Consider the following 57,671-nt stretch of genomic DNA (forward strand, 5'->3'; position numbering starts at 1 on the left):
AACATCGCCAACATCTTCGTCAAGCTCAACCTGCACACCGACACCTCCGAGCACCACCGCCGGGTCCTCGCGGTGCTCACCTACCTGCGCTCGCAGCGGGACGGGAGCTGAGCGCAGGCCCTTGGTCCAGGGCGCCGGACGCTCTAGCGTCCGCGTGGGACCGGGCATGCGCCCGGGTGGGGCCGGTGGTGGCTGATGAACCGGGTGATCGCGACGGCGCTGCGCGCGGCGGGCGTCGGCGTCGTGGTGCTGGCGGTGTTCGTCGTGGTCGTCGGCGTGCCCGGATGGATCCTGGGCGTGGGTCTCGGCCAGGTCGGGGTGCTGCTGCCGTTCGTCGCCGCGACCGTCTGCGCGATGGTGGTCAAGCCCGTCCTGCGCCGGGTGGACCGGCTCGTCGAGCGGCTGACCCAGCACCGGGGAACGACGCCGTACTCCGCGCTCGCCGAGGCCGCCGCCCGGATCCGCAGCGGCAGCCCGGACTCCGCCCTCCCCGGCCTGGCCGAGGTGCTCGCGGAGGGGACCGGGGCGCAGCGGGCCGTCCTGTGGCTCGCCGTGTCGGACCGGCTGGTGGCCGCGGCCGTCCATCCGCCACCGCCCGCGGGGGAGGAGACGGACACCGCCGACAACCTCGCCGTCCTGCTGGACCGCCCGGACACCGACCACGTCGTGCCCATCGTCGACGGCACGGTGCTGCGCGCGGCCCTCGCGATCGGCAAGCCCGGCGCGGCCATCACCCCCGCGGACCAGCAGCTCATGCGGGACGTCGCCGGGGGTGCGGGACTGCTGCTGCGCGGGGTCGCCATGAACACCGAGCTTCGGGAGCGGGTACGCCGGGCCGACGAGCTGGCCGACGAGCTGGTGCGCTCCCAGGAGCGCCTGAGGTCCGCGCGGGACGTCGAGCGCCGCCGGCTGGTCGGTGAGCTCTCCCACGCGACGACCGACCGGCTCTCGACCCTGCGGATCGCGCTCGACGGGGCCCGCGAGGACCTGGTGTCCGAGAGCCCGGACCCCCGGCGGGCACGAGCCGCGCTCGTGCGCGCGCGGACCGGGCTGGAGGAGCTGCTGGACCGGTTCCGGGTGATCGCGCGCGGCGTCTACCCGGCGATGCTGCGGGACCAGGGCCCGGCGAGCGCGCTGGACGAGGTCGCGGCGGACCTGGACCGCGAGGTCGATCTGCGCGGCGGGTCCGAGACGCGGCTGGCGTGGGAGGTCGAGTCCGGCATCTACTACGTGGCGGCGTCGGCGATGCAACGGCTCGCGGAGCATTCCGGGCCCGCACTCACGGTGGAGCTGGCGCACGCGGACGGCCGGTTCGCGGTGCGGGTCGTGGACCCGGCCCCGTCGGTCACCGCCGGCGAGCTGCGGGCCGCCCTGAGCGGGGACCTCGAACGGCTCGCGGCCCTGGGTGGGGAGGTGGAGCTCGTCACCGAGCTGTCCGGCGCTCTCGTGCTGGTCGCGAGCCTGCCGGAACGGCTCGAACCCCTCGTCGACGTCATCCGGGAGGGACGGGCGTGAGCGGCTCGGGACGGGCGGCGCGCGGCGCGTTCCTCGCGGTCCTGGCCGTCTGCGTCGTCGTGGCGGTCGGGTGGCTCGCCGTCGGCGCGTACGTCGCGATCGTCCGGTACTGGCCGGGCGCCCTCGAAGCCGCCGAGGCCGCGGGGGCCGCGGGCAGCCGGTGGTCCGCGGCCGTCGCGGCCGCGGCACCGGCCAGCGAGCCGCTGGACCAGGCCGTCCTCGACTACGCGCTGAGCCTCGCGAACCTCGTCATCGCGGTGATCCTGCTGCTCCTGGGCGGCCGCGCGTGGTCACTGCGGCTGCTCGCCCTGGCGATGGTCGGCTCGGCGGGCGCGTTCAACCTGCAGGCCCACGCCGCGGCGGCGGCGGTGCAGGCGGCCACCGGGTTCGGCGTCGGCGGCCTCCACCAGATCGTGCTGCACGGCATCGCCTCGGCCGCCTACATCCTGGCGCTGCTGGTCTTCCCGGCTCCCGCCGACTCGGCCTGGTGGGACGCCCGGCCGGGCGCCCGGTCGAGCCGGTTCGGGCTGGCCGTCGTCGGGGTCGGGGTGCTGGTCGTCGTCGGGTTCGGGACGGCCCTGCTGCGGCACACCGCGAGCTGCGTGCTGTTCTTCGGGTTCCTCGTCCCGGTCACCGGCGTGGTCGTGCTGCCCCGGCGGATCAAGGCCGGGCGCACGGCGGAGCTGCGCACCCAGGCGCGGCTGGTGTTCAGCCTGCTGGTCGCGGCGTCCGCCGGCGTCGTGGTGCTGGGCATCAGCACGCTGCTGCTCTGGGAGCTCGGCGTCCCGGGCCTGACCCTGTACGACCCGACGGCCCACGGCGGCGGCAGCGAGCCCCTGGCCCTGCTCTTCTGGTCCTCCCGGCTGGCGGCCGCGGCGATCGCCGTCGCGATGCTCGTGGCCCTGCGCGCGGACCGGCTCTGGACCGCGGAGCGGGTCTTCAGTCGCGGGCTCGCCGCGGCCCTCGCGATCGCGCTGGTCGGCGGCGGCGTCGTCTGCGTCCAGGCCGTGGCAACGCAGGCCGGGTTCGGCACCCTCGGCTCGCTGCTGCCCGCCGCGGTGCTGGCGGCGCTGGCGTTCCTCCCGGTCTACACGACCGTCGAGGGGCTCACGGACCGGCTGCTCTTCGGCCATCGGCCGACCCCGTACCGGGCCCTCGCGGACGTCGCGGCGCTGTCCCGCACGACCTCCCACGCGCCGGATCTCGCCCGGGTGGCCGAGGCGGTGGGGGAGGCGCTGGGGGCGACGACGTGCCGGCTCACCGTCGTGCGCCCGGGGCTCCGCGACCGGACCTACGCGTGGTCCGCGGCCGGGGTGCCGGCGGGCGAGCAGGGCGATCTCGTCGCGGTGCCCGTGCGCAGCGGCGAGAGCCGGATCGGGACGCTCGCGGTGGACCGCGCCGCCGTGGCCGGGCTGCACGCCGAGCGCCGGCACCTGCTCGAGGACATCGCGGACAGCCTCGGGGCGGTCGTCGACGCGAGCCGGCTCGGCATCGAGCTCGAACGCCAGCTGCGGGCCGCGCTCGCGCACGCCGCGGGCATCGCCGGATCCCGCCGCCAGGCGGTCTCGGAGATGGACCAGGAACGCCGGCGCATCGAGCGGGACCTGCACGACGGCGCCCAGCACCAGCTGGTCTCGCTGCGGCTGGTGCTCGGCATGGTCGAGCACGAGGTCGAGAACGGGCGGCTGTCGCAGGCGGCCGAGCGGCTGGGGGTGCTGGCCGGGCAGCTCGACACCGCGGAAGCGGTCCTCGCCGAGACCGCGAGCGGGGTGCGCTCGATGGCGCTGGCCGAGCACGGGCTGGTGGCCGCGCTGGAGGCGGAGCTGACCGGCCCGCACGCGACCGTGCGGATCGAGTCCGGGCTCGATCCCGACCGGCGGTTCCCGATCGAGCTGGAGTCCGCCGTCTACTTCTGCTGCCTGGAGTCGGTGAACAACGCCCACAAGCACGCCCCGGGCGCCGGGATCGTCGTGCGGTTCGACGAGACCGGCGGCCGGCTGCAGTTCACCGTCCGGGACGAGGGCCCGGGCTTCGAACTGCCCGCGCCCAACCAGGTGGGCCCGCGGGCCGCGTCCGCCGGGCGGGGGCTGCGCAACCTGGCCGCACGCATCGTCGCGGTGGGCGGGCTGGTGGACATCCGCTCGGCGCCGGGGCAGGGCACCGTCGTGGAGGGCTCGGTCCCGGTCCCCGCGGCGGAGCTGGGGGCCGCGATCGCCGCCGAGGCCTTCACCCCGGACGGGGCCGCCCGGCCGCTCGAGGTCCCCGCCGGGCCCGATCACCGCGCGCCCGACCGCCCCCGGCCGGACCTGCACGAGGCGACCGAGGCGATGCGGGCCGTCGTCGCGGAACCCTCCCCCGGACCCCCGCCGGCGGTCGACGAGCCGGACGTCCGGACTCTGCACGGGCGGGTGCGCGCGGTCGTCGCCGAGGCGCGCGGGGGTGTGACCGCCGCGGTCCCGGCGGCCCGGCTCGCAGCCGTCGCCGAGCGGCTCGACGGGCCGGTACGGATCGGCGTCGACGGGCCGCCCGGTGTCGGGGTGTCGACCCTGGTCAGCGCGTTGACCCGGGCGGTGGAACCGATCGCGGGCGCGGTCGTGGTCGAGGGGACCGTGGACGCGGACGCCGTCGTCCTGCTGCTCGACGGAACCCCCGTGGACACCGGGGCCGCACCCGCCGTGGGTGTGCTCCCGCGCGCGGACGAGGCGGGCACGGACCCGTGGCGGGAGGTCGAGCGCCTGCTCGCCGACCCGGGCGTCCGCCGGGCCTGCCACACCGTCGTTCCCGTGTCGGGTCTGCTCGCCCTCGCCGGCGCGGGCCTGGACGACGCCGACCTGGCCGAGCTGCGGGACGGGACGGCCACGGGGCGGTCGCTCGCCGACCGGCTCGGCGCCACCGGCCTGCAGCTCGCGGTCGAGCACGCCCGCGCCGGGGCCTCGACCGAGGCCCTCCGCGCGGAGCTCGTGCGCCGCAGCGGGGTGCCCCGGCTCCGCGAGCTGCTCGCCGTCGAGGTAGGAGGACGGGCCGACGTGCTGCGGGTGCGGGCCGCGCTGCGCGAGCTGGAGGCGATCGCGGGGGAGCTGCCGGCCGCGGCGCCCAGCGCCGAGAACCTGCGCTACCAGCTCGACCGGATCCGGTCCGGGGCCCGCGAGCTCGCCGAGGCGGACCTCGTCGATGCGCTGCGGGCGGGGCGCCCGGCGCTGTCGGACGAGGACCGGGCCGCGGCGGAGAAGCTGCTGGGCATGGCCGGTGACCTGCCGGCCGCGCGGCTCGGCCTGCCGGACGGCGCGGGTGCGGACGACGTGCGGCTGGCGGCGGCCGCGCAGCTCTCGCGGTGGCGGCTGCGGGCGTCGCAGCCGCTGGCGACGAAGGACTTCCGGGACGCGGCCGCGGTGCTGGTCCGGACGTGCGAGCACCTGGTCTCCGCGGCACCGGCGACCGAGCCGGCCCCGCCCGGGGACCCCGTCCGCCGCGCCGGCGCCCAGGCCTGACGTCCTGCGCCGTTCGGCCCATCCCCGATCGTCCGGGTGGAACCGTCGGGCCCCGGTGATTGACTGTCCGCGGCGTCGGGGGACGGCACGGTGGCAAGGGGTGACGGTGATCCCTGATGTTTCGGGCGGCTCGGGCGTGACCGGTGTTCTCGGGCTGGCGCTGCAGGTGGGGCGCACGCCCGCCGCAGACCTCGATCTCGGCGCGATGCTCTCGGGCGTCTGCGCGAGCCTGCCGGCGGCGCTGGGCGTCTCGGGTGCGGTGATCGTGCTGGCGGAGCCGCCGGACCCGGTGAGCGGCGCCGTCTTCGGGTCGGACGAGGCGTCCGCCCGGCTGGGGTTGCTGCAGCACCGCGCCGGTTCCGGGCCGGTCCTCGGCGCCCTACGGTCCGGCCGCGCGATGGTCACGCCGGATCTCACCCGGATCGGCCCGCCCGAGCTCGCGGCCGCCGCCGCGGACGCCGGCCTCGTCGTCTCGGTGGCCGTGCCGCTGGCGCTCGACGGTCACGTGATCGGCGGTCTGCAGCTGCTCGGTCACCCCGGCGTGCGGATGGACTCGCACCTGGCGGACGAGCTGTCCCCGCTGGTCGAGGCGCTGTCTGCGCGTCTCGCGGACGTCCGGGAGCTGAGCCGGTGCAGGGCCGCGGCCGCCCGGTCGACGGCCGGGCGGGAGCGCTCCGCGCCCGTCGAGCAGGCCATGGGGATGCTGGCCGAGCGGTATCGGACGGACATCGAGGAGGCCGGCCGGTATCTGCGCAGCCAGGCCGGGAACACCGGTCGTGAGCTCGCCGAGATGGCGGCTGCGGTGATCGAGCGCCGGGACGGCGACGGCGCCGTCGCACCGACCGTGCCGGGGCCGCGGGAGGGCGGGCCGGGGGAGCGGGTGGAGCCCGCCCCACCCGCGGGGACGGGCGGACACCGGCGGGCGGTCCGTCCCGCGGACGAGGCACCGCCGGAGGACCTGCGGGCCCGCGAGGACCGGTTCCGGGAGGCGCGTTCCCGGGGCGCGGAGCCGCGCCGCCCGCGAGACACCCGGGCTGAGGGTCGACCCGGCCCGCATTCGACTCTGCCCGCGCAGCCCGGCCCCGCGCAGCCCGGCACCGTTCGGCCCCTCCCGGCCGAGGCGCGGGCGGCCGGAGCGCCGCCGCAGCCGCGGTCCGGCGAGGCGTCCGCCACCGCGCAGACGCAGGCGATCACCGTACGGCGGCCCGGCGGCGGTCCGGAGGTACCGCCCGGGCCGCGACTCCCGCAGGGGAGCCTGGTCCCGCCCGCATCGGACTTCCCGGAACTGCTCCCACGGGCGCTCGGGGAGCCGCACCCCGCGGAACCGTGGCCGGACCTCGCGCGCGGCCGCCCGGCGCCCCGGCCCCACGAGGGCCTCGCGGAGCCGGGACCGGGGACGGCCGCGCCGGGCGCGCGCCCCCGCGCCCGGCACCGCCGTGACGACGACTGACAGCCGAGCCCGTCCGTGATCGTCCGCACGCCTCCCGCCCGGCGCTGGCGGGGGCCGGGTACGGCACGTAGGGTTCGGATCCGTCACCGCGGGAGCACTCACGATCCGAGGCTGAGAGGACGGCAGGACCGGCCGTCGACCGTTCGTACCTGACCCGGTTAGCACCGGCGTAGGGAGGAACGCGTTGCGCGTCTCTGCACGTCGTCGTCTGAGGGCGATCGCCCTCGTCCTCGGCACGGTCCTGGTCCTCGCCGGTTGCGGCAGCGGCACCACGGCCTCCGGGGGCAGCGCCGCCACCCCGGCCCCGAACACGGTCCGCATCGCGCTGGACTGGACCCCCAACACCAACCACACCGGGCTCTACGTCGCCCAGCAGCGGGGCTGGTTCCGCGACGCAGGCCTGGACGTGCAGTTCCTGCCGTACAACAGCACCTCCCCGGACACCCTCGTCGGTTCCGGGGCGGCCGAGTTCGGGATCAGCTTCCAGGACTCCTTCACCTTCTCCAAGGGCTCCGGCGCGGACATCACCTCAGTGATGGCGATCCTGCAGCACTGGGCCACCGAGGTCGCGGTGAAGGCGGGCCGGGCGGACATCGCCTCGCCCAAGGACCTCGACGGCAAGGTCTACGGCGGGTTCGGCGGTCCGGGCGAGGTACCCAAGATGCGCAAGGTGATCCAGGACGCCGGCGGGCAGGGGAACTTCTCCACCGTCACGCTCGGGACGTCGGCGTACGAGGCGCTCTACGCGGGCCAGGTCGACTTCACCGAGCCGTTCGTCGCCTGGGAGGGCATCGAGGCGGAGCTGCGCGGCGAGCCGCTCAAGACCTTCTCCTACACCGACTACGGCTTCCCGGACGCCTACAACGTCCTGCTCATCGGCAACTCGCCCTGGCTGCAGGCGCACCCCGACCAGGCGAAGGCCTTCGTCCAGGCGGCCCAGCGCGGCTACCAGCTCGCCGCGGACGACCCGGCCGCCGCCGCGAAGGACCTCGAGGACGCCAACCCGGGCGCCTTCAACGAGCCCGAGCTCGTCCGCCGCAGCCAGGAGATGCTGGCGAAGGACTACCTGAAGGACGAGCAGGGGAAGGTCGGCACCCAGACGCTGGACCGCTGGTCCGGGTTCTCCGGCTTCCTGATCGACACCGGCGCGGTCGTCGACGCCGACGGCAAGCCCCTCGCCACCCGACCGGACTTCTCGACATGGTTCACCAACTCCTACCTCGCTTCCTGAGCCCGCGCCGGCTCCTCCCGCCGCTGGTGATCGTCGCGGCCCTGCTGGTCGTCTGGCAGGTCGCGGTGACGGTCCTCGACGTCCGGCCCCAGGTGCTGCCGTCGCCGCTGCGGGTCGTCGAACAGGGCTGGGCGTTCCGCGACGCCCTGTGGGCCAACACGGTGCCGACGTTGCAGGTCACGGCGGTCGGCTTCGCGGTGTCGCTGGCCGTGGGCTGGGTGCTGGCGATCGTCGTCGACTTCTCGCCGTGGCTGCGCCGGGCGCTGGTGCCGCTGCTCGTCGCGTCCCAGACCCTGCCGATCGTCGCGATCGCCCCGCTGCTGATCATCTGGTTCGGCTTCGGGCTGCTGCCCAAGGTCGTGGTGATCGCGCTCGTGACGTTCTTCCCGATCGCCGTCGGGCTGATCGAGGGGTTCGCCGCGACGGACCGCGAGGCGTCGAACCTGCTGCGCAGCATGGGCGGCGGCCGCTGGCAGGAGTTCCGCTACGTGCGGCTGCCGGGGGCCATGCCGTCGTTCTTCACGGCCCTGCGGATCGGGATCACCTACGCGGTGACGGGCGCGATCTTCGCCGAGTACGTCGGCGCCCGGGCCGGCCTGGGAATCTTCATGAACCAGCAGAAGAACTCGTTCCGGACGGATCTGGTGCTGGCTGCGGTGGTCGTGACGGCGGTGCTCAGCGTGGCGCTCTTCGGCCTCACGTTCCTGGTGCAGCGGCTGCTCGTCCCCTGGTACCGGAGGGACACCCGTGCCTGAGCAGAAGATCGTCGTCGACGGGCTGTCCGTCTCCTTCGGCGAGCTCCGGGTCCTGGACGACCTCTCCTTCGACGTCGCCCCCGGCGAGTTCGTGTCGGTCATCGGCCCCAGTGGCTGCGGTAAGAGCACCCTGTTCAACGTCCTGGCCGGCCTGCTGGAACCCGACCGCGGCGAGGTGCTCGTCGACGGCGCCCCCGCCGGCCGGGAGACCTTCGGCTACATGCCGCAGAAGGACCTGCTCTTCCCGTGGCGCACCGTCCTGGACAACACCACGCTCGGCCTCGAGGTCGCCGGTATGCGCCGCCGGGACGCCCGGGAGAAGGCCCGTGCGCTGTTCGCGCCCTTCGGCCTGGCGGGGTTCGAGAGGTCCCGCCCGGAGGAGCTGTCCGGGGGGATGCGGCAGCGGGCCGCGCTGTTGCGGACGGTGGTCCAGGACCGCGAGGTGCTGCTGCTCGACGAGCCGTTCGGCGCCCTGGACTCGCTGACCCGCACCGCCATGCAGGAGTGGCTGGAGGGCGTGCGCGACCGCTACGGCTGGACCGTCCTGCTGATCACCCACGACATCCGGGAGGCGGTGTTCCTCTCCGACCGGGTCCTCGTGCTGTCCCCGCGCCCGGCGCACGTCCGGGGGGAGGTCGCCGTCGACCTGGCCCGGCCCCGGGCCGTCGAGGTCGTGACGGACCCGACGTTCGCCGCGGCCGAGGCGGGGCTGCTCGCGGCCCTGCGCGCGTCGTGACCCCGCCCTCGTAACCTGGGACACGTGGCTCCAGAGATCACGTCCGGCGCGCTCAAGCACGGGATCACCGCCGATGCCATCCGCGCCGTGCTCGCGGAGCCGATCCGGCTCGTCCCGCAGGGTGACCGGCTGCTCTACATCGGGATCGGCCCGGACCGGAACCTCCTCGAGGTGGTCCTGGAGAAGGCGCCGGCGGGGGAGCGGGTGGTCCACGCGATGCGCTTGCGCCCGAAGAACTACTCCTACCTCAGCCGGATGTGACCGCGGTGCCGGGCGCCGGGAGGTTCCGCGCCGCGTCGTCCGCCACGAACACCCAGTCCCCGTCGTCCGGCGGGCTCACCGTGCGCTCACCGGCCGGGCCGTCCGCGGCCTCCCGGACGGCCTCACCGGTGCGCGGGTCGAACCACCAGGTGCGGGCCGTGGGGCCGGCCAGCCCGGACATGTCGATCGTGAACTCGCGGGCCTGCGGCACGTAGGCCACGAGGTAGCTGCCGTCCGAGGCCTGGCTGGCCTGGATGCGGCCCGCGCCGTCGCCCGGGTCGGCCACGAGGTCCGCGGGCGCGCCGAGGGTGTACGGCCGGGACTCCATCAGCGCCCGGAGGTGCCCCATCTGGACGCCGGCCTCGGCCTTCAGCCCTTCCTCCCAGTTCCCGCGGGCGCCGAGCTCGGCGCGGCGCCCCCCGGTGCCGAGGAACTGCCAGACGGAGTGGTGGCCGTAGGTGTGGCCGAACGCGCCGCCGAGCACGGACCAGTAGGCGTCGCTGCGCACGTCGACCGCCTTCGAGTAGCCGTCCTGCGGCTTCCAGCACCACGGGTGGTCCTCGTAGAGCGGCTCGCCGTCGAGGAACGGCTTGTCCGATGACGCCCCGAAGGTCGAGTTCACCAGTTTCCGCCGGACGTCGTAGCGGCGGCAGTGCCCGCCCTGGATCATGTTGACGTCCAGCCAGTCGTCGCCGTCGAACCATTCGGCCGACGTCTGGTCGCCCTGCGGGTGGTAGGTCATCAGGACGTCGCCGCCCGCGCCCTGTTCGATGCCGCGGGCCAGGGTCCGCCAGATGTCCTCCACCCCGTCCGCCGGGGCGTCCCCGCCGAGGACGTAGATCACCCGGTCCCCGTAGCGCTCGCCGACGAACTCACCGTAGGCCTGCGCGTTCCGCTCGGTGAGCAGCGAGCCGACCTGGTCGTCCGCCCAGACCGGGAGGAGCGCGATGCGCAGGCCCCGCTGCGCGGCCTGCTCGACGACGTAGTCGACGTGGTCCCAGTAGTCGTACTGCTCCTCGTCCGCCGGGTCTGCGCCCTCGGTGGTCACCAGGTTGTCCAGCGAACCCTTGTACGGGTCGTCGCCGTGGCGGTTCGGGCCCGGCCCCCCGGCCTGCGGGAAGATCGCGACGGCCTGGATCACGGTGTAGCCCTGGGCCGCGCGGGTGTCGAGGTAGGTGAGGACCTCGTCGCGGTCGAGGTTCAACGGCAGGGACCACGCGGTGTCACCCAGCCAGAAGAACGGCGCGCCGGACGCGTCGGCGAGGAACCGGCCCTGCACGTGCAGCGGGCCGACGTTCCCGGGCGCCGTCGCGGCGGGCGGGCCGGTCGGGGGCTCCTGCGCGGGCACGGCCGCGCCGCAGGCGGCCGCCGTCGCGAGCACGCTGCCGAGGAGGACGAGCGTACGGGCGGCCCTGTTCACGCGTCTTCCGATCTCTCGTCCGATTCGTCCTGTCCGGGTCGAGCGTGCGTGCCGGAAGATCACCGCACAAGGAGCGACACGGCGGTGCCCCCGGACCGGGTGACACACGAACGGGGAGCGGGGCGGGGGTGTCATGGTGTGCGGAGCGTGGCACGCGGCGCCCCGGGAGGCACATCCTTCACAGCGTCCACTCAGGCAACCACCCGGTCACCGGACCGGGCGACGGGCGCGGCGCCGGCGCCGGCTGTGGGGGTGACCGCCGCCGCCCACGCGCCGTGCGCTCACGGTGGGTGACGCGCTCAGCCCAGCCGCGCGGCCAGGTCCACCAGGGACCGCACGGTGTGGTCCGGCGCACGGACGTGCCCCGGGTACGGCAGCCCTTCCCGGTCGACCCAGGCGGTGGCCAGGCCCGCCCGCGCAGCGCCGTGCAGGTCCCAGGGGTGCACGGCGACCATCAGCAGGTCGCCCGGCTCGGCCTCGCAGACCCGCGCCGCGTAGGCGTAGGCGCCGGGGGCGGGCTTCCAGATTCCCGCGTCGTCGACGGACAGGACGTGGTCGAAGTGCCCGCGCAGCCCGGCGTCGCCCAGCAGCTTCTCCGCGACGGGCACCCCCCCGTTGCTCAACGTCACCAGCCGCAACCCGGCGGTCCTGAGCTGCCGGACCCCGTCGGCGACGTCCGGGTGCAGGGGCAGCGCGAGGAAGCCGTCGAGGACGTGCCGGACCGCGGCGTCGAGGTCCCGGTCGATCTCCACCCCGGTCAGGAGGGTCCGGGCGACCTCGGCAGCGACCGTCGCGAACGGCTGCGAGTCCCCGCTCGCGGCGAGGCCGATGCCCTCCCGGAGGGTCGAGGCGAACCAGAGCGGGGCGAGGTGGGCGGGGGCGCCGAGGTCGGTGAAGCGGCCGGCCATCGGGCGCATGTCGGAGAGCGTCTCGTTGACGTCGAACACGACGGTGTGCACTGCCATGGGGTGATCGTCGCAGCGGGGCGACGGTGACGCACGACGCCCGACCCGGGCGCCGCGGTCACGTAGGGTTTCCGGGGTTTCGTCGAGAGGTGGAGCACGTGGGCGAGAGTCCGGTCAGGGACACGTTCGTGCAGCGGCAGGGCGCGCGACCGGCGGTCACGGTCGTCGGGATCGGGGCCGACGGGTGGAACGGCCTCGGCGGGTCCGCGCAGGACGCGCTCGCGTCCGCCGAGGTGATCCTCGGCGGGCCGCGGCAGCTGGAGCTGGTCTCCGGGCAGGTCGAGGCGGAGCTGGTGCCGTGGCCGTCGCCGCTGGTCCCGGCCCTGCCCGGGCTGCTGGAGCGCTACTCGGGGCAGCGGCTGTGCGCGCTCGCCTCCGGGGACCCCATGTTCTTCGGCCTCGGCGCCACCCTCGCCCGCACCATCGGGTCCTCGCGGATGCACGTGATCGCGCACCCGTCGTCGGTCACGCTGGCCTGCGCCCGGCTGGGCTGGCCCGCCGAGGACGTCGAGGTGGTCAGCGTCGTCGGCCGGCCGCTGGAGCGGGTGCGCCGTGCGGTTGCCCCCGGTCGCCGGCTGCTCGTGCTCAGCGCGGGCGCGCAGTCCCCGCGGGCGCTCGCCCGCCAGCTCACCGCCGACGGCTACGGCCCCAGCGCCCTGACCGTGCTGGAGCAGCTCGGCGGGCGCAGCGAGCGGATCGAGACCGGTACCGCCGCGACCTGGGCGCACGTGCCGGGGGACGCGCTGAACGTCGTCGCGGTCGAGTGCGAGGCGACCCCGGACGCGACCGTGCTCGGCGAGGTCCCGGGCCTGCCGGACGACGCCTACCTGCACGACGGCCAGCTCACCAAGCGGGAGGTCCGAGCCGTGACGCTCGCGCATCTCGCCCCGCGCCCGGACGAGCTGCTCTGGGACGTCGGCGGGGGCGCCGGGAGCATCGCGATCGAGTGGATGCGCGCGCACCGCACGTGCCGGGCGATCGCGATCGAGTCCAACCCCGGGCGGGCCGCCGGGATCGCCGCGAACGCGGACGCGCTGGGCGTGCCCGCGCTGGAGGTCGTCACCGGCCGGGCACCGGATGCGCTGGCCGGGCTGCCCACCCCGGACGTCGTGTTCATCGGCGGCGGCGTGACCCGCGACGGCGTGTTCGACGCCTGCTGGGCCGCGCTGCCCTCCGGCGGCCGGCTCGTCGCCAACGCGGTGACCGTGGAGGCCGAGACGGTGCTCACCTCGGGCCAGGCGCGGTTCGGCGGTGCGCTGGTGCGGGTGCAGGTGTCCCGCGCCGAGCCGGTCGGCGGGTTCCTGGGTTGGCGACCGAGCATGCCCGTCACGATCTGGAGCGCAGTCAAGCCATGACCGTCCACTTCATCGGCGCAGGTCCGGGCGCCGTCGACCTCCTGACGATCCGCGCCCGGGACCTCATCGCCGCCTCGCCCGTCTGCCTCTACGCGGGCTCGCTCGTGCCGCCGGAGATGCTGGAGATCTGCCCGCCGGACGCCCGGACGGTCGACACCGCGCTCATGACGCTCGGCGAGATCGTCGAGGAGATGGAGCGGGCGCACGCCCACGGGCTCGACGTCGCGCGGCTCGCCTCCGGCGACCCGTCCGTCTTCTCGGCGATGGCCGAGCAGATGCGCCGTCTCGACGCCGCGGGCGTGCCCTACGACGTCTGTCCCGGGGTCCCGGCCTACGCCGCCGCGGCCGCCGCGCTGCGCCGCGAGCTGACCGTCCCGACCGTCGCGCAGACCGTCACCCTCACCCGGATCGCCGCCCGGGCGACCCCGATGCCGGAGGGCGAGTCCCTGGCGGCGCTGGGCACGGCCGGGGGCACGCTCGTGCTGCACCTGGCGGTCCACCGGATCGACGAGCTGGTCAAGGAGCTCGTCCCGACCTACGGGACGGACTGCCCCGCGGCCGTCGTCGCGTACGCGTCGCGCGAGCACGAGATCGTCCTGCGCGGGCGGCTCGACGACATCGCGCACGCGGTGCACGACGCCGGCATCGAGCGGACCGCCGTCGTGATCGTCGGGCCCGCGCTGGCGGCGGAGCAGTTCCCGGACAGCCACCTCTACTCCGACACCCGATGCCGCTGACCTGTGCGCGCGCAGCCTCGCCGGAACCGGTCTGCGTCCGCACGAACCCGGCTGACCTGCGATGACGGGCCCACGGGTCCTCGTCCTGGGCGGGACCTCCGACGCCCGTGGGCTCGCGACGCTGCTGGACGGGCGGGCACGGGTCACGTCGTCGCTGGCCGGGCGCGTGCGCGAGCCGGTGCTGCCGCCGGGGGAGGTGCGGATCGGCGGGTTCGGCGGCGTGCCGGGCCTGATCGAGTACCTGCGGGAGTCCGGGACCGACGTGATCGTCGACGCGACCCACCCCTTCGCGGCGCAGATGACCGCACACGCGGCGGCGGCGTCCCGCGCGACGGGGATCCCACTGGTCCTGCTGCGCCGCCCCGGGTGGGCGGTGGATCCGGGCTGGACGTGCGTGCCCTCCCTGGCTGCGGCGGCGGCGGTCCTCCCGGGGCTCGGGCGCCGGATCTTCCTCACCACCGGTCGTCAGGACCTGGCGACCTTCGCGGGCCTCGACGACCTCTGGTTCCTCGTCCGCTCCGTCGACCCGCCGTCCGGCCCGACACCGCGGCGCATGTACGCCGTCCTCGACCGCGGCCCGTTCACCGTCGAGGGCGAGCTGGCCCTGATGCGGGAGCACGCGATCGACGTCCTGGTGACGAAGGACAGCGGCGGCGCCATGACCGCCGCGAAACTCGAGGCGGCCCGCGCCCTGGATCTCCCGGTCGTGATCGTCAGCCGGCCGCCGCTCCCACCCGGCTTCGTGCACGTCCGAACCCCCGGTGAGTGCGTAGCCCTTCTAGAACGGGGCTACGCGCTCACGACCCCGCCCGAGCTGGGATAACTGCGCGGGGTGAAGACGGTCGTGCGGCCGTTGCGGATGACCACCCGGGTCGTGGACGAGCCGATGATCAGCAGGGTGCGCATGTCGACCTGCTCCGGGTCCAGGTCCGCCAGTGTGGTGACGGTGATCCGCTCGCCGGCCCCCCCGACGTCCCGGCCGAGGACCACCGGGGTCTGCGGGGCGCGGTGCTCCAGCAGGACGTCGCGGGCCGCGCCGACCTGCCACGGGCGGGCCTTCGAGCGCGGGTTGTAGATCGCGATCGCGAGGTCCGCCTTCGCTGCCGCGGCCAGCCGGGCCGCCACGACGTCCCAGGGCTTGAGCCGGTCGGACAGCGAGATCATCGCGTAGTCGTGCCCCAGCGGGGCCCCGACGGCCGCGGCGACGGCCTGGGCCGCGGTCAGCCCGGGCAGCACCCGCACCGGGACGCCCAGGTACTTCTCCCCCGACGCCACCTCGAGCACCGCGGTCGCCATCGCGAAGACGCCCGGGTCGCCGGCGCTCACGACGGCCACCGACCGGCCCGACGCGGCCAGGTCCAGCGCGTGCGCGGCCCGCTCGGCCTCGACGCGGTTGTCGCTGGCGTGCCGGGTCTGCCGGGGGTTCGGCGGGACGCGATCGAGGTAGGGCCCGTACCCGACGAGATCGTCCGCGGCGGCGAGGGCGGCCGCCACCTGCGGGGTCAGCCAGTCCCGGCCCGCGGGACCGGTGCCGACCACGACGACCTCGCCGGTCCCCGCGCGCGGCTGCTGCACCACCTGCTCACCGACGCGCGGCTGCTCGGACACCTCGTCCGGGACCGAGGAGGCGACCTCGCCCGGCAGCACCGCGAGCGAGAAGTAGGGAACCGACCCGGGGTCGACGTCGGCCAGCCGCCCGGTGCGCTGCCCGTCCATCGTGGCGCGCTCGACGAACCAGGCGTCGTCGAGCTTCCCGGCGTCGGCGAAGGCGCCGCGGACGTTGCCGAAGGTGCGGCCGAGCTTCATGACGGCCGCGGAGTCCGTCTGCGCCAGGCGCCGCGCCAGCTCCTCGCGCGGCAGCGTCCCCGGCAGGATCGTGAGCACCTCGTCCCGCTCCACCAGCGGCTGGCCGAGCGCGGCCGCGGCGGCGCTCACCGAGGTGACCCCCGGGACCACCTCGGCGTGGAAGCGCCCGGCGAGCCGCTTGTGCATGTGCATGTAGGAGCCGTAGAAGAGCGGGTCCCCCTCGGCGAGGAGCACGACGTCCCGGCCCGCCTGCAGGTGTGCCGCGAGGCGTTCGGCGGCCTCGGCGTAGAACTCGTCGATCGCGCCCTGGTAGCCGCCGGGGTGGTCAGTGGTCTCCGTGGTGACCGGGTAGACCAGCGCCTCCTCGATCTGGCCCCCCCGCAGATGCGGCTCGGCGATCCGACGCGCGATCGAGCGGCCGTGCCGCGCGGAGTGGTAGGCGACGACGTCGGCGGCGCCGATCAGCCGGGCAGCCTTGATCGTGACGAGTTCGGGATCGCCGGGGCCGAGGCCCACCCCGTACAGGGTTCCGGGGCGCGGTACTGACATCTCTGGCTACTCCTGCTCGCTGGCCAGCGCGTTCAGCGCGGCGGCGGTGATCGCGGAACCGCCGCGACGGCCGTGCACGACGAGGAACTCCAGGTCGGTGCGCTCGGACAGGGCCTGCTTGGACTCCGCGGCGCCGATGAAGCCGACCGGGATGCCGAGGACCGCGGCGGGCCGGGGCGCGCCGGCGTCGATCATGTCGAGCAGGTGGAACAGGGCCGTCGGCGCGTTCCCGACGGCGACGACGGCGCCGTCGAGCTTGTCCCGCCACAGCTCCAGCGCGGCGGCCGAACGGGTGGTCCCGAGGTCGCGCGCGAGGTCCGGGACCCGGGGATCGCGCAGCGTGCAGAGCACCTCGTTGTCGCACGGCAGCCGGGCCCGGGTGACGCCGGAGGCGACCATCATCGCGTCGCAGAGGATCGGGGCACCGTTGCGCAGTGCCTCGCGCGCCTGCCCGACGACGTCCGCCGAGTAGCCGATGTCCGCGGGGAGATCGACCTGCCCGCACGCGTGGATCATGCGGACGGCCAGGTACGCGACGTCCGGGGGCAGGCCCGTCAGGTCCGCCTCCGCCCGGATCGTGGCGAAGGAACGGCGATAGATCTCGGCGCCGTCGCGGAGGTAGTCGGTGCTCATGGCTGAGTCCTTGCGAGTGCGGTGAGGAGGTCCGGCACGGGTGTGCCGTCGATCGCGTAGCGGCCGTCGGGCCGGGCGACGACGTCGGTGTGCGGTCCGTGCGGCGCGCCGCAGCGTCGCTCGCAGCCGACCACGTGGGCGGTCGTCGTGACCCCCAGCTCGAGGAGCGCTCGGGCGTCCGCCCGGACGTCGGCGTGGGCCTTCGCGCAGCCCGGACGCCCGGCGCAGGCGCTGACGCCGAGGGCGGGGTGGTCGGGGTCGACGACGAGACCGCCGGCGCGCAGGGCGTCGCGGGCGCCCGGCGCGGGGGAGGGGAGGACGATCGTGCGCCACGGGGTGACGATCGCGGGGTCGCTCGTGTCCGCGAGCGCGCGGAGCTGCCCGGCGGACAGCTCCCCGAGCACGGGTGCGACGCCCAGCGCGCGCTCGCCGATCGGCCCGACAGGCGCAGCGTGATCACGATCCGGGGAGCCGGCCCGCCCCGGGACGTCGCTGCCGCTCCCGGCATCGTGATCTTCGTCAAGCGCGGCGGCGATCCGTCCCGGGGCATCGGCAAGCTCCCGGACGCGCCAGGCCTGAACCTCGTCCGCGGCGCGCAGCGTGAGAAACACCTCAGCGGCGGTGAGCAGCAGCCCGGGCGCGTCCTGCCGGCTGGCCCTCACGTCCGTCGTCACCCCCGCGACCTGCAGGAACCCTTCCGACGGATCCGTGGCGACCCAGCACAGGTCCGGCTCCTCCGCCGCCACGTCCCCCGCCCGTCGTCGAAGGCGAAGAGGATCCGGCCCGGCAGCGAGGCGAGGCCCGGACGTGTGCACAGGCCCTCGTCGAAGGCGGAGGCGAGCCCCCGAACGTCCGCCAGACCGCCGTGCAGACCGCTCAGCGGAGAGGCCAGGACGTTCCGCACGCGCTCGTGCGAGGGGGCGGGGACGAGACCGGCGTCGACCAACCGGGAGACCAGCCGCGGATCGTCCCGGTCGAGGCCCCTGAGCTGCAGGTTCCCCCGCGACGTCAGGTGCGCCGCGCCGTCGCCGAGATCCTCCGCGCAGGAGGCCAGCACCCGGAGCTGGGCCGCCGTCACGACCCCGCCCGGCAGCCGGACGCGGGCGAGCGCGCCGTCGGCCGCGTCGTGCGGCGCGAGGACGCCGGGACAGGCGTCGGCGCGGGTCCGGACCGGGAGGGGCACGGGGTCACTGTAAACACGCCCCGTCGGCTTGACGCGCGGTCAGCTCGTTGCGGACAGTGGTCTGCGACAACCACATAGGGCGCGTGGGTCCAGGAAGCCGGTGCGAGTCCGGCGCGGTCCCGCCACTGTCACCGGGGAGCGAACCCCGCCACACGCCACTGGTCCGCGAGGGTCGGGAAGGCCGGGGCGAGCACCGATCCGGGAGCCAGGACACTGCCCCACGCACCTGTGCGCGCCCGCGCGCACGACCGTTCTGACCTGGGACGAGGATCCCGAGGAAGGCTGTAGCTGTGACGTGCTGTGCCGCGCGCCGGGAGTGCTCCCGGTGATCCTGCTCCTCTCGACGTCCGACACGGACCTGCTCTCGGCCCGCGCCTCGGACGCGGACTACCGGCTCGCCAACCCCAACCGCGTGCTGCTCGACGAGCTCCCGGCCATGGCGGCCGAGGCGGACGTCGTGGTCGTCCGGGTGCTCGGCGGCTACCGGTACTGGGAGGAGGGGCTGGACGTCCTGCGCCGCTCCGACACCCCGCTCGTCGCGCTCGGCGGCGAGATGGCGCCGGACGCCGAGATGATGGCGCTGTCGTCGGTCCCCGCGGGCGTCGCGGCGGAAGCGCACACCTACCTCGCGCAGGGCGGCACGGACAACCTCGCACAGCTGCACGCGTTCCTCAGCGACACCGTCCTGCTCACCGGTGAGGGCTTCGCGCCGCCGGTCGCGCTGCCGGAGTGGGGGGTCCTCGAGCGGCCCGCCGCCGAGATCGACGGGCCGACCGTCGCGGTGCTCTTCTACCGTGCCCAGCAGATCGCCGGGAACACCGCCTACATCGAGGCGCTCTGCCGGGCGATCGAAGCCAAGGGAGCGCGGCCGCTCCCGATCTTCTGCGCGTCGCTGCGGCAGGCCCCGGCCGCGCTGCTGGACACGCTCCGGGACGCCGACGCCATGATCGTCACGGTGCTCGCGGCGGGCGGCACCAAGCCCGCCTCGGCGCAGGCCGGCGGCGAGGACGAGGAGTGGGACGTCGCCGAGCTCGCCGCGCTCGACGTCCCGATCCTGCAGGGTCTGTGCCTCACCTCCAGCCGCGCCACCTGGGAGGACAACGACGACGGGCTGTCTCCGCTGGACGTCGCCACGCAGGTCGCGGTCCCGGAGTTCGACGGCCGGCTGATCACCGTCCCGTTCTCGTTCAAGGAGATCGACGCGGACGGGCTCAGCGTCTACGTGCCCGATCACGAGCGCGCGCTCCGGGTCGCCGGGATCGCCGTGCGGCACGCGCTGCTGCGGCGCATCCCGAACGCGGACAAGAAGATCGTGCTGATGCTGAGCGCGTACCCGACCAAGCATGCGCGCATCGGCAACGCCGTCGGGCTGGACACGCCGGCCAGCACCGTCGCCCTGCTGAAGGCCATGGACGAGGCGGGCTACGACGTCGGCGAGTTCCCGGGCGTCACGGCGCAGGACGGCGACGCGCTGATCCACGCGCTCATCGAGGCGGGCGGGCAGGACCCGGACTGGCTCACCGAGGAGAAGCTCGCGGGCAACCCGATCCGCATCTCCGCGGTGCAGTACCGGCGCTGGTTCGACACCCTGCCCGAGGATTTGCGCGCGGGCGTCGAGGAGCACTGGGGACCCGCGCCCGGCGAGCTCTACGTGCAGGACGGGGACATCGTCGTGGCGGCGCTCCGTTCGGGGAACGTCACGCTGATCGTGCAGCCGCCGCGCGGGTTCGGCGAGAACCCGGTCGCGATCTACCACGACCCGGACCTGCCGCCGTCGCACCACTACCTGGCGGCCTACCGCTGGCTCGCCGCGCCGGTGAGCGACGGGGGGTTCGGCGCCGACGCCGTCGTGCACATCGGCAAGCACGGCAACCTCGAGTGGCTGCCCGGCAAGACGCTCGGGATGAGCGCCTCCTGCGGCACCGACGCCGCGCTCGGCGACCTGCCCCTGATCTACCCCTTCCTGGTCAACGACCCGGGCGAGGGCACGCAGGCCAAGCGCCGGGCGCACGCCACGCTCGTCGACCACCTGATCCCGCCGATGGCCCGCGCCGAGACCTACGGGGACATCTCCCGCCTCGAGCAGCTCCTCGACGAGCACGCGAACATCTCCGCGCTGGACCCGGGCAAGCTGCCGGCGATCCGCCAGCAGATCTGGACGCTGATGCAGGCGGCCAAGCTGGACCACGACCTCGGGCTGTCCGAGCGCCCGCACGAGGCCGAGTTCGACGACTTCCTGTTACACGTCGACGGCTGGCTGTGCGAGATCAAGGACGTCCAGATCCGCGACGGTCTGCACGTCCTCGGGCTCGCGCCGACCGGGGACACCCGGGTGGACCTCGTCCTCGCGATGCTGCGGGCCCGGCAGATGTGGGGCGGCGAGCAGAACGTGCCCGGCCTGCGCGAGGCGCTCGGGCTCGTCGAGGACGGGAGCGAGCAGAAGGCCAGGGTCGACGAGGTGGAGGCCCTCGCACACGCCCTCGTCGCGGACATGGAGGCTGCCGCCTGGGATGCCGGCGCCGCGCCGGGGATCGTCGCGTCCCGACTCGCGCGGGCCCAGACCGCGACTCGCGCGGGCCGTGACCCCGACTCGCGCGGTCTCACACCCCGACTCGCGGGGTCGCAGATCGCGACTCGCGGGGATGGCGCCGAGACCCCCGCGAGTCGGGGTCTCGCGCCGCCCGAGTCGGGGTCTGTGGCCGGGTCCGGCGTCGCCGAAACGGTGGAGACGATCCTGCGGTTCGCCGCCGACGAGGTGATCCCGCGGCTCGCGGAGACCTCGCAGGAGATCGCGCGGGTGCTGCACGCGCTGAACGGCGGGTTCATCCCGGCCGGTCCCTCCGGCTCACCGCTGCGCGGGCTGATCAACGTGCTCCCGACCGGCCGGAACTTCTACTCCGTCGACCCGAAGGCCGTCCCGTCGAAGCTCGCCTGGGAGACCGGGCTGGCGATGGCGGAGTCGCTGGTCGAGCGGTACCGCAGCGACCACGACGGGGAGTACCCGCGCTCCGTCGGCCTGTCCGTCTGGGGCACCAGCGCGATGCGGACGAGCGGCGACGACGTCGCGGAGGTCTTCGCGCTGCTCGGCGTCCGGCCGGTCTGGGACGAGGCCAGCCGCCGGGTCACCCGGCTCGAGGTGATCGACCTCGACGAGCTGGGCCGCCCGCGCATCGACGTCACGGTCCGCATCTCCGGTTTCTTCCGGGACGCGTTCCCGCACGTCCTGGCCCTGCTCGACGACGCGGTGCAGCTCGTCGCGAACCTCGACGAGACCGCCGAGCAGAACTTCGTGAAGGCCCACGTCACGCTCGACGAGCAGCGCACCGGCGACCGGCGGCGCGCCACCACGCGGATCTTCGGCTCCAAGCCGGGGACCTACGGGGCGGGCCTGCTCCAGCTCGTCGACTCCCGGAGCTGGCGCGACGATGCCGACCTCGCCGAGGTCTACACGACCTGGGGCGGCTACGCCTACGGCCGTGGGCTCGACGGCGCGCCCGCCCGCGACGACATGGAGACCGCCTACCGGCGGATCACGGTGGCGGCGAAGAACACCGACACCCGCGAGCACGACATCGCGGACTCCGACGACTACTACCAGTACCACGGCGGCATGATCGCCACGGTCCGCGCGCTCACCGGCTCTGCGCCCGAGGCGTACGTCGGGGACTCGACCCGGCCCGAGGCGGTCCGGACCCGGACGCTGCACGAGGAGACCGCGCGCGTCTTCCGGGCGCGGGTGGTGAACCCGCGCTGGATCGAGGCGATGCGCCGCCACGGGTACAAGGGCGCCTTCGAGATGGCCGCGACGGTGGACTACCTGTTCGGCTGGGACGCGACCACCGGCGTCGTCGCCGACTGGCAGTACGAGAAGCTCAGCGAGACCTACGTCCTGGACCCGGACAACCGCAAGTTCCTCTCCGAGTCCAACCCGTGGGCGCTGCACGGCATGGCCGAACGCCTGCTCGAGGCCGCGGAGCGCGGGCTGTGGGAGGCGCCGGAGCAGGCCACTCTGGACGCGCTGCGGCAGGCCTACCTGGAGACCGAGGGCGACCTCGAGGAGGAGTAGCCCGCAGGGGCGGCCGAGGCGGGGGAGCGGCCCTCGGTGCTTGACGGATTCGGTGTCGATCGAAATAGTTCAGATCGACAGTAAGACTCTCGACGAGGGAGCCGCCGTGCCGACCTACGCCTTCCGCTGTCCGCGTTGCGGCGAGTTCGACCTGGTCCGGCCCATGGCCGACGCCGGTGCGCCCGCGTCCTGCCCGGAGTGCGCGGCCCCGGCCCGCCGGGTGTTCGGCGCGCCGGCCCTGCGCTCCCTCGACCCCGGGATGCGCCGGGCGCTGGACACGAGCGCCGCGAGCGCGGACGCGCCGGCCGTCGTCGGCGGGGTCCCCGGGCGCAGCCGGCAGGCGATCCCGACGAGCACCGACCCCCGCCACGCCCGTCTTCCCCGTCCCTGATCACACCGCCCGGAGGTCTCAGTGCCCGACGTCGTCTTCTCCGTCGACCAGGCTCGTTCCATGCGGGACCAGGCTGTCCCCGGCCACAACCGCTGGCATCCGGACGTCCCGCCCGCCGTCACCGTCCGCCCGGACTCCACGATCCGTGTCGAGTGCCGGGAGTGGACGGACGGGCAGATCGGCAACAACGACTCCGCGAACGACGTGCGCGACGTGGACCTCACGCACGCGCACATGCTCTCCGGGCCCATCGCCATCGAGGGCGCGGAGCCGGGGGACCTGCTCGTCGTCGACATCCTGGACCTCGGCCCCGTCCCGCAGGAGACCGGTGACTCACCCGGCCAGGGCTGGGGCTACACCGGGATCTTCTCGAAGCAGAACGGCGGCGGGTTCCTCACCGACCGCTTCCCCGACGCGTACAAGGCGATCTGGGACTTCGCCGGGCAGAAGTGCACGTCCCGGCACATCCCGGGGGTCAGCTACACGGGTATCACGCACCCCGGCCTGTTCGGGACGGCGCCGTCGCCCGAGCTCCTCGGCCGGTGGAACGCCCGCGAGCGGGCGCTGATCGCCACGGACCCGGACCGCGTGCCGGCGCTCGCCCTGCCCCCGCTCGAGGAGAACACGCTGGGCGGCACCGCGAGCGGGGACGTGCTGGCCGCGATCGCCCGGGACGGCGCGCGGACCGTCCCCGCGCGGGAGAACGGCGGCAACCACGACATCAAGAACTTCACCCGCGGCTCGCGCGTCTTCTACCCGGTGCACGTCCCCGGTGCCCTGTTCTCCGGCGGCGACCTGCACTTCTCCCAGGGCGACGGCGAGATCACCTTCTGCGGCGCGATCGAGATGGGCGGGTTCATCGACTTCCACGTCGACCTCATCAAGGGCGGCATGGAGACCTACGGCGTCACGACCAACCCCATCCTCATCCCGGGCAACGTCGAGCCGCGGTACTCGGAGTTCCTGACCTTCATCGGCATCGGCGTGGACCACGAGTCGGACACCCAGCTCTACAACGACGCGACGGTCGCCTACCGCAACGCGTGCCTCAACGCCGTCACCTACCTGGAGAAGTTCGGGTACTCGGGGCCGCAGGCGTACCTGCTCCTCGGGTCCGCGCCGATCGAGGGCCGGGTCTCCGGCGTCGTCGACATCCCGAACGCCTGCTGCTCGCTCTACCTGCCCACGGCGATCTTCGACGACGACATCCGGCCGTCGGCGAGCGGTCCGACCCGCAGGGACCGGGGCAGCTGCGCGGTGTCGTCATGACCGGACCCGAGGCGCCGTACGAGGTCCACGAGATCCAGAACTTCACGCTGGAGTGCGGCGCCACGCTGCGCCCGGCGACGATCGCCTACCAGACGTACGGGGAGCTGAACGCCGACAAGAGCAACGCGATCGTCTACCCGACCTGGTACTCCGGGCGGCATTGGGACAACGAGTGGCTCATCGGCGACGGCATGGCGCTCGACCCGGCGCGGTGGTTCATCATCGTGCCGAACATGCTGGGCAACGGGCTCTCGTCGTCGCCGTCGAACACCCCACCGCCGTGGGACCGGGCCCGGTTCCCACGGATCTCGGTGCGGGACAACGTCGAGTCGCAGTACCGGCTCGTCACCGAGGCGTTCGGCATCGAGACCCTGCCGCTCGTGCTCGGCTGGTCCATGGGCGCGGGGCAGACCTACCAGTGGGCGGTCAGCCACCCGGAGATGGTGCAGCGGATGCTGCCGTTCTGCGGGTCCCCGCGGACCGCCCCGCACAACAAGGTCTTCCTCGACTCGCTGCGGGCGGCACTCACCGCGTCCGTCGGGTTCGACGGCGGCTGGTACCCCCCGGACGACTGGCCGGTGACCGGGCTGCGCGCATTCGCCCGGATCTACGCCGGCTGGGGCTTCTCCCAGGCCTTCTACTGGGACGAGGTCTGGCGCGAGCTCGGCTACACCTCGCTGGAGGACTTCTGCGTCGGCTTCTGGGAGGGTTTCTTCCTCGACGGCCGGGACCCGAACAACCTGCTGACCATGCTCGACACCTGGTGGCAGGGCGACGTCGGGACCACGCCCGGCTTCTCCTCCACGGAGGAGGCCCTGGGCTCGATCCGGGCGAAGGCGATCGTGATGCCGGCGGAGAAGGACCTGTACTTCCCGCCGGAGGACGAGCGGTGGGCCGTCTCGCACATGCGGGACGCCGAGCTGCGGGTGATCCCCGGGGTGTGGGGGCACTTCGCGGGCGGCGGGGCGAACCCGGTGGACACGGCGTTCATCGACGCCGCGGTCGCCGAGCTGCTGGCCCGGTGACGTGCCTGCCAGGTGCGCCGGCGAGCCTGCGCGGGCGGCGTGGCCGTCCGCGCCGCAGCCGCCGCCGGGCTCCCCTCCGGAGGTGAAGGCGATCGTGCCCTCCGGGGTGCTCCTTCGGCGTCATGGTGACGGCCTCGCCGAAGTCCTCGCGGATGTCCTCGGTGTCGGTGTCGGCCATGAGCGGGGGTACTGCCGCCGATCGGCCGAACCTCACCCGTTCTCGCGGACCTCCAGCAGGTCGTGCTCGCGCACCGCGTCCCGGGAGAGCGTCGTGTAGCCGTGGTCGTCGAACAGGACGGTGAACCGGTCGTCCTCGGTCGAGAGCACCACGCCGTCGCCCCACTTCGGATGCCGGACCGGGGTGCTCGACGTGAGGCCGTCGTCGTCGGTGGGAACGCGCTCCTGCGCGGTGCCGCGCTCGCAGGTGTCGCAGTGGCCGCAGGCCTCGTCCCGCTGCTCGCCGAAGTAGCCGAGCAGATGACGGCGGCGGCAGCCGGTCGCCTCGGCGTACTCGCGGACCACGTCGATCCGCGAGCGGACGAGCCGGCGGTGCCGCTCCGCCGCCGCGACGGCGGCGTCCACCGCCTGCTCCGCGGGCGCCTGCCCGGCCAGGGCGACCCGGCCCTCGCCGGACGTGTGCACGGCACCCACCTGTTCGAGCAGGTTGACGGCGTTGGTCCGCCGGGCCGGTGACAGCCCCGCCGCCTCGCCGAGGTCGCGCGCCGCCCTCGGCCCGTCCGCCAGGGCGTCCAGCACGGCGCGCAGCGCGGCCGGTTTCGGCCGGTGGGCGGTGAGGAACCGCTGCAGCCGCAGGTCGTCGTGATGGTGGTGCAGCTCCGCGACGGCGGGCCGGCCGTCCCGGCCCGCCCGGCCGATCTGCTGGTAGTACGCGTCGAGCGACCCGGGCGAGGCCGCGTGCAGGACGAACCGCACGTCTGGCTTGTCGATGCCCATGCCGAACGCCGACGTGGCGGCGACGACGTCGAACGAGCCCCCGAGGAACCCCTCGTGCACCTCGTCGCGCACGGCCCGGCGCAACCCCGCGTGATAGGCCGCCGCACGGACCCCGCGGGCCGCCAGCTCCCCGGCGTACGCCTCGGCCTCCTTGCGTGTCGCGGCGTAGACGAGCCCGGGGAGGTCCAGCTCGCCGACCCGTTCCAGGAGCTTCCCGGCGGCGGAGGTCCTTGTCCGCGTAGACGCGCGCGGTGAGGTGGATCTCCGGCCGGTCGAAGCCCGCGACGATCTCGCGCGGGTCCCGCAGGCCGAGCCGCTCCACGATGTCCGCGCGCACCGGCAGCGCGGCGGTGGCGGTCAGGGCGGCCACCGGCGGGTGCCCCAGCCGGTCGATCACCGAGCCGAGCCGGAGGTAGTCCGGCCGGAAGTCGTGGCCCCACTCGGAGACGCAGTGGGCCTCGTCGACCACGAACAGGCCGACGCCGGCCTCCCGCAGCCGGTCGAGGACGTCGTCCTTCACGAGCTGCTCGGGGGCGAGGAAGAGATAGCGCGCCTTCCCGCTCGCGAACGCCTCCCACGCGTTCCTCGTCTCGGCGGCGCGCTGGGCGGAGTTGACCTCGACCGCGTCCGGCACGGCGTGCAGGGCCAGCCCCTCCCGCTGGTCCCGCTGCAGGGCGAGCAACGGGGACACGACGACGGCGGGGCCGTCCCGCAGCAGCGCCGGCACCTGGTAGATCGCGGACTTGCCCGCGCCGGTGGGCAGCACGGCGAGCACGTCACGCCCACCGACCAGCTCCTCCATCGCGGCGGACTGGTCGGCGGTCAGCCGGTCGAAGTCGAACCGGTCCGCCGCGGCCCGCCGCAGCCGCTCCCGTACGTCGCTCATGGTGGAGGCCGATACCCGGCCCGGCGTCGCTCACTCCTCGGCTGCGGATCTCGTGCGGGGCGCCACGGTTCTCGACGCCACGACGGCGCCGGTGAGGGCGAGGACGGTCAGCACGGCCAGCAGGATCGGCAGCGCGGTCGCCGGGGAGGCGAGGAGGGCGAGCAGCGCGCCGCCCGCCCCGACGAGTGCGGCCTGGGAGAGGGAGTCCGCGAGCTGGCCCGCGGAGGAGTGGAAGCCGACCTCGTCGCCGGTGGAGTGCGCCAGCAGCAGGTAGGACAGGGACGAGAAGCCCAGGCCCATGCCGACCCCGCCGATCGCGCCGAACGGCAGCGCCAGCCACGCCACACCCCAGGCCGGGGCGACGAGGAGCAACCCGGCCGTCGACACCGCGATCGCGAGGAAGCCGATCCGCAGCAGCCGGGGCCGGGGGAGGTCGGGGTGGCGGCCCTGCCATGCCGCGGCCGAGGACCAGCCCAGCGACGCGACGATCAGCGGCACGCCCGCGAGCGAGAGCGACCACCTGTGCGTCGCGGTGAGGATCAACGGCAGGAACGCGTTCACGGTGAAGAACGCCCCGCCGATCAGCGCCCTACCCGCCACGACGGCCGCGATGCCCGGCCGGGACCCGAACGTCCCCACCGGGACGAGCCGGCGCAACGACGGGACCAGCAGCCCGACCGCCGCGGCCGCCACGACCGCACCCGTGACCGTCGAGTGCTGGGCGGCCCAGCTCAGCCCGGCGACCCCCGCCGCGGCGGCGAACGCGGCGGCCACCGTGCTTCGTCGCGCCGGGCCCCGCTCGCCCGGCGCGGGTGCGAACAGGCCGCGGACCGCCGGGAACACCAGCCCCACGGCCAGCAGGACCAGCGGCAGCAACCCGAGGAAGACCCAGTGCCAGGACAGGTGCTCGGTCACCAGCCCCGAGACCGGCGGCCCGATCAGCGACGGCAGCACCCACGCGGACGAGACCAGGCCGAACACCGCCGGCCGCGCCCGTTCGGAGTAGACGAGCGCGATCAGCACGTAGACCGCGACGCCCTGGGCGCCCGCGCCGAAGCCCTGCAGCACCCGCCCGACGAGGAGCTGGGCCAGGGTCGCGGCGGTGCCGCCGACGAGGAGCCCCACGCCGAACAGGGCCGGGGCGAGGAGCAGCACGGCGCGCGGGCCCCGGGCGTCGCACCAGCGGCCACCCAGGACCGTCCCGACCACCATCGGCGCGATGAACGCCACGAACGGCCACGAGTAGGAGGCCACGGACCCGAGTTCCGCGACGATCGCGGGCATCGCGGTGCCGACCCCCATGGCCTCGAACGCGATCAGGCTGATGAGCAGCAGGATCCCGACGGTGACGGCGCGCCGGGACGGTCCGAAGAGCTCGTCGCGGACCGGCGGAGCGCTCGTCGTCATGGGGCAAGCCTGCGCCCTCGACCGGACTTCAGGTCAAGTCAGTTCTTCCCGACCCGGTCCAGCAGTGCCCGGGTGAACTCGGCGGTCCCGGCCGTCCCGCCCATGTCCCGGGTCCGGACGCCGCCCTCGGCGAGCGCACCGCGCACCGCGGCGAGGACCTCGGCGGCGGCGTCGGCGTGACCCAGGTGGTCGAGCATCATCGAGGCCGACCAGATGGCGCCCAGCGGGTTCGCCAGGTCCTTCCCGGCGATGTCCGGCGCGGACCCGTGCACCGGCTCGAACATCGACGGGTGGTCCCGCTCCGGGTTGAGGTTGCCGGACGGCGCGATGCCGATGCTCCCGGCGACCGCGGCGGCGAGGTCGGACAGGATGTCCCCGAACAGGTTCGACGCGACGATCACGTCGAAGCGCGACGGGTGCAGCACGAGCTTCGCGGCGAGCGCGTCGATGTGCTCGGACACCAGCTCGATCCCCGGGTGCCTCGCCGCGCGCTCGGCCACGACCTCGTCCCAGAACGGCATCGTGTGCACGATGCCGTTGGACTTCGTCGCCGACGTGACGTGCTTGCGCCGGGTCTCGGCCAGCTCGAATGCGTAGTCCGCGATGCGGGTGACGCCGGCGCGGGTGAAGACCGCCTCCTGGACGGCGAGCTCGCCCGGCAGGCCGCGGTTCATCCGGCCGCCGATTTCGGAGTACTCGCCCTCCGAGTTCTCCCGGACGACGACGAAGTCCACCTCGCCGGGCCTCGCCCCGGACAGCGGCGACGGCACGCCGTCGAGGACGGCGATCGGGCGCAGGTTGACGTACTGGGCGAACGCTCGGCGGATCGGGATCAGCAGGCCCCACAGCGACACGTGGTCCGGGACGCCCGGCCAGCCGACGGCGCCGAGCAGGATCGCGTCGTGCCCGGCGATCTGCTCGAGGCCGTCCGCGGGCATCATCGCGCCCTCGTGGGCGTAGCGCTCGCAGGACCAGTCGAAGGAGTCGTAGCGGAACTCGATCCCGTGGCGTCTCCCGACGGCGTCGAGCACCGCGGTGGCCGGCGGCAGGACCTCCTGGCCGATGCCGTCTCCGGGGATCAGGGCGATGCGGTGGACCGTGGTCATGGCCTCAGGGTCGCAGCTGCGTCGGCGGCGCTGCCGCGCGGGAGCACGGCCACCCCCACGACGATGACCACCGCGGCGAGCGGGACGACGACCAGGCCGAGGCGCAGGGACGTGGCGTCCGCGACGAGGCCGACGATCGGCGGCGAGAGCAGGAAGCCGAGGCGCAGCAGCCAGCTGACGATCGTCAGACCTGTGCCGCGGGGGAGGCCCGGCAGCTCGTCCGCGGCATGCATGGCGGCCGGGATCAGTGTCGCGACGCCCAGCCCGGAGAGCCCGAAGCCGACGATGGTGCCGGGAACGGTCGGGAAAGCCAGCGCCAGGCCCATGCCCACCAGCACGATGATCCCGCCGGACCGCGCGACGGCGCGCTGGCCGAACCGGTCCACGAGCCGGTCCCCGAGCAGCCGCCCGACGAACTCCAGCCCCTGCAGCGCCACGAACCCGAGCCCGGCGACGGCCGCGGCGGCGCCCAGCCCGTTCAGGTAGATCGCGCCCCAGGAGGCGCCCGCGTCCTCCACCAGCGCCCCGCACGAGGCGATGACGCCGAGCGCCCCGAGGACGAGCAGCGTGCGACGGGCGTCCCGGGAGCGAAGCGCGAGAACCGGCCGCACCGCCTCGTCCGCGGGCTCGCGCTCGGCGTCCTCCGGCCCGGGCAGCAGGAACCGGAACGCCACGAGCGCGACGATCCCGAAGAGCACCGCGGACCCCCCGAGATGCCACGGCAGCGGCAGCCCGAGTCCGGCCGCGGCCGAACCCATCGCGCCGCCGAGCACCGCCCCGATCGACCAGACGGCGTGGAACGAGTTCAGGATCGAGCGGCCGTAGCGCCGCTGCACCCGCAGGGCGTGCGCGTTCTGTCCCACGTCGACGACCGCGTCCGCCGCCCCGGCCACGAACATGGCCGACGCCAGCAGGATCCAGCTCGGCGCGAGCCCCGCGAGGAAGATCCCGAGCGCGACGACGACCATCCCGAAGGACGCCACCCGGGCCGAGCCGTACCGCCGGACCAGCGTCGAGGCCGTGAGCCCGGCGAGCAGCGCGCCGAGCGGGAACGCCGCGACCGCCGTGCCGAGCTCGGCGTTGGAGAGCCGGAGCGCATCTTTGATCTGCGGGTACCGGGGGAGCAGGTTGGCGAAGACGGCCCCGTTGGTGCCGAACACCAGGGCGACGGCGACGCGGGCGCGCCGGTCGACCGCGCGGTCCGAGTGGGCTGCCGCCACCGGGTTCTGCGACGTCACTGATGCCACCCTGCCACACGTGCGCCGGTCGGACACGCCGTCACCGCGGACCGGCGGTTCGCCGTCATCGTGATCCGCTGGTGGACGGCGAACCGGGCACGCACATCGGTACGGGTGTCGTCACGCGGGTCAGCCCGGCAGTTCCGGGGAGCCGTGGCGGGCACCGGAGGGCAGGATGGGGCGGTGACTCCGAACCCCGCAGCCGTGGTCCGCGTCGAACGCGACGGCGGCGTCGCCACCGTGACCCTCGACCGTCCGGACGCCCTCAACGCGATCACCCGCGACATGCTCCTGCAGCTCGGCGCCGCCCTCGAGGAGCTCGCCGCGGACGAGTCGGTACAGGTCGTGGTGCTGACGGGCGAGGGGCGGGCGTTCAGCGCGGGCGTCGACCTGAAGGCGCTCGGGGACCGGAACCTGACCGACGGCGCCGTCGGCGACCACCTGGACGTCCCCGGCCGGGCCGTGATCACCGCACTGACCACGATGCCGAAGGTCGTCATCGCGAAGGTCAACGGCTTCTGCTTCACCGGCGCGCTGGAGCTCGCGCTCGCCTGCGACCTGATCGTGGTCGCGGACGAGGCGAAGCTCGGGGACACCCACGCGAAGTTCGGCCTGCGCCCGAGCTGGGGGATGAGCCAGCGGCTGATCCGCCTGGCCGGGGTGGCCCGGGCGCGGCTGCTGTCGTACACGGCCGCGACGTTCACCGGGGCGCAGGCCGCCGAGTGGGGTATCGCGGCGCAGGCCGTCCCGCGGGCCGAGCTCGACGAGACGGTCCGCGCCCTCGCGGACACGATCTGCTCGCACAGCGCCGGGGCGCTCGCGGCCTACAAGGACCTCTACCGCGAGGCCCTCGACGGCGGGCTCGCCGACGGCCTCGCGTACGAGAAGGCCACCCGGTACCCGATCGAGGACACGGAGAAGCGGGTCGCGGGCTTCAGGTGAGCCCCTCTCGGCGACGCCCACGCGCGCCGGCCGGCCGGACGCGCGCGATCGAGCGCGCGCCGCACCGGACGGCGCGCGTCGGCGCCGGAACGACGACGGCCCCCGAGCCGGAAGCTGGGGGCCGGGTCTTCAGAACCGTGACTAGTCCAGGTAGTCGCGGAGCACCTGGGACCGCGACGGGTGGCGCAGCTTCGACATCGTCTTGGACTCGATCTGCCGGATCCGCTCGCGGGTGACCCCGTAGACCTGGCCGATCTCGTCCAGCGTGCGCGGCTGACCGTCGGTGAGGCCGAAGCGCAGCCGGACGACGCCCGCCTCGCGCTCGGACAGGGTGGCCAGCACGGACTGCAGCTGGTCCTGCAGCAGCGTGAAGGACACCGCGTCGACGGCCACCACGGCCTCGCTGTCCTCGATGAAGTCACCGAGCTGCGAGTCGCCCTCGTCGCCGATCGTCTGGTCCAGCGAGATGGGCTCCCGGGCGTACTGCTGGATCTCCAGCACCTTCTCCGGGGTGATGTCCATCTCCTTGGCGAGCTCCTCGGGCGTCGGCTCGCGGCCGAGGTCCTGGAGCAGCTCACGCTGGATGCGACCGAGCTTGTTGATGACCTCGACCATGTGCACCGGGATGCGGATGGTGCGGGCCTGGTCGGCCATCGCGCGGGTGATGGCCTGGCGGATCCACCACGTCGCGTAGGTCGAGAACTTGTAGCCCTTGGTGTAGTCGAACTTCTCGACCGCACGGATCAGGCCGAGGTTGCCCTCCTGGATCAGGTCCAGGAACGCCATGCCGCGGCCGGTGTAGCGCTTGGCCAGCGACACCACGAGGCGGAGGTTGGCCTCCAGCAGGTGGTTCTTGGCTCGCTCGCCGTCGCGGACGATCCAGCGCAGGTCCCGGCGCAGCTGCGGGGAGACCTTCTCCGAGGCCTCCAGCGCGCGGCGGATGCGCTCGGCGGCGTAGAGGCCGGCCTCGATCCGCTTGGCGAGCTCGACCTCCTCCTCCGCGTTGAGCAGCGCGACCTTGCCGATCTGCTTCAGGTATGCGCGGACGGAGTCCGCGGACGCGGTGAGCTCGGCGTCCTTGCGCGCCTGGCGCAGGGCCTCCGACTCCTCCTCGTCCCAGACGAACTCGTTCGACTTCTGCTGCGACGAGCGCGTGGTCGGGGCCCGACGGTTGGCGCCGGTGTTGGTCTCCGGCTCGTCGTCGTCGTCCTCGTCGTCGTCCTCGTCGGCCACGTCCGCGGCGCCCGGGGTCTCCGGGGTGTCGTCCTCGATGTCGAGTTCGACGTCGACCTCTTCGAGCTCGCCGTCCTCCGGTGAGAGATCGCCCTCGTCGAGATCGACGGCGTCGTCGCCCTCGCCGGCCTTCTTCCTGGTCGCCGGGCCCTTGGGCCCGGCCTTCGCACCGGCCTTGGCTCCCGCGCGAGGCCGGGTCGTGGTGCCCGCCTTCTTCGTGGCCGTGCCCGCGGTGCGGGTACGGCGTGCGGGTGCGGGACTCGCCTCAGCTGGATCGCTGACGGTCGAGTCGTTGCGGGTTGCGGAGTCTGCGGCTGCCACCTAGGCCCTCTCGCTGCGTACGCTTGCGGTTCGCCGGAGTGCGGGGAACCCCGGCTCGGTCCGGCTGGCTTCGAGAATTGTCTCCTGACCCCGCCGCGCCGTTCGCCGTCGTGACAACGCGTCGACGTGCGTCCCGGGGGTGGGGTACGGGACCATTGTAACTGCGTGTGGGGCGGGCGTTCGCACCTCGCTTCCCCTACTCGCCCGAAGGGGCCCGTCCCCGGCCTTCCGGAGGGGCCCGCGGAGATCGGGAAGCGACCGCCTACACCCCCCTCACGCTGGGGCCGAATCGATTCCGGGGCCGTCCGGTGTGGTCGGATGGACCCATGCCCGAGCAGATTTCCGACACGCCCGCCGAGCTCGCCGAACTTCGGCGTGTCGCCGAACTCGTCGCCTGCGAGGCCGCGGCCCGCCTGCGCACCCTCCCGGCGCCGCGGTCGACCGGCGCGGACCCGGGCGCGGTGTCCACGAAGAGCTCGCCCACGGACGTCGTGACCGCCGCGGACAAGGCCCTCGAGGAGCTGGTGCGCGGCCGGCTCGGCGAGCTGCGCCCGGGGGAGCCGGTGTTCGGCGAGGAGGAGGCGGGCGACGCCGCCGCGGCCCGCTGGGTGGTCGACCCGATCGACGGCACGGTGAACTACCTCTACGGCCTGCCCTGGTTCGCGGTGTCCGTCGCGGCCGTCCGGGACGGGGTGTCGCTGGCCGGCGCGGTCGTCGAACCCGCGTCCGGTCGCGTGTGGACGGCGGCGCGGGGCGCCGGTGCCACGCTCGACGGCCGGGCGCTGCGGGTGAACGAGGAGACGGAGCTGTCCCAGTCCCTCGTCGGCACGGGGTTCGGCTACGCCGCCGAGCGGCGGGCCCGGCAGGCCCGGCTCGTCGCGGGGATGCTGCCGCGGGTCCGGGACGTCCGGCGCAACGGCGCGGCGTCCCTGGACCTCTGCGGGGTGGCCGCGGGATGGCTCGACGGCTACCTCGAGCACGGGCTGGGCTGGTGGGACTGGGCCGCGGCGGCGCTGATCGCCGAGGAGGCGGGCGCCGTGGTGCGGCACCCCGCCCCGCCCACGTTCGCGGAGGGGCCGGACGACGGGCTCGGCGCGGACGCCACGCTCGTCGCCGTCCCGGGGATCGCCCGCGACCTCGGCGCACTCGCCCGCGAGCTCGGTGCCGCGCAGATCTGACCCCCGGATCTCAGCGGCCGGATCTCAGCAGGAGGCCTCGCGGGCGGTCGCCAGGTCGTCCGGGTCCACCGCGGGTCCGGCCGGCCGGCCGTCCGCGGTCGCGCCACCGGGGTTCGCCAGCTGGTCCAGGACGTTCTTGGTGGCGCGTCCCGGGTTGACGTCGGTGAACCCGGTGCCGACGGCGAGGTCCACGCTGTCGTCCGCCCGGTCGTCCCGGACGAGCTCGGTGCACGGCATGAGCAGCGACAGCGTCGCCGCGGCGCCCTGGCCCGCCTGACCGAAGCGCAGCTGGCCGCGGCACTCGAGGTCGCCGTTCGGGAAGAACGGGTCGTTGTCCGGCGGTGCGGCCTCGGTGACGCCGAGGTCCCCGAGCTGCGCGGCGACCAGGTTCGCCTGGCCGCGCTGGCCGCCCGCGTTGAGCACGGTGGCCCGCACCGCACCGGCCGCGACGGGCTGGACGTCCGCGAGCGCGTCCGCATCCAGCACGGTGCCGACGCGGCGGCCGTCCGCGGGGGAGTTGCAGGCGGCGAGCCCGGTGGAGGTCGCCGAGTTGACCAGCACGACCGTCCAGGTGGCGACCGTGAGCACGGCGAGCACGGACACGGTGGCGATGACGGGGCGCGTGCGGCGCCGCCGGTAGGGACGCAGACCGCCCATCAGCCGATCCCGCCGGACACCGCGAGCCCGTCCACCCCGTGGTCCAGCACGTGGTGTCCGAGCGTGACCAGTGGCCGCACCGCGTCCTCGATGCCCTCAGCCATCTCCGCCGGCACGGCCCCGGCGCGCACCCGCGCGAGGATCCCGGCCAGCACGACGGCCAGCTTGAACGCCCCGAACGCGACGTACCAGCCGAGCGGGGCCAGATCCAGGCCGGACTGCCGCCCGTACGCCGCCGCGATCTCGGCCCGGGTGGGGAAGCCGGGGAGCCGCGTGGGGCTCGGCAGGTGCTGCGCCTCCCGCCACACCGGGTCCTCGTCGGCCTGGTACCAGTAGACGAGCATCAGCCCCAGGTCCGCCAGCGGATCCCCGAGCGTGGACATCTCCCAGTCCAGGACGGCGGTGATCCGTCCGGGGTCCGACCGGTCGAACAGGCAGTTGTCGATCCGGTAGTCCCCGTGGACGATCGTGTGCCGCTGCGCCTCGGGGACCGCGCCGCCGAGCCGCTCCGCCAGCCTGGTCAGCTCCTTCTCGGTGGCCTCGTCGGTGCCGGAGACCCCGTCCGCTCGGGCGGCCTCCCACTGCTTGCCCCAGCGGCGCACCTGGCGGGCCATGAAGCCCTCGGGGCGTCCGAAGTCCGCCAGGCCCACCCGGGCCGGGTCCACGGCGTGCAGGGCCACCAGGACGTCCACCAGGGCCTGTCCGGCGCGGGCCCGGTCCGCCTCGGTGTCCGCCCAGCCGGCCGGGAGCTCGCCGAGCGGGACGACGCCGTCGACCATCTCCATCACGAAACAGGGGGCGTCCACCGGCGGGCCGCCCTCGGACGCCGCCAGGACGGCGGGCACCGGGACGTCGGTGTCGCCGAGGGCGGCGATGACGCGCTGCTCGCGGCCCATGTCGTGCGCCGTGGCGGCGACCGAGCCGACGGGCGGGCGGCGCAGCACCACGTCCCCGGCCGGGCTCGAGACGCGGTAGGTGAGGTTGGACCGGCCGGCGCCGATGGAGCGCAGCGTCGAGCCGCGCCACCGCTCGTCGCCCAACCGCTCGGCGAGCCACGCGCCCACGGCGGCGGGGTCCGCGCCGGGTGTGGCGGAGGGAGCCCCTGCCGCGTCGTCAGGGAGGTCGGGCGTGGAACCGGTCGTCACGTCGGGCACCTTAACGGCCCGGCGCGACCACGACCGGGAAGATCCTGGCCGACCGGGGTGTTAAGGCCGTGGGACGGGTCACCCGACACGGTCTTGACTGCTGGGTTATCCTCTCGCCCCCGGGGGAAGTCCGAACGTCCTCAGGGGCACGCGCCGGCAGTACCGCGGAGCGGGCCCCGGGTGGGCCCTGCCCGGCGGTGTGAAGGGTGAGACCGGCGTCACCACGGCGTCGGGCACAAAGCCCGTAGCTGCGACGTTGTGCAGCCGCACGACCGCATCAACTAGCGAGTGTTCGAGTACTTGGGGTGGGAAAGATGGCGACCGACTACGACGCACCGCGGCGGAACGACAGCGACGACATGGCCGAGGACTCGCTCGACGAGCTCAAGGCCCGTCGGAACGAGTCGCAGTCGTCCGCGGTCGACGTCGACGAGACCGACACGGCGGAGAGCTTCGGCTTCCCCGGCGCGGACCTGTCCGGCGAGGAGCTGACGGTCAAGGTGCTCCCGAAGCAGGCGGACGAGTTCACCTGCGGCAGCTGCTTCCTGGTGCACCACCGGAGCCGGCTGGCGGAGACCCGCGGCAACATGTTCATCTGCCGGGACTGCGCGGCCTGATCCGGGCTGCCTGATCCGCGTACGACCCGGGCCCGGTGGTCCGGGGAACACGAACGACGTCCCGCTCGGCCTCCGGCCGGCGGGACGCCTGCGTGTCCGGGGCCGCCCGGACCGTCAGCGACCGGGGTCGCGGTCCAGGGCGGCGACCAGCTCCTCCGGACGACGGCTGCTCACGATCCAGTACGGCACCGGGCTCGCCGGGTCCGTGACCTCGATCCGCACGACCGGGCCGACCCAGGACCGGTGGACCACGTGGGCCGTCGGGTCCAGCTCCGGGCCCAGGGCCTGCTGCTTGCGGTCCTTGGGCACGATCTGCACGCGGCCGACGTCCGCCCGGGCGAGGTGCTCGTCCCCGGCGGTCAGCTCCGTCCCGGTGATCTGCACCCGGGCGGCGCCGAGCCGCCACACGACGAGCAGCGACAGCGGGATCAGGACGACGTAGCCGATCCAGGACCGCACCCCGGGATAGCCCATGTGGATCTCGGCTCCGAGCAGGACGGCGATGCCGGCGCCGAACAGGTACCACCAGAACGGCACGGACAACCGTTCGTCGAACCGGGAACGGCCGGACGTCGCAGGACCGGCGGACGACGGGTGTTCACTCACGCAGTCGAGGGTAGCGTCGCTCGTTGTGCCCGGCCCCGTCGATGCTCCCCCGCACGAGCCGTTGGTCGCACCGGTTGTCGATGTGCTGCTGACCAGGCTCGATCAGGACGTGCCCGTGCCCGCCTACGCCCGCGAGGGCGACGCCGGTGCGGACCTCGTCACCACCTCCGACGTCCTGCTCGCCCCCGGTGAGCGTGTGGTCGTCGGCACAGGCGTCGCGATCGCGCTGCCGCTCGGTTACGCGGGGTTCGTCCACCCACGTTCGGGGCTGGCCGCCCGCGCCGGGCTGTCGGTGGTGAACACCCCCGGCACGATCGACGCCGGCTACCGCGGTGAGATCCGCGTCTGCCTGATCAACCACGACCCGCGCGCCGAGCTGCGGCTCCGCCGGGGCGACCGGATCGCCCAGCTGGTGATCCAGAAGGTGGAGCGGGCCCGGTTCGTCGAGGTCGGCGAGCTGCCGGGCTCCGAGCGCGGCGCCGGCGGCTACGGCTCCACCGGAGGGCACGACCAGCTCGTGCCCGGCGAGGGGAGCGGCCCGCGGTGAGCGTCCGCTACGGGGACGACGTGGTGGCTCCGGGGCTCCCGGAGGACACCGAGGACGGCGTCGACGGGTACGGGGCCGAGGAGTTCGAGTACGAGGGCCCGCCGTTCGGACCCTACGACGCCGAGTACCTCGACCCCGAGATGACCGAGGCCGTGGCCCGGATGGACTTCGGCGCCGTGCAGGTGCCGGTCCCGATGACCGGCACGGTCAACCTGGAACAGGCCGCCAAGGGCAAGCCGCAGGCCGTCCACGTGACGATGCCCGGCGGCCGGCTGTCGGTGAGTGCGCTCGCCGCGCCCCGCTCGTCGGGGCTGTGGAGCCAGCTGGCCTCGGAGATCGAGCAGTCGCTGCGCGACGGCGGCGCCCAGGTGCGCTCGTTCCAGGGTGAGTGGGGCCGGGAGCTGCACGCCCGCACGGACGGCGCCCGCTCGGTGTTCGTCGGTGTCGACGGCGAGCGCTGGATGCTCTACGGCGTGGCCACCGGCCCCGCGGAGCACGCCGTCGCGCTCGACGACGAGCTGCGCCGGATGCTGCGCGCCACCGTCGTCGTGCGGGGGCGGCAGCCGTACCCCCCGCGCACGGTGCTGCCCCTGACCACGCCCGAGTCCCTGGACCCCGCCTCGCAGCGGCCGGCGGACGCCCGGCCTGAGCGGGCGACGATGACCCTGCGGACCAGGCCGGCCGAGCCGGACGCCCCGGCCGCGAACGAGACGACCGCCGTGTCGCCCGTCGAGGGCACCGGCGGCCGGGCCGCGGTGAACGGACGCCCGCAGCGACGTCCCGCCCCCGCCCTCCCCCCGGCGGCCCAGCAGTCCCAGCCCGTCCCGCAGTCCCGGCCCGTCCCGCAGTCCCAGGGCGCTCAGGAGTCCCGGAGCGTGCAGCAGCCCCGGGGTCCTCAGCAGTCCCGCCCGGTCCGTCCGGGCGCCGGTGCGCCCCAGCCGGGCCCCGCCCAGCCGGGTCGTGGCCAGCGCCCCGCCGAGCCGCGCCCGGGCCCCTCCCGGCCCGCCGCGGCTCAGGCGCCCGGCCAGGGCCAGCAACGGTCCGGCGGCTTCCCCGCGCCCGCGCGCGAGGAGAGCGGCGTCGGCGCGAACCGAAGCGGCTGGTCGTCGCGCGGAGCCGAGCCCCGCGCCGACGGCCCCGACGCCGGCCGTCCGGTCACGCCGGAGCGGCCGGTGGAGCGGTCCGAGGCCACCCGCCGCGCCGAGCAGGCGAACATCGACACCGGCCTCATGCCGCCCGTCGCCGGTGGACGGCGGCGGGCCCGGCAGGCCGACGACACCGGGTCCCGGCCGCGCGGTTCCGCGACGGGCCAGCACCGCGCCGCGGGACGGTCCGCGGCCCGGTCGCAACCCGCCCAGGACGGGGACACGACCCGGCAGATCGGCTACGACGACTGGTACGGCGGCGGCGACCTCGCCGCCCCCGTCCGCCGAACCGAGCCGCCGGCCCCGGACGAGACCACCCGGATCTCGTCGGAGCCCGTCGCGGCCGAGCCCGCCCCCGGGCGCCGGGTCCGCACCGAGGACGCCCGCGGCTCCCGGACGGCCCCCGAGCAGCCGGAAGGCCGGCGGAGTCGGAACGCGCAGGCGCCCGCCGCGCGCAACGGCGCCGCCGTCGAGAGTCCGGCGACGACCCGGCAGCGGGGCGGGGACACCGTCCCGGCGTCCCCGCAGGCCCCTGCCACGGACGGGCAGACCGCCCCGGGCCAGGGCACGCACCCCCCGGTACCGCACCGCACGCACGACCGGGACGACACGGGGCGGGACACCTACCGCTCCGACCGGCGCGAGGTGCGTCCTGCGGCGGCTCCGCCGAACGGCCGCCGGCCCTCGCGGACCGACGGTCCGCCGTCGCCGCAGATCCGCCCGGTGGCGGCGGAGCAGCCGGAGCCGGCCCGTCCGGCCCCGGAGCCCACGCCTCGGGAGCAGCCTCGTCCCCGGCAGGACGGCGGGTGGCCCGCGGAGTCCGGGATGCCGCGCACCGACGGCGGCACCCGGCCCGCCCGGCAACCCGAGCGGGACCTCATCGCCGCCTTCGACGCGGACCCGCTCGGCGCCGCTGCCATCCCGGCGGAGCGCCTCGCCGCCATGGAGCGGGCGGCCGCGGAGCGGGCCGCCGCATGGCGGTCCTCGCCGCCCCGGGAGGACGCGCGGAACGGGTACGCGCACCGGGACGAGGCCGGCGGCCGCAGCGCCGGGTACCGCCCGGCCGAAGCGGCCGAGGACGCCGTGCCGTCGAACGGATATCCCGCAGGCCCGACGTCGTCCGGCGCGTACGCGGCGTACGGCGAGTCCCTGTCGGGCTCCTACGCGTCCTACGGCGAGTCCTACTCCGCCCGGTACGGCAACCCCTACGGTTCCCTGCCCGGCACGGACCCGGCCGATCCGTGGGCGGCCGATCCGTGGGCGGACGCCCCCGGCGGCGAGGTGTCCGCGCGGAACGGACGGGCCTCGAACGGCGCCGGTCCGAACGGCGCCGGCCAGGCCGGGACCGGCCGCCGGGCCCGTGCCGGCGCGGACCACGCCGAGCCCGGCCGGCGCGCCCGCAACGGGGTCGCCCCGGAAGAGGCGCTCGACCCCATGGCCCTGATCGCGCGGATCCGCGAGCAGAACGGTGGCGGCACCACCCGCAGCCGGGGTCGGCACCGCGCGCCGGGGGAGTGACGGGCCCTCGCCGTCGAGCTCCCGTGGCGCGTGGCCGGCGTGTGCTCAGCCGCGGGCGCGGAGCCAGCCGAGCACCGCGGCCCTGCCCAGCACGCCCGGGTCCGTGCCGAACACGTCCAGTCGTGACGTGACGAGCGCGGCCCGGGGGAGCAGCTGTGCCCAGCCGCGGGCGACGGCGAGCGGGTGCACCGGGTCGTCCCGCAGCGCCGCGACGCCCACCGGGACGTGCAGCCCGGCGAGCGAACAGGGCGTCGGCCCCGGGGTGGACGCGGCGGCGTCGAGGACATCGGCGAGCGCCGGACCGTAGCCGCCCCACGCCCGTTCCAGCTCGTCGGCCAGCCACGGCGGCGACCCGGCGCGGGCCGCCGCAACGGCGGCGTCGAGCCCCTGCGCCCGCACGGTCGCGGCCGTCGCCCGGGCGGCCGCCGCGGCCGGCGCGTCCTCCGGGGTGCCGGACCAGGCCGGAAGCGCCAGCAGCAGTCCGGCGACGGGCAGGTCCGGGTCCGCGTCGAGCCGCTCCGCCGCCCACCTCGCCGCGACCTGCGCACCGAGGGAGATCCCACCCGCCAGCAGCCGGGCCCCGGGAGTCGCGGTGACGACGGAGAGTGCCTGGTCGAGCGCGGTGCGGTACCGCCGGACGACCGCTGCGGAGCGGTCCGGCTCGGGGGCGACGAGCATCACGCCCACCGATCGCAGCACGTCCTCGAACGCCCGGCGGACGAAGCACCCGTCCGATCCGGAACCGGGCAGGATCGCCGCACTCAGCGGACCGCGGAACGACCTGTCATCGTGGGCCAGGACCCGCTCGTCGACACCGCGCACGGCCCGAGCTTTTCATGCGGGTTCATCTGGTTGCCGGGACACATTCCGGGTTTCCCGAGCGTTACGCTGGTACGGGCAAGCGGCCGGATCAATGGAGACGGCCCGCGCCCGAGCAGCCGAGGAGAGTTATGGCCAGCACGGACGGTGGGCCCTTCCGCCGTATGCTTCGAAAGCTCACCAGCGACGTCGACGTCCTGGACGCGGACGACCTGTCCGAGGACGCGGAGCGCTCCGGTGCCCAGCGCGCGAGTGAGTGCGCCTGTGGCCAGGAGGTCACCGTGTTCGGCCGGATCCGCAGCGTCGAGTTCTGCCCGCAGAGCGCGGATGCGACGCTGCAGGCCGAGCTCTACGACGGAACCGAGGGAGTGACGCTGGTCTGGATGGGTCGACGCCGGATCCCGGGCATCGAGCCGGGGCGGACGATGCGGGTTCGCGGCCGGATCTCGGTCCGGGACGGGCACAAGGTGCTCTACAACCCGTACTACGAGATCTGTCAGGCCCAGTGACGGATGGTCCGGTGACGGATTCCCCAGGGGCCGAGGGCCCGGGGACCGCTCGGTCGGTGACGGGTGGTGCGGCCGGGAACGCCGGCCGCGACAGCGAGGCGGACACGGAACGGACGATGCGGATCCCGCGGGTCACCGCTCCGCTCGCCGAGGACCCGCCGACGGCGCCGATCGGCTCGCCGGTCACGGGCCGGGCGCGCCACGGGCGGCCCGCGTCCACCCCCGAGCCCGCCGGCGACGAGCCGCGGAGCGCGCCCACCCTGATGGACCAGATGGGCGGCATCTCCGGCATCGTCGCGTCGACGATCCCGGTCGCCGTCTTCGTCGTCGCGAACATCCTGTCCGGGCTCAAGCCCGCACTGATCGCCGCGATCGTGGCCGGCGTGCTCGTGGCCGGCTGGCGGATCGTCCGCAAGCAGCCGCTGCAGCCCGCCGTCTCAGGCCTGGTCGGCGTCGGCGTCTGCGCGTTCATCGCCTACCGCACCGGGGAGGCGCGGGGCTTCTACCTGCCCGGACTCCTCTACAGCGCCGCGCTCGCGCTGGCCTTCCTGGTCTCGATCATCGTGCGCTGGCCGCTCGCCGGGGTCGTCTGGCACGGCATCAACGGGCACGGCCAGGGCTGGCGCAAGGATCCTCGGATGCTGCGCGCCTACATGTGGGCCAGCGGCCTCTGGACACTCGTCTTCGCGGCCCGCCTCGTGGTGCAGGGCTGGCTGTACAACGCGAACGAGGACACCTGGCTGGGCATCGCGCGGCTCGCCATGGGCTACCCGCTGATCGGCGTCGCCCTGCTCGGGACGGTCTGGGCGGTGCGCCGGGCCGGCCGCGACGCCCCGTCCGCCGGCGGGTCGACCGGAACCGGCGCCGACCCGTCCTGACGGGTCAGGGCCCGTCGACCACGGCCGAGCGGATCTCCTCCTCGACGGCCGCGGTGGCCACGAACAGCAGCTCGTCGCCCGGTTCCAGCGCGTCGTCGGCCTGCGGGACGATCACCCGTCCGCCCCGCAGGATCGTGACCAGTGCCGAGTCCGGCGGCAGCTTGAGGTCCTTCACCGGGCGCCCGGCCAGGCGGGTCTCCGACGGCAGGGTCACCTCGACCAGGTTCGCCTGACCCTGGCGGAACGTCATCAGCCGCACGAGGTCACCGACGGCCACGGCCTCCTCCACGAGCGCGGCCAGCATCCTGGGCGTCGAGACCGAGACGTCGACGCCCCAGTTCTCGCCGAACAGCCACTCGTTGCGCGGGTCGTTGACCCGGGCCACCACGCGCCGCACGCCGAACTCGGTCTTCGCCAGGAGCGAGACGACCAGGTTCACCTTGTCGTCCCCGGTGGCGGCGATGACGACGTCACAGCTCTCGACGCCGGCCTCCTCCAGCGAGGAGAGCTCGCAGGCGTCCGCGTGGACCCACTCCGCCTCCTCCACGGACGACGGGTCGATCTGGGTCAGCTCCCGCTCGATCAGCATCACCTGGTGCTGGTTCTCGACCAGCTCCCGGGCGATGGACCGGCCGACCGCGCCGGCCCCGGCGATCGCCACTCTCATCCCGCTCAACCTTCCTGCGGCGGGGCCGCCGCAGCCGTGGTGACGTCGCTGACCGTGCCGGAGACCGCGGCCACGTAGACCGTGTCCTCGGCCTGCACGGCGGTGTCCCCGCGGGGGAGCACGCCGGTGCCGAACCGGACGATGAAGGCGACCCGGCAGCCCGTCGCCTCCTCCAGCTCCCGGATCGGGCGGCCGACCCAGTCCTCGTGCAACGGCAGCGGCAGGACCGCGACCGTCCCGGCGGGCTCCCGCCACGCCGTCGCGACGCCGTCCGGGAGCACCATCCGCATGAACCGGTCCGTGGTCCACGGCACCGTCGCGACGGTCGGGATGCCGAGCCGCTCGTAGACGGCGGCGCGCTTGGCGTCGTAGATGCGGGCGACGACGCGCTCGACGCCGAAGGTCTCCCGGGCCACCCGGGCGGAGAGGATGTTCGAGTTGTCCCCGCTGGAGACGGCGGCGAACGCGTCCGCCTTCTCGATGCCGGCCTCGACGAGGACCTCGCGGTGGAAGCCGAACCCGACGACCTGGCGGCCGTGGAAGTCCGGGCCGAGCCTGCGGAACGCCTGCGGGTCCTTGTCGATCACGGCCACCTCGTGGCCGAGCCGCTCCAGACCCGCGGACAGCGAGGCGCCGACGCGCCCGCATCCCATGATCACGACATACATCGCGTGAGGGCCCCTCCCGGGCTCGCGTGCCTTCTCCCGCCCCGTCACCCCGGTCGAACGGGATGATCCGTGCGGTCGGCGCACGCTATCGCGTCCGTCGACCGCCGAGAGCATAGGCTTCCGCCCGTGTCCAAGCTCGGCGTCGCCGTGAAGCGCATCCTGGTCGGTCGCCCGCAGCGGAGCGACCGGCTGCAGAGCACGCTGCTGTCCAAGCGCATCGCGCTGCCCGTGTTCGCCTCCGACGCGATGTCCTCCGTGGCGTACGCGCCCGAGGAGATCTTCCTGACCCTGTCCGTCGCGGGCGTGGCCGCGTACTCGCTGTCCCCGTGGATCGGCCTCGCGGTCGTGGTCGTGCTGCTCACGGTGGTCACGAGCTACCGGCAGAACGTGCACGCCTACCCGTCGGGCGGCGGGGACTACGAGGTCGCGACGGTCAACCTGGGCCGACGTGCGGGGCTCACGGTCGCGAGCGCCCTGCTGGTCGACTACACGCTGACCGTCGCGGTGTCGATCTCGGCGGCCGCGGCCAACATCGGCGCGCTCGTCCCGTTCGTCGCCACGCACAAGGTGGGGTTCGCGGTGGTCGCGATCGCCCTGCTCACCACGGTGAACCTGCGCGGGATCCGGGAGTCCGGGACGGCGTTCGCGATCCCCGTCTACGCGTTCATGATCGGTATCGGCACGATGATCCTCTGGGGGCTCACCCGGATCCTGCTGCTCGGCCAGGACGTGCACACCGCCAGCACGGACCTGCACCTCGTCGCGGAAGGGGACGCGTTCACCGGCATGGCGCTGGTGCTGCTCGTCCTGCGGGCGTTCACCCAGGGCGCGGCGGCGCTGACGGGCGTCGAGGCGATCAGCAACGGCGTCCCGGCCTTCCGCAAGCCCAAGTCCAAGAACGCGGCGACGACGTTGCTGCTGCTCGGCACGATCTCGGTCGCCATGTTCATGGGCCTGATCGCCCTGGCCCAGCTCACCGGCGTCAAGATCGCGGAGGACCCGGCGCGGCAGTTCCCCGACGCGCCCCCGGGCTACGTGCAGCAGACGATGGTCGCGCAGCTGGCCGACGCCGTGTTCCAAGGTTTCCGGCCAGGGTTCTTCTTCGTCGTGATCATGACGGCGCTGATCCTGGTGCTCGCGGCCAACACGGCGTTCAACGGCTTCCCGGTGCTCGGCTCGATCCTCTCGCAGGACCGGTTCCTGCCCCGGCAGCTGCACACCCGCGGGGACCGCCTGGCGTTCTCCAACGGCATCCTGATCCTCGCCGCGCTGGCCATCGTGCTGGTGATCGGCTTCCAGGCGGAGGTCACCCGGCTCATCCCGCTCTACACGGTCGGGGTCTTCGTGTCGTTCACCCTGAGCCAGACGGGCATGGTGCGGCACTGGAAACGCCTGCTCGCCGACGAGACGGACCCCGCCGCGCGGCGGCGGATGCGCCGCTCGCAGACCATCAACGGGTTCGGCGCGATCATGACCGGGACCGTGCTGGTCACCGTGCTGATCACGAAGTTCCTCCTCGGCGCGTGGATCGCGATCGCCGCGATGGCCGGGTTCTACGTGCTGATGGTGGCCATCCAGAAGCACTACGACCGGGTGTCGGCGGAGCTGCAGGCGGGGGAGTCGGACGCGGTCCTGCCGTCCCGCAACCACGGCGTCGTGCTCGTCTCCACCCTGCACAAGCCCACGCTGCGGGCGCTCGCCTACGCCCGTGCGGCCCGGCCGGACGTCCTCGAGGCGGTCACGGTCAACGTCGACGACGCGGACACCAAGAGGCTCTTCCGGGACTGGGAGAAGCGGAAGATCCCGGTGGCGCTGAAGGTGATCGAGTCCCCGTACCGGGAGATCACCAAGCCGGTCCTGGACTACGTGAAGCGGATCCGCACCGACAACCCGCGCGACGTCGTCACCGTCTACATCCCGGAGTACGTCGTCGGCCACTGGTGGGAGCAGTTGCTGCACAACCAGAGCGCCCTGCGGCTGAAGAGCAGGCTGCTCTTCCAGCCCGGGGTGATGGTCACGAGCGTGCCCTGGCAGCTCGACTCCTCGCAGCGCTCCCACGTGCTGAGCCCGCACTACGCGCCCGGGGCCTCCCGGCGCGGGTACCCGTCGATGCAGCAGCTGCCGGGGGAGTCGGGCTCGCCCGCCGAGCCCGTGCCGGCCGCTGTCCGCGCGGGAAAACCCCGGAAGGACGACCGTGTCTCCTGAAGCCGCCGTGACGAGGACCCCGGCCCCGGACTGGACCGACCGCGTCCTGGAGCTCGAGATCGGGCCGATCGCGCACGGCGGGCACTGCGTCGCGCGCACGGACCCGGACGACGAGGGCGGCCGCGGCCGGGTCGTGTTCGTCCGGCACGCGCTGCCGGGGGAGCGGGTGCGCGCCGTCGTCACCGAGGACCAGGGCGGCGGGTTCTGCCGCGCGGACGCGATCGCCGTGCTGGAGCCGTCGCCGGACCGCGTCGCCGCGCCCTGCCCGTGGGCCCGCGCGGGCGGCTGCGGAGGCTGCGACCTGCAGCACGTCGAGCCCGGCGCGCAGCGCAGGCTGAAGACGGCGGTGCTGCACGAACAGCTCCGGCGGCTCGCGGGCCTCTCCTCGGACGTCGTCGTCGAGGAACTGCCCGGCGGCTCGCTCGGCTGGCGGCACCGGCTGCGGCTCGCGGTGGACGACGAGGGCGCGCCCGGGCTGCGGGCGCACCGCAGCCACGAGGTCGTCCCGATCTCGGACTGCCTGCTCGCCCCGGAGGGCCTGCTCGACGGCGTCCTCGGCGCCCCCTACCCGCCCGGGGACGAGGTCGACGTCGCCCTGGACGCGGACGGGGTGCGGCACGTCGGCGTCGTCTCCACGGCCGGGTACAACGGCGGTTCGGTGCAGCGGGCGGCGGGCCGGGAGTGGGAGCTCTCGCCCGGTGCGTTCTGGCAGGTCCACCCCGCGCTGGCGGACACGCTCGTCGACGTCGTGCGCGAGTGGGCCGCCGCGCCGGCCGGGGGCACCGCGTGGGACCTCTACGGCGGGGTCGGGCTCTTCGCCGCGGTGCTCGCCGAGCAGGTCGGGCCGGACGGGCGGGTGAGCGTCGTCGAGTCGTCGCGCCGGGCCGTCGAGGACGGGCGGAGCGCGCTGCGGGATCTGCGGCAGATCACGTGGCGGGCGGGACGGGCGGAGGCGCTGGTCACCGCGCTGCCGGACCCGGACGTCGTGGTCGCGGACCCGCCGCGGAAGGGCCTGGGCAGGGCGATGGTCGACGAGATCTGCTCGCGCTCGCCGAAGCGCGTCGTGCACGTCGCGTGCGACCCGGCGGCGCTGGCCCGGGACGTCGGCCTCTTCGCGGAGCGGGGCTACGCGCTCACCGCGCTGCGCGCCTTCGACGCCTTCCCGATGACGCACCACTTCGAGTGCGTTGCGCTCCTCGAGCCTGTGCGCGAATAACGTTGTTCCCGCGAAGTCTTCCGCGCACGACCTCGACGGAGGAGGACACATGACCGGACTCGCCGACCACGTGGCCGACTGGAAGCCCGAGCCGCTCGAGGAGACGGACATCGTCGGGGCCTGGCCCTCCGGTGCGTTCGCGGCGCTGCTCGACCAGCCCACCCCGATCGACGAGCGGGACGCGCCGTTGCCGCTCGGCTGGCACCGCTTCCACTTCCTGGAGGCGCCGGCGACGGCGGAGCTGGGCGAGGACGGGCACGTGCGCGAGGGCCGATTCCTCCCGCCGATCCCGAACCGCCGCCGGATGTTCGCGGGCGGCCGGCTCATGGTGCACTCGCCGATCCGCGTCGGTGACGAGATCGTGCGGCGCAGCGAGGTCACATCCGTCGAGCCGAAGTCCGGGCGCAGCGGCGAGATGCTGTTCGTGACACTGCGCCAGGAGTTCCGGCGGGACGGGCTGCTGCTCCTCGTCGAGGAGGAGGACGCGGTCTACCGGCAGCAGGAGCCCGGCACGCCGCGCGCCACCCCGCAGGCCCCGGCGCCCTCCGAGCTGCCGGACGCGGCGCCGTGGCGGGCGATGCTACATCCCGACGAGGCGATGCTGCTGCGGTTCAGCGCGCTCACCTACAACGCGCACCGCATCCACTACGACCTGCCGTACGCCCGCGAGGTCGAGGGCTTCCCGGGCCTGCTCGTGCACGGTCCGCTGCTCGCGCTGCTGCTCCTGGAGCTGCCGCGGAGGTTCGCGCCGGACCGCCAGGTGACCGAGTTCTCCTACCGCCTGCGGTCCCCGTCGTTCGCGGGTGCCCCGATCGTCGCCGACGGCACCCCGACGGACACCGGCGTCGATCTCGCCGCCGGGGTCCCGGGAGCCGCCCCGGCCATCACCGGCACGGCCACCTTCGCCTGACCCCCCCGCGAGTCGCGCTCCAGGACCGCGCGAGTCGCGCTCTGAACGCCCGCGAGTCGCGCTCTGAACCCCCGCGAGTCGGGGTTCGGGGCCGGGCGAGTCGCGGTCTGCGACCGGCGAGTCGGGCCTGGGGCCCACGAGCCGCGATCGGGTGGATCGTGCGATTCGGGGCCCGGGTCGAGCTCAGGACAGCCGGTTCCACTGCGGAGAGTTCGGGTGCGGGCGAACCGCATCCCTCGAGCAGGGCGTCCGGCCGGCGCCGATTTCGTGTCGCCGACCATCCGCGGTCACGATCCCGGGAGCGAGAGTGGCACCTGGCGTCTGTCCTGGTCCCGAGATCGTGATCACGAGGCGCTTCGCTGATCGCGTGCGGGTGCGAGCACTCCCGGACTTGGATCCCGACTCGCCCGGCCTTGGATCGCGACTCGCCCGGGCTCAGATCGCGACTCGCTCGGCCTTGGATCCCGACTCGCCCGGGCTCCGATCCCGACTCGCGGGGTTCTGGGGCGCGACTCGTGGGGTGTCATGCCGCGACCCGCGGGATGATCATGGCTAGCCGACGGGGCGCGGGGTCGCGCTACCGGCCCCGGGCTCGGGCTCGCCGGGGTGGTTCGCCACCATGGAGGGGTGACAGGTTCGGTTCCCCCAGCGCAGTCGCCCGCCGCCCCCGCCCCGGCCTCGCCCGCCGCCCCCGAGGCCCCGGCGAAGTCCTACGCGGGATGGTCCATCCCGCAGCGGATCGCCGACGAGATCGGGGTGCGCACCAACCAGGTCGTCGCCGCCGTCGACCTGCTCGACGGCGGTTCCACCGTCCCCTTCATCGCCCGTTACCGGAAGGAGGCGACCGAGGAGCTCGACGACGCGCAGCTGCGTACCCTCGAGGAGCGCCTCCGCTACCTCCGCGAGCTGGAGGAGCGCCGTACCGCCGTCCTCGACGAGATCCGCAAGCAGGGCAAGCTCGACGAGGTCCTGGAGGCGCGGATCCTCGCCGCCGAGTCCAAGGCCCGCCTCGAGGACATCTACCTGCCGTTCAAGCCGAAGCGCCGCACCAAGGCGATGGTGGCCCGCGAGAACGGCCTCGAGCCGCTCGCGGACGCGCTGTTCGGGGACCCGACGCTGGACCCGCAGACCACCGCGGCGGACTACCTGAACGACAACGTGGCGGACGCCGCCGCAGCCCTCGAGGGTGCCCGGTCGATCCTGGTCGAGCGGTTCTCCGAGGAGGCCGATCTCATCGGCGGCCTGCGCGAGCGCATGTGGTCCAAGGGCGTGCTCGTCTCCAAGGTCCGCGAGGGCAAGGAGACCGAGGGCGCCAAGTTCTCGGACTACTTCGACTTCTCCGAGCCCTTCACCAAGCTGCCCAGCCACCGGATCCTCGCGGTGTTCCGCGGGGAGAAGGAGGAGATCCTCGACGTCGCGCTGGAGCCGGACTCCCAGCCGGTCGAGCCCGGCCGGCGCTCGGACTACGAGACCCTGATCGCCGCGCACGTCGGGATCTCGGACCAGGGCCGCGCGGCGGACAAGTGGCTGAACGACGTCGTCCGCTGGACCTGGCGCACCCGCATCCTGCTGCACCTGGGCATCGACATCCGGGTCCGGCTGCGCACCGCCGCGGAGGAGGGCGCCATCGGCGTCTTCGCCTCCAACCTCCGGGACCTGCTGCTCGCCGCGCCGGCCGGCACCCGCACGACCATGGGCTTGGACCCGGGCCTGCGGACCGGCGTCAAGGTCGCGGTCGTCGACGGCACCGGCAAGGTGCTGGCCAAGGAGACGGTCTACCCGCACGAGCCCCGCAAGGACTGGAAGGGTGCCCTCGCGACGCTGTCGAAGCTCGCCGCGGCCCACCAGGTCGAGCTGATCGCGATCGGCAACGGCACGGCGTCCCGTGAGACGGACGCGCTGGCCGGTGAGCTCGTCGCGCAGAACCCCGCGCTGAAGATGACCAAGGTGATGGTCAGCGAGGCCGGGGCGTCGGTCTACTCGGCGTCCGCGTACGCGTCGGCCAGCTTCCCGGACCTGGACGTCTCCATCCGCGGCGCCGTCTCCATCGCGCGCCGGCTGCAGGACCCGCTGGCCGAGCTGGTCAAGATCGATCCGAAGTCCATCGGCGTCGGGCAGTACCAGCACGACCTTCCCGAGTCGTCGCTCTCGCGCTCGCTCGACGCCGTCGTCGAGGACTGTGTGAACGCCGTCGGCGTGGACCTGAACAGTGCGTCCGCCCCGCTGCTGCGCCGGGTGTCCGGGATCAGCGAGTCGCTGGCCGCCGGGATCGTGGCGCACCGCGACGCGAACGGCCCGTTCCGCACCCGCACCGCCCTGGCCGACGTGCCCCGGCTCGGCCCGAAGGCGTTCGAGCAGTGCGCGGGCTTCCTGCGGATCCGGGGCGGCGACGAGCCGCTGGACGTCTCGGGCGTGCACCCGGAGTCCTACCCGGTGGTCCGGAAGATGGTCGCCGCCGCGAAGGTCCAGGGGATCGGCGAGCTGATCGGCAACGCGCCGAAGCTCAAGACCCTGCAGCCGAAGCGGTTCGTCGACGACCAGATCGGTCTGATCACCGTCACGGACATCCTCGCCGAGCTGGAGAAGCCCGGCCGGGACCCCCGTCCCGCGTTCCGCACCGCGACCTTCGCCGAGGGCGTGCACAAGATCGCGGACCTGCGGCCGGGGATGCTGCTGGAGGGCGTGGTCACCAATGTCGCCGCCTTCGGCGCGTTCGTCGACGTCGGGGTGCACCAGGACGGGCTCGTGCACGTCTCGGCGATGTCGAAGGACTTCGTCTCGGACCCGCGCGAGGTCGTGAAGTCGGGCGACGTGGTCCGGGTCAAGGTCATGGAGGTCGACGAGGCCCGCAAGCGGATCTCGCTGACCCTGCGCCTCGACGACGAGCCGGGCGCAGGCAAGGGCAAGCGGCCTGCCAGAGGAGACGGCGCGCAGGGACAGGGTCAGGCCGGCCGCCGGGACGAGCGCGGCGGAGACCGCCGGGGCGGGCCCCGCGGCGGCAAGCCGAGCGGCGGCGGCAAGCCCGGCGGGAAGCAGGATGACCGGCGCGGGAGCGGGCAGCGTCAGGACAAGCCGGCCCCGCTGAGCAACGCGATGGCGGACGCACTGAAGCGGGCCGGCTTCAAGTAAGGCGCCTCCGGCCGCTCGTGCGCGGAGATCGTCGCCAGGGCGACGATCTCCGCGCACAGGCGCGGCGGTGCACACGGTCAGGCGTTGCCAGGGCGACGATTTCCGCGCACAGGTGCGTCAGCGCACGAGGCGGGCGGCGAGCGTGTCGAGGTCGGCCGGTGCGGTGCCGTGCGCCAGCAAGTGGCCGCGGATCCCGCCCTCGTGGCGCTCGAACTCGTCGAGGGCCGCCGCCAGCACCCGGGCGTCGACGCCGAACAGGGCGTCGCTGTTCGAGGGCAGGTGCGCACCCGCGGCGGTGAGCCGGGCCCAGAGGCGCTCGAGGTTGTCGTTGGTGCGCAGGTAGTCCGCCATGACGTCGTCGCGGCGAACCCCCGCCGCCCGCAGCAGCACGGCCACGACGATCCCGGTGCGGTCCTTGCCCGCGGCGCAGTGGACGAGCACGGGGCCACTCGCCGAGGCGACGATCCGCACGATCCGGGCCAGCTCGGCCGTCGCCTCCAGGACGATGAGCCGGTAGGCCCACGCGAGGTCCCGCTCGGCGGCCGGCGTTGCGGCGACCCGCTCCGGGTGCAGGGACTCGCCGAGCGCGACGTGGTGCACGTCCGCCACCGCGGCGAGCGGGTGCACGGCCACGTCGATCTCCTTGGCGGAGCGCAGGTCGATCACGGTCGACGGGTGCGGCGCTGGGAACTCCGCGTCCCCGATCTGCGGGGCGTCGCTCCGGAGCAGGACCCCGGACCGGACGACACGACCGTCGTCGGTGCGCAGCCCTCCGACGTCGCGCAGGTTGGCGAGGGTCCGCAGAGTGGCGGGCAGCAGCGAGGCGGTCACCTCTCCGAGGTTGCAAGACGGAGCGGAACACGGAGCGAAATGGTGAGCGGACACACGACGGGAACACTCGTGGGTAACCTCGCGTTGAAACCAACGTGACGAGCGGTACCACCGCCCGGCGCGATCTCCCGTGGCCCTTCATGTGACAATGGGCGGGTCGGCTGTCAGCGATGACGTCAGCCGAGAGCCCCCATGGTCCATTCACGGCACCTTGCCGCCAGGGCCCGCGGGCTTCCCCGCGGGTGCGTCGTTCCGACATGGGCGAACGGCCACCCCGCTGCGACAAGGACTTGAGTGAGCACTCTGCTTGACCTGCCAGAAATCGACGACACCGTGATCGACGACGTCGACCTCGATGCCGAGATGACCGACGACGCGGCCGACGAGGCCGACACGAACGACGAGGCCGCCGAAGCCTCCGGTCCCACCTTCGGGGACCTCAACCTCGAGCCGAAGCTGCTGCGCGTGCTCGACGAACTGGGCTACGAGCGGCCCAGCCCCATCCAGGCCGAGGCCATCCCCTCGCTGCTGGACGGGCGTGACCTGATCGGTCAGGCCGCCACGGGCACCGGCAAGACGGCGGCCTTCGCGCTGCCCATGCTGCAGCGCCTGCACGACCGCCCCGGCACGGGGGAACGCATTCCCTTCGGCCTGATCCTGGCGCCGACCCGTGAGCTGGCCATGCAGGTCAGCGAGGCTGTGCGCAGCTACGGCGCCGGCATCGGCGCTCGCGTGCTCGCCGTCTACGGCGGCGCCCCGATCGGCCCGCAGCTGGGCTCGCTCAAGCGTGGCGTCGACGTCGTCGTCGCCACCCCGGGGCGCGCGATCGACCTGATCAACCGCGGTGCCCTGACGCTCGACGGCATCGAGGTCGTCGTCCTCGACGAGGCCGACGAGATGCTGGACATGGGCTTCGTCGAGGACATCGAGACGATCCTGCAGGCCACGCCGGACACCCGGCAGGCGGTGCTGTTCTCGGCCACCATGCCGCGGCGCATCGAGCTGCTGGCCCGTGAGCACCTGACCAACCCGGTCATGGTGCGGATCGCCCGCGAGGTGGTGCCGGAGGGCGAGGCGCCGCGTGTGCGGCAGACCGCCTACATGGTCCCGCGCTCGCACACCACCGCCGCACTCGGCCGGATCCTGGAGCTCGAGCGGCCCACCGCCGCCATCGTGTTCTGCCGGACCCGCGCGGACGTCGACGCCGTCACCGAGACCCTCACCGGTCGCGGGCTGCGCGCCGAGGCCCTGCACGGCGGCATGGACCAGGAGCACCGGACACGGGTCGTCGAACGGCTGCGCAACGGCCGTACGGACCTGCTGGTCGCGACGGACGTCGCGGCCCGCGGCCTGGACATCGAGCAGCTCAGCCACGTCGTCAACCACGACGTGCCGAAGTCGCCCGAGGCCTACGTGCACCGCATCGGCCGGGTAGGCCGCGCGGGGCGCGAGGGTGTCGCCGTCACGCTGGTCCCGCCGGCGTCGGTCCGCCACCTGCGCAACATCGAGCGCCTGATCGGCAAGTCGGTCCCGGTCGCCCCGGTGCCGACGGTGAAGGACCTCAACGCCGCTCGCCTCGAGCGCACCCGCACCGAGCTGCGCGAGCAGCTCGTCGCGGACCTGCGTTCGGACGACGACGACGCGGACGGCGTGCTCGCGATGGTGCAGTCGCTGGGCAATGAGTTCGACGCCACGGCGGTCGCCGCCGCGGCCGTCCGGCTCGCCCGGGCCGGCAGCGCCGCACCCGAGGACGAGATCGACATCCCCGTCGTCTCCGCGCCTCGCGAGGGTGGCCGCGGCAGCCGGGACCCGCGTGGTCCCCGTGGCGGTGACGGTGTCCGCGGCCAGGGCACCCGCCCGCCGAAGGCCGGCACCACGCGGCTGTTCGTCTCCGCGGGCCGCGCCGCCGGCGTCCGCCCGCAGGACATCGTCGGCGCGCTGGCGAACGAGTCCCGGCTCTCCGGCCGGGACATCGGCGCCATCACGATCCACGAGCGGCACGCGCTGGTCGAGGTTCCGGAGCACGCCGCGGACGACGTGCTGCGCTCGCTGCGCGGCGCGACGACGCTGAAGGGCCGCAAGGCCAATGTGCGCCGTGACCGGGGCTTCGCCCCGGCCCGCGAGCACTGAGGAGTTCCACGCGAAAGGCCCCGTCCCGGGATCCCGGGGCGGGGCCTTTCGCCGTCGAATCCCGCCTTGTGGCTCCACAACGCGACGACAGGGCGCCCAGCACCGCGTTGTGGCTCCACGACGCGGGATGAACGCGCGTCAGTGGATCTCTACGGCGTCGCCCACCTGAAGGTCGTCGTACCAGGCAGCCGCGTCGTCGTGGGCCAGGTGGACGCAGCCTGCGGACGGGTTCTTCGGGTTGCCCTCGTGGAAGGCGATCCCGCCGTCGGCGAAGAACACGGCGTACGGCATCGGCGCGTCGTCGTACTCCTTGCTCTTGTGGTTCTCGTCCTTCCACTGGACCGAGAAGTCCCCGGTCGGCGTCTCCTTGCCCTGGCCGCCGTGGCTGATCCCCACGGGACCGCGGGTGACCTGCCCGTCGTGGATCAGCCAGGCCCGGTTCGTCGCCAGGTCCACGCAGGCACGGGCGTCGGAGGTGCACGGCGTGCCCTCGGTCATGGTCGGCCCGTCGTCGTCGGCGAACGCGGTCCCCGTGAGCACCGTGCCGGTGATCGCGGCGGCGAGGACGCCCGCCGCGGCGGCCCGGCGCCGCCTCCCCACGGATCGTCCGGTGTGCTGATCCGCGTCGCGCCAGGAGTGCCGTGCCATCGAAACCGTCGGTTCCTTCCGTCGTCCCCGGGACGGCACCGCGGCTCGCGCGTGCGCGCGCGTACCCACCGTCCCCGATCCCGAAACGATCCGCCGCGAACGGGGTGACGGCTCGTGGCAAAACCGTTCCGGTAGGTGTCCGGATGCGTCCTTCAGGCCGCCCGGCACCGGTGTCCGGGTCGTCCCCGACGGGCGGTCCCGTGATGATCGCGGCCAGCGGTTGTCCCGGGGGCCTCACGCAGGTAGGCAGGACCGACGTCGAGTGCTCGAGGGGGAGCGAATGGTCCAGCGTGAGTCGGCACAGCCGCCCGCGGAGGGGGCGACCGCGGTCGTCGCCGAAGCGGTGCGGAAGGCACGCTGGCGGCTGCTGCCGCTGCTGGCGTTCTGCTACCTCCTGAACTACGTCGACCGGGTCAACGTCGGGTTCGCCGCGGTGACCATGCGCCCGGACCTGGGCATGTCCGCCACCGCCTACGGCCTGGGAGCCGGCCTGTTCTTCATCGGCTACTTCCTCTTCGAGGTGCCGAGCAACGTGATCATGCACCGGGTCGGCGCCCGCGTCTGGATCGCCCGGATCATGATCAGTTGGGGGATCATCGCGTCGGCGACGGCCTTCATCCAGGGCGAGATCAGCTTCTACGTCGTGCGGTTCCTGCTCGGGTTCGCGGAGGCGGGGTTCTTCCCCGGCATCCTGCTGTACCTGACGTACTGGTTCCCGCGCGTGCAGCGGGCCCGGGTCGTCGCGCTGACGTTCCTGGCCGTACCGCTGGCCTCGGTGTTCGGCGGCCCGCTCTCCGGCCTGCTGATCGACCACGGGGCGGGCCTGCTGGGCTTCGACGCCGGCTGGCGGTTCATGTTCTTCGTCGAGGGGCTGCCCGCGGTGATCCTCGGCATCGTGGTGCTGTTCGTGCTGCCCAGCCGGCCCCGCGACGCCCGGTGGCTCTCCCGTGAGGAGCGGGAGGCGCTGGAGAACGCGATCGAGGCGGAGGACGAGGAGCAGATCCCGCACGGGCTCGGCGTGCGCGGCGCGCTCAAGGACGGCCGGGTGATCGCGCTGTCCGTCGTCTACTTCGGCATCGTCTTCGGCCTCTACGTGCTGGCCTTCTTCCTGCCCCAGGTGATCGCCGACCTGAAGGGCACCCTGTCGACCACGCAGATCGGCCTGGTGACGGCGATCCCGTACGCGGTCGCGGCGGTGGTGATGGTGCTCGTCGCGCGGCACTCGGACCGCACCGGCGAGCGGACGTTCCACGTGGCCGTCCCCGCCCTGATCGGCGCGGTCGGCGTCGCCGTCGCGCTCTACCTGGACTCGCCGTACCTCGTGATCGCCGCCGTCACGGTCTGCGCGTGCGGGGTGTTCGCCGCGATCCCGGTGATCTGGCAGATCCCGAACGCGTTCCTGGCCGGCGCCGGGGCGGCCGCGGGGATCGCGATGATCAACTCGTTCGGCAACCTGAGCGGCTTCGTCGGCCCCTACCTGACGGGCTGGCTGTCCGACGTGACCGGCAGCTTCCGGCCGGGGATGTGGGTGGTCGCAGGGTTCATGACGCTTTCCGCGGTGATCGTGATCGGCCTCGCGCGCAGCGGCCGGGCGAGGGCGGACGGGCTGCCGGAGGTGTCCCGGCAGATCCGCTGAGGCCGCCGTCGGGCAGACTCCGGGGGTGGGCACCAAGCGTCGGCCGTCGGGTCAGAAGCGGGCGGCGAAGGTCGCCGCCCGCAAGCGGAAGCTGGCCGACCGGGCCCCCGAAGCGGCCCCCCGCGGCATCGAGACCTATCCGGGGCCCGACACCTACGACGACGGCACCGCCGGTCTCGCGGAGATGCGGCTGACGCTGGCGCAGGTCCGGGCGGCCCGGGAAGCGGCCCGGCGGAGGGCTCCGAGGAGTGGGCGACCGCCGTCGAACGGCACCTCGACGAGATCGAGGCGGCCGACCTCGACGAGTCCGACTGCATGTACGGGATCGTGGAGGACCGCCTGTTCCGGACGGTCGGGGACACCCTCGCGGCGGCGTCGCCCACGCCGGCGCGGGAGGAGATCAGGATCTTCGAGGCGTCGGACGGGGACGTCGCCGTGTCCGGTCAGACGCCGCCGGCGCAGGCGATGGCGTTCGCGGTGCTGCTCGGCTGGCTGTCCAACCGCGGCCCGCGCCCCATCCCGACGACGGCGCGGGAGCGCGTCCCGCAGTGGGTGCGGCAGCACCTGGGGCAAGGCCCGGCGGACGCGGTCGACCGGGTCGTGGGGATCCTCGGGACGGCCGACGAGCGGCAGGCTGCCCTCGCCGAGCCCGCCGACGAGCTCGGCGGGGACTTCCTGCCGGCGATGGTGTGGATGGCCGCCGCCCTGGTCGCGATCTACGGCGGGGGCGACGCCGCCTCGTGGCTCGGTCCACCCGAGCAGTAGCCGGGGCGGAGTGGCGACGAGGGAGTCCCGGGGCCACAGTGGAGGCATGAGTACGCAGCCCGAGGAGACCCTGGCCGTGCTGGCCGACCGGCTCGGCCGGGAGCAGGTGTTCGGCGAACCCGTCGAGCGGGAGAGCGCGACCCTCGTCCCGGTGCTCCGGATCCGCTCCGGCAGGGGCCGCGGGGGCGTGACCGCACGGGCCGCGGGCGCGTTCGCGATCGGCCGGGACGGCAAGGTGGCCTGGCACCCCGCCGTCGACGTCAACCGGATCGTGTGGGGTGGGCAGCTCGCCCTCGTCGCGATCGCCGTGGCCGTGGCGACCGCG

At 74.3% G+C, this 57,671-nt stretch carries 48 protein-coding genes, 2 pseudogenes and 1 riboswitch (2 of these 51 cut by a window edge); of the genes and pseudogenes, 30 read left to right on the forward strand and 20 right to left on the reverse strand.

The window, feature by feature from the left end:
- From WBK50_RS13910 to WBK50_RS13945, 8 genes are all read left to right on the forward strand, one after another.
- On the forward strand, nt 1-111 hold the end of the coding sequence (locus WBK50_RS13910; RefSeq protein ID WP_341336017.1) for a response regulator transcription factor. It extends 555 nt beyond the left edge of the window; only the last 111 of its 666 coding nucleotides appear in the window; its start codon lies off the left edge, out of view; it ends in the stop codon at nt 109-111.
- Nucleotides 112-195: 84 nt separating this feature from the next.
- Nucleotides 196-1,515 carry a hypothetical protein gene (locus WBK50_RS13915; RefSeq protein WP_341336018.1) on the forward strand — a complete coding sequence of 440 codons (1,320 nt, stop codon included), beginning with the start codon at nt 196-198 and terminating at the stop codon, nt 1,513-1,515.
- Nucleotides 1,512-5,003: an ATP-binding protein gene (locus tag WBK50_RS13920; RefSeq protein WP_341336019.1), complete on the forward strand. Its 3,492-nt coding sequence runs from the start codon at nt 1,512-1,514 to the stop codon at nt 5,001-5,003. The genes WBK50_RS13915 and WBK50_RS13920 overlap by 4 nt, the downstream gene beginning before the upstream one ends.
- A 100-nt stretch (nt 5,004-5,103) precedes the next feature.
- On the forward strand, nt 5,104-6,453 hold the full coding sequence (locus WBK50_RS13925; protein WP_341336020.1) for an ANTAR domain-containing protein: 1,350 nt from the start codon (nt 5,104-5,106) through the stop codon (nt 6,451-6,453).
- Between the two features lie 184 nt (nt 6,454-6,637).
- The gene (locus tag WBK50_RS13930) at nt 6,638-7,684 is read left to right on the forward strand and encodes an ABC transporter substrate-binding protein (RefSeq protein WP_341336021.1); all 1,047 of its coding nucleotides are present in this window, start codon (nt 6,638-6,640) and stop codon (nt 7,682-7,684) included.
- Entirely contained in the window at nt 7,654-8,439 is a 786-nt protein-coding gene (locus tag WBK50_RS13935) for an ABC transporter permease (protein WP_341336022.1), read from the forward strand. Before WBK50_RS13930 ends, WBK50_RS13935 begins: the two co-directional genes overlap by 31 nt.
- The gene (locus WBK50_RS13940; protein WP_341336023.1) at nt 8,432-9,175 is read left to right on the forward strand and encodes an ABC transporter ATP-binding protein; all 744 of its coding nucleotides are present in this window, start codon (nt 8,432-8,434) and stop codon (nt 9,173-9,175) included. The genes WBK50_RS13935 and WBK50_RS13940 overlap by 8 nt, the downstream gene beginning before the upstream one ends.
- 24 nt (nt 9,176-9,199) lie before the next feature.
- On the forward strand, nt 9,200-9,436 hold the full coding sequence (locus WBK50_RS13945) for a hypothetical protein (protein ID WP_341336024.1): 237 nt from the start codon (nt 9,200-9,202) through the stop codon (nt 9,434-9,436).
- Here the strand turns inward: WBK50_RS13945 and WBK50_RS13950 are convergent.
- Both WBK50_RS13950 and WBK50_RS13955 read right to left on the reverse strand, forming a co-directional pair.
- Nucleotides 9,423-10,856: an apiosidase-like domain-containing protein gene (locus tag WBK50_RS13950; RefSeq protein WP_341336025.1), complete on the reverse strand. Its 1,434-nt coding sequence runs from the start codon at nt 10,854-10,856 to the stop codon at nt 9,423-9,425. The two genes, WBK50_RS13945 and WBK50_RS13950, sit on opposite strands and share 14 nt — an antisense overlap.
- Nucleotides 10,857-11,155: 299 nt before the next feature.
- A complete protein-coding gene (locus WBK50_RS13955; protein ID WP_341336026.1) occupies nt 11,156-11,821 on the reverse strand; it encodes a haloacid dehalogenase type II in 666 nt (221 codons plus the stop codon).
- 98 nt (nt 11,822-11,919) lie between these two features.
- Here WBK50_RS13955 and cbiE point away from each other — a divergent pair, with 98 nt between their 5' ends.
- The 3 genes from cbiE (at nt 11,920) to WBK50_RS13970 (ending at nt 14,736) form a co-directional block, all read left to right on the forward strand.
- On the forward strand, nt 11,920-13,176 hold the full coding sequence (gene cbiE / locus WBK50_RS13960) for a precorrin-6y C5,15-methyltransferase (decarboxylating) subunit CbiE (RefSeq protein ID WP_341336027.1): 1,257 nt from the start codon (nt 11,920-11,922) through the stop codon (nt 13,174-13,176).
- On the forward strand, nt 13,173-13,913 hold the full coding sequence (cobM, locus tag WBK50_RS13965; protein ID WP_341336028.1) for a precorrin-4 C(11)-methyltransferase: 741 nt from the start codon (nt 13,173-13,175) through the stop codon (nt 13,911-13,913). The genes cbiE and cobM overlap by 4 nt, the downstream gene beginning before the upstream one ends.
- Nucleotides 13,914-13,974: 61 nt before the next feature.
- On the forward strand, nt 13,975-14,736 hold the full coding sequence (locus WBK50_RS13970) for a cobalt-precorrin-6A reductase (RefSeq protein ID WP_341336029.1): 762 nt from the start codon (nt 13,975-13,977) through the stop codon (nt 14,734-14,736).
- Here the strand turns inward: WBK50_RS13970 and WBK50_RS13975 are convergent.
- From WBK50_RS13975 to WBK50_RS13990, 4 genes are read right to left on the reverse strand one after another with little or no spacing between them, the layout of a single operon-like run.
- Nucleotides 14,703-16,268 (reverse strand): precorrin-2 C(20)-methyltransferase, encoded by a 1,566-nt coding sequence (locus WBK50_RS13975; protein WP_341336030.1) that lies wholly within the window; start codon nt 16,266-16,268, stop codon nt 14,703-14,705. The two genes, WBK50_RS13970 and WBK50_RS13975, sit on opposite strands and share 34 nt — an antisense overlap.
- A gap of 6 nt (nt 16,269-16,274) precedes the next feature.
- The gene (locus tag WBK50_RS13980) at nt 16,275-16,901 is read right to left on the reverse strand and encodes a precorrin-8X methylmutase (RefSeq protein ID WP_341336031.1); all 627 of its coding nucleotides are present in this window, start codon (nt 16,899-16,901) and stop codon (nt 16,275-16,277) included.
- Complete coding sequence (locus tag WBK50_RS13985; RefSeq protein WP_341336032.1) at nt 16,898-17,575, reverse strand: hypothetical protein; 678 nt, start codon at nt 17,573-17,575, stop codon at nt 16,898-16,900. Before WBK50_RS13985 ends, WBK50_RS13980 begins: the two co-directional genes overlap by 4 nt.
- Nucleotides 17,572-18,084 (reverse strand): hypothetical protein, encoded by a 513-nt coding sequence (locus WBK50_RS13990; protein ID WP_341336033.1) that lies wholly within the window; start codon nt 18,082-18,084, stop codon nt 17,572-17,574. Before WBK50_RS13990 ends, WBK50_RS13985 begins: the two co-directional genes overlap by 4 nt.
- Nucleotides 18,085-18,152: 68 nt before the next feature.
- Nucleotides 18,153-18,320, forward strand: a riboswitch (cobalamin riboswitch).
- 89 nt (nt 18,321-18,409) lie between these two features.
- Between WBK50_RS13990 and cobN the strand changes: the two genes are divergently transcribed.
- The 4 genes from cobN to WBK50_RS14010 all read left to right on the forward strand — a co-directional run bounded on the left by cobN (nt 18,410) and on the right by WBK50_RS14010 (nt 24,835).
- Nucleotides 18,410-22,150 (forward strand): cobaltochelatase subunit CobN, encoded by a 3,741-nt coding sequence (cobN, locus tag WBK50_RS13995; protein WP_341336034.1) that lies wholly within the window; start codon nt 18,410-18,412, stop codon nt 22,148-22,150.
- 106 nt (nt 22,151-22,256) lie between these two features.
- Complete coding sequence (locus tag WBK50_RS14000; protein ID WP_341336035.1) at nt 22,257-22,541, forward strand: FmdB family zinc ribbon protein; 285 nt, start codon at nt 22,257-22,259, stop codon at nt 22,539-22,541.
- A 21-nt stretch (nt 22,542-22,562) separates the two neighbouring features.
- Nucleotides 22,563-23,810 (forward strand): formamidase, encoded by a 1,248-nt coding sequence (fmdA, locus tag WBK50_RS14005; RefSeq protein WP_341336036.1) that lies wholly within the window; start codon nt 22,563-22,565, stop codon nt 23,808-23,810.
- Nucleotides 23,807-24,835 (forward strand): alpha/beta fold hydrolase, encoded by a 1,029-nt coding sequence (locus WBK50_RS14010; protein ID WP_341336037.1) that lies wholly within the window; start codon nt 23,807-23,809, stop codon nt 24,833-24,835. The genes fmdA and WBK50_RS14010 overlap by 4 nt, the downstream gene beginning before the upstream one ends.
- Before the next feature lie 210 nt (nt 24,836-25,045).
- On the opposite strand, the gene WBK50_RS14015 is transcribed toward WBK50_RS14010, so the two are convergent.
- The 5 genes and pseudogenes from WBK50_RS14015 to WBK50_RS14035 all read right to left on the reverse strand — a co-directional run bounded on the left by WBK50_RS14015 (nt 25,046) and on the right by WBK50_RS14035 (nt 30,426).
- Nucleotides 25,046-25,996 (reverse strand): helicase-related protein, encoded by a 951-nt coding sequence (locus tag WBK50_RS14015; RefSeq protein ID WP_341339383.1) that lies wholly within the window; start codon nt 25,994-25,996, stop codon nt 25,046-25,048.
- A gap of 196 nt (nt 25,997-26,192) precedes the next feature.
- A pseudogene (locus WBK50_RS14020) lies at nt 26,193-26,675 on the reverse strand (DEAD/DEAH box helicase); the annotation flags it as partial.
- 30 nt (nt 26,676-26,705) lie between these two features.
- Nucleotides 26,706-28,097: pseudogene (locus WBK50_RS14025) on the reverse strand (MFS transporter); the annotation flags it as partial.
- Between the two features lie 23 nt (nt 28,098-28,120).
- Nucleotides 28,121-29,188 (reverse strand): tartrate dehydrogenase, encoded by a 1,068-nt coding sequence (locus WBK50_RS14030; RefSeq protein WP_341336038.1) that lies wholly within the window; start codon nt 29,186-29,188, stop codon nt 28,121-28,123.
- Nucleotides 29,185-30,426, reverse strand: a complete 1,242-nt coding sequence (locus WBK50_RS14035) for an MFS transporter (RefSeq protein WP_341336039.1) — start codon at nt 30,424-30,426, stop codon at nt 29,185-29,187. The genes WBK50_RS14030 and WBK50_RS14035 overlap by 4 nt, the downstream gene beginning before the upstream one ends.
- A 183-nt stretch (nt 30,427-30,609) precedes the next feature.
- Between WBK50_RS14035 and WBK50_RS14040 the strand changes: the two genes are divergently transcribed.
- Complete coding sequence (locus WBK50_RS14040; RefSeq protein ID WP_341336040.1) at nt 30,610-31,368, forward strand: enoyl-CoA hydratase/isomerase family protein; 759 nt, start codon at nt 30,610-30,612, stop codon at nt 31,366-31,368.
- Nucleotides 31,369-31,509: 141 nt separating this feature from the next.
- Here the strand turns inward: WBK50_RS14040 and WBK50_RS14045 are convergent, their stop codons facing one another.
- Nucleotides 31,510-32,922 (reverse strand): RNA polymerase sigma factor, encoded by a 1,413-nt coding sequence (locus WBK50_RS14045; protein WP_341336041.1) that lies wholly within the window; start codon nt 32,920-32,922, stop codon nt 31,510-31,512.
- 326 nt (nt 32,923-33,248) lie between these two features.
- Between WBK50_RS14045 and WBK50_RS14050 the strand changes: the two genes are divergently transcribed.
- Nucleotides 33,249-34,100, forward strand: coding sequence for an inositol monophosphatase family protein (locus WBK50_RS14050; RefSeq protein ID WP_341336042.1), 852 nt, complete (start codon nt 33,249-33,251; stop codon nt 34,098-34,100).
- A gap of 24 nt (nt 34,101-34,124) precedes the next feature.
- Here the strand turns inward: WBK50_RS14050 and cei are convergent, their stop codons facing one another.
- Nucleotides 34,125-34,757 (reverse strand): envelope integrity protein Cei, encoded by a 633-nt coding sequence (gene cei / locus WBK50_RS14055; RefSeq protein ID WP_341336043.1) that lies wholly within the window; start codon nt 34,755-34,757, stop codon nt 34,125-34,127.
- Nucleotides 34,757-35,902, reverse strand: a complete 1,146-nt coding sequence (locus tag WBK50_RS14060) for a phosphotransferase family protein (protein WP_341336044.1) — start codon at nt 35,900-35,902, stop codon at nt 34,757-34,759. The genes cei and WBK50_RS14060 overlap by 1 nt, the downstream gene beginning before the upstream one ends.
- Nucleotides 35,903-36,216: 314 nt before the next feature.
- Here WBK50_RS14060 and WBK50_RS14065 point away from each other — a divergent pair, with 314 nt between their 5' ends.
- Nucleotides 36,217-36,519: a DUF4193 domain-containing protein gene (locus tag WBK50_RS14065; protein ID WP_341336045.1), complete on the forward strand. Its 303-nt coding sequence runs from the start codon at nt 36,217-36,219 to the stop codon at nt 36,517-36,519.
- A 114-nt stretch (nt 36,520-36,633) separates the two neighbouring features.
- Here WBK50_RS14065 and WBK50_RS14070 read toward each other — a convergent pair whose 3' ends face one another.
- The gene (locus tag WBK50_RS14070; RefSeq protein ID WP_341336046.1) at nt 36,634-37,125 is read right to left on the reverse strand and encodes a DUF3093 domain-containing protein; all 492 of its coding nucleotides are present in this window, start codon (nt 37,123-37,125) and stop codon (nt 36,634-36,636) included.
- A gap of 82 nt (nt 37,126-37,207) precedes the next feature.
- Between WBK50_RS14070 and dut the strand changes: the two genes are divergently transcribed.
- Both dut and WBK50_RS14080 read left to right on the forward strand, forming a co-directional pair.
- Complete coding sequence (gene dut / locus WBK50_RS14075; protein WP_341336047.1) at nt 37,208-37,672, forward strand: dUTP diphosphatase; 465 nt, start codon at nt 37,208-37,210, stop codon at nt 37,670-37,672.
- Nucleotides 37,669-40,335, forward strand: coding sequence for a DUF3710 domain-containing protein (locus tag WBK50_RS14080; RefSeq protein WP_341336048.1), 2,667 nt, complete (start codon nt 37,669-37,671; stop codon nt 40,333-40,335). Before dut ends, WBK50_RS14080 begins: the two co-directional genes overlap by 4 nt.
- Before the next feature lie 45 nt (nt 40,336-40,380).
- Here the strand turns inward: WBK50_RS14080 and WBK50_RS14085 are convergent, their stop codons facing one another.
- Nucleotides 40,381-41,157 carry an alpha/beta hydrolase gene (locus WBK50_RS14085; RefSeq protein ID WP_341336049.1) on the reverse strand — a complete coding sequence of 259 codons (777 nt, stop codon included), beginning with the start codon at nt 41,155-41,157 and terminating at the stop codon, nt 40,381-40,383.
- Between the two features lie 128 nt (nt 41,158-41,285).
- Here WBK50_RS14085 and WBK50_RS14090 point away from each other — a divergent pair, with 128 nt between their 5' ends.
- Both WBK50_RS14090 and WBK50_RS14095 read left to right on the forward strand, forming a co-directional pair.
- A complete protein-coding gene (locus tag WBK50_RS14090; protein WP_297503313.1) occupies nt 41,286-41,663 on the forward strand; it encodes an OB-fold nucleic acid binding domain-containing protein in 378 nt (125 codons plus the stop codon).
- 56 nt (nt 41,664-41,719) lie between these two features.
- A complete protein-coding gene (locus WBK50_RS14095; RefSeq protein ID WP_341336050.1) occupies nt 41,720-42,541 on the forward strand; it encodes a DUF3159 domain-containing protein in 822 nt (273 codons plus the stop codon).
- 4 nt (nt 42,542-42,545) lie between these two features.
- Here WBK50_RS14095 and WBK50_RS14100 read toward each other — a convergent pair whose 3' ends face one another.
- Both WBK50_RS14100 and WBK50_RS14105 read right to left on the reverse strand, forming a co-directional pair.
- Nucleotides 42,546-43,208, reverse strand: coding sequence for a potassium channel family protein (locus WBK50_RS14100; protein WP_341336051.1), 663 nt, complete (start codon nt 43,206-43,208; stop codon nt 42,546-42,548).
- 5 nt (nt 43,209-43,213) lie between these two features.
- Entirely contained in the window at nt 43,214-43,876 is a 663-nt protein-coding gene (locus WBK50_RS14105) for a potassium channel family protein (RefSeq protein WP_297503307.1), read from the reverse strand.
- Nucleotides 43,877-44,002: 126 nt separating this feature from the next.
- Between WBK50_RS14105 and WBK50_RS14110 the strand changes: the two genes are divergently transcribed.
- The 4 genes from WBK50_RS14110 (at nt 44,003) to WBK50_RS14125 (ending at nt 51,336) form a co-directional block, all read left to right on the forward strand.
- Complete coding sequence (locus WBK50_RS14110) at nt 44,003-46,081, forward strand: APC family permease (RefSeq protein WP_341336052.1); 2,079 nt, start codon at nt 44,003-44,005, stop codon at nt 46,079-46,081.
- Complete coding sequence (locus WBK50_RS14115) at nt 46,071-47,297, forward strand: class I SAM-dependent RNA methyltransferase (RefSeq protein ID WP_341336053.1); 1,227 nt, start codon at nt 46,071-46,073, stop codon at nt 47,295-47,297. Before WBK50_RS14110 ends, WBK50_RS14115 begins: the two co-directional genes overlap by 11 nt.
- A 49-nt stretch (nt 47,298-47,346) precedes the next feature.
- The gene (locus WBK50_RS14120; protein WP_341336054.1) at nt 47,347-48,207 is read left to right on the forward strand and encodes an FAS1-like dehydratase domain-containing protein; all 861 of its coding nucleotides are present in this window, start codon (nt 47,347-47,349) and stop codon (nt 48,205-48,207) included.
- Between the two features lie 726 nt (nt 48,208-48,933).
- On the forward strand, nt 48,934-51,336 hold the full coding sequence (locus WBK50_RS14125) for a Tex family protein (protein WP_341339384.1): 2,403 nt from the start codon (nt 48,934-48,936) through the stop codon (nt 51,334-51,336).
- A gap of 117 nt (nt 51,337-51,453) precedes the next feature.
- On the opposite strand, the gene WBK50_RS14130 is transcribed toward WBK50_RS14125, so the two are convergent.
- Nucleotides 51,454-52,167: a tyrosine-protein phosphatase gene (locus WBK50_RS14130; RefSeq protein ID WP_341336055.1), complete on the reverse strand. Its 714-nt coding sequence runs from the start codon at nt 52,165-52,167 to the stop codon at nt 51,454-51,456.
- Nucleotides 52,168-52,530: 363 nt separating this feature from the next.
- Here WBK50_RS14130 and WBK50_RS14135 point away from each other — a divergent pair, with 363 nt between their 5' ends.
- Nucleotides 52,531-54,297, forward strand: a complete 1,767-nt coding sequence (locus tag WBK50_RS14135) for a DEAD/DEAH box helicase (protein WP_445942357.1) — start codon at nt 52,531-52,533, stop codon at nt 54,295-54,297.
- Nucleotides 54,298-54,435: 138 nt separating this feature from the next.
- On the opposite strand, the gene WBK50_RS14140 is transcribed toward WBK50_RS14135, so the two are convergent.
- Nucleotides 54,436-54,945 carry a L,D-transpeptidase gene (locus tag WBK50_RS14140; RefSeq protein ID WP_341336057.1) on the reverse strand — a complete coding sequence of 170 codons (510 nt, stop codon included), beginning with the start codon at nt 54,943-54,945 and terminating at the stop codon, nt 54,436-54,438.
- 280 nt (nt 54,946-55,225) lie between these two features.
- On the opposite strand from WBK50_RS14140, the gene WBK50_RS14145 reads away from it, so the two are divergent.
- From WBK50_RS14145 to WBK50_RS14155, 3 genes are all read left to right on the forward strand, one after another.
- Nucleotides 55,226-56,581 (forward strand): MFS transporter, encoded by a 1,356-nt coding sequence (locus WBK50_RS14145; protein WP_341336058.1) that lies wholly within the window; start codon nt 55,226-55,228, stop codon nt 56,579-56,581.
- A gap of 315 nt (nt 56,582-56,896) precedes the next feature.
- Nucleotides 56,897-57,346 carry a hypothetical protein gene (locus WBK50_RS14150; RefSeq protein WP_341336059.1) on the forward strand — a complete coding sequence of 150 codons (450 nt, stop codon included), beginning with the start codon at nt 56,897-56,899 and terminating at the stop codon, nt 57,344-57,346.
- A 46-nt stretch (nt 57,347-57,392) separates the two neighbouring features.
- A protein-coding gene (locus WBK50_RS14155) for a hypothetical protein (protein ID WP_341336060.1) crosses the window boundary here: on the forward strand, nt 57,393-57,671 show its 5' portion. The gene runs 27 nt beyond the window's last position; the window shows 279 of its 306 coding nt (coding positions 1-279); its start codon is at nt 57,393-57,395; the stop codon falls past the right edge of the window.

It is taken from the genome of Pseudonocardia sp. T1-2H, from assembly GCF_038039215.1.
Classification (GTDB): Bacteria; Actinomycetota; Actinomycetes; order Mycobacteriales; family Pseudonocardiaceae; genus Pseudonocardia.

Coding starts and splice junctions, on each gene's coding strand:
- WBK50_RS13970 (WP_341336029.1), top strand. CDS start 13,975: ATGACGGGCCCACGGGTCCTCGTCCTGGGCGGGACCTCCGACGCCCGT.
- WBK50_RS14145 (WP_341336058.1), top strand. CDS start 55,226: ATGGTCCAGCGTGAGTCGGCACAGCCGCCCGCGGAGGGGGCGACCGCG.
- WBK50_RS14065 (WP_341336045.1), top strand. CDS start 36,217: ATGGCGACCGACTACGACGCACCGCGGCGGAACGACAGCGACGACATG.
- WBK50_RS13935 (WP_341336022.1), top strand. CDS start 7,654: ATGGTTCACCAACTCCTACCTCGCTTCCTGAGCCCGCGCCGGCTCCTC.
- WBK50_RS14050 (WP_341336042.1), top strand. CDS start 33,249: ATGCCCGAGCAGATTTCCGACACGCCCGCCGAGCTCGCCGAACTTCGG.
- cobM (WP_341336028.1), top strand. CDS start 13,173: ATGACCGTCCACTTCATCGGCGCAGGTCCGGGCGCCGTCGACCTCCTG.
- WBK50_RS14150 (WP_341336059.1), top strand. CDS start 56,897: ATGTACGGGATCGTGGAGGACCGCCTGTTCCGGACGGTCGGGGACACC.
- WBK50_RS14010 (WP_341336037.1), top strand. CDS start 23,807: ATGACCGGACCCGAGGCGCCGTACGAGGTCCACGAGATCCAGAACTTC.
- WBK50_RS13975 (WP_341336030.1), bottom strand. CDS start 16,268: ATGTCAGTACCGCGCCCCGGAACCCTGTACGGGGTGGGCCTCGGCCCC.
- WBK50_RS13980 (WP_341336031.1), bottom strand. CDS start 16,901: ATGAGCACCGACTACCTCCGCGACGGCGCCGAGATCTATCGCCGTTCC.
- WBK50_RS13955 (WP_341336026.1), bottom strand. CDS start 11,821: ATGGCAGTGCACACCGTCGTGTTCGACGTCAACGAGACGCTCTCCGAC.
- WBK50_RS14140 (WP_341336057.1), bottom strand. CDS start 54,945: ATGGCACGGCACTCCTGGCGCGACGCGGATCAGCACACCGGACGATCC.
- WBK50_RS14135 (WP_445942357.1), top strand. CDS start 52,531: ATGACCGACGACGCGGCCGACGAGGCCGACACGAACGACGAGGCCGCC.
- WBK50_RS14100 (WP_341336051.1), bottom strand. CDS start 43,208: ATGAGAGTGGCGATCGCCGGGGCCGGCGCGGTCGGCCGGTCCATCGCC.
- WBK50_RS14030 (WP_341336038.1), bottom strand. CDS start 29,188: ATGACCACGGTCCACCGCATCGCCCTGATCCCCGGAGACGGCATCGGC.
- WBK50_RS13915 (WP_341336018.1), top strand. CDS start 196: ATGAACCGGGTGATCGCGACGGCGCTGCGCGCGGCGGGCGTCGGCGTC.
- WBK50_RS14105 (WP_297503307.1), bottom strand. CDS start 43,876: ATGTATGTCGTGATCATGGGATGCGGGCGCGTCGGCGCCTCGCTGTCC.
- WBK50_RS14090 (WP_297503313.1), top strand. CDS start 41,286: ATGGCCAGCACGGACGGTGGGCCCTTCCGCCGTATGCTTCGAAAGCTC.
- WBK50_RS14120 (WP_341336054.1), top strand. CDS start 47,347: ATGACCGGACTCGCCGACCACGTGGCCGACTGGAAGCCCGAGCCGCTC.
- cei (WP_341336043.1), bottom strand. CDS start 34,757: ATGGGCGGTCTGCGTCCCTACCGGCGGCGCCGCACGCGCCCCGTCATC.